At 36.0% G+C, this 57671-nt stretch carries 54 protein-coding genes (1 of these 54 running past the window's edge); 14 read left to right on the top strand and 40 right to left on the bottom strand.

The features are described from left to right. From BLV64_RS12470 to BLV64_RS12440, 7 genes are all read right to left on the bottom strand, one after another. The coding region annotated (locus BLV64_RS12470) for a DUF2931 family protein (protein ID WP_143034167.1) crosses the window boundary (this coding region is incomplete at its 3' end): on the bottom strand, positions 1–257 show 257 of its 323 nt. The annotated region extends 66 nt beyond the left edge of the window. Between the two features lies 1 nt (position 258). Further along, positions 259–1737: a T6SS phospholipase effector Tle1-like catalytic domain-containing protein gene (locus BLV64_RS12465; RefSeq protein WP_092136051.1), complete on the bottom strand. Its 1479-nt coding sequence runs from the start codon at positions 1735–1737 to the stop codon at positions 259–261. Positions 1738–1754: 17 nt separating this feature from the next. Continuing rightward, positions 1755–3521, bottom strand: coding sequence for a type VI secretion system Vgr family protein (locus BLV64_RS12460; protein ID WP_092136049.1), 1767 nt, complete (start codon positions 3519–3521; stop codon positions 1755–1757). Positions 3522–4034: 513 nt separating this feature from the next. Continuing rightward, positions 4035–5024, bottom strand: a complete 990-nt coding sequence (locus tag BLV64_RS12455) for an aspartate-semialdehyde dehydrogenase (protein ID WP_092136047.1) — start codon at positions 5022–5024, stop codon at positions 4035–4037. Positions 5025–5151: 127 nt separating this feature from the next. After that, positions 5152–5553: a large conductance mechanosensitive channel protein MscL gene (mscL, locus tag BLV64_RS12450; protein WP_092136045.1), complete on the bottom strand. Its 402-nt coding sequence runs from the start codon at positions 5551–5553 to the stop codon at positions 5152–5154. A 94-nt stretch (positions 5554–5647) separates the two neighbouring features. Continuing rightward, positions 5648–6754: an alanine racemase gene (gene alr, locus BLV64_RS12445; RefSeq protein WP_092136043.1), complete on the bottom strand. Its 1107-nt coding sequence runs from the start codon at positions 6752–6754 to the stop codon at positions 5648–5650. Continuing rightward, the gene (locus BLV64_RS12440) at positions 6747–7388 is read right to left on the bottom strand and encodes a thymidine kinase (protein ID WP_092136041.1); all 642 of its coding nucleotides are present in this window, start codon (positions 7386–7388) and stop codon (positions 6747–6749) included. The genes alr and BLV64_RS12440 overlap by 8 nt, the downstream gene beginning before the upstream one ends. Before the next feature lie 117 nt (positions 7389–7505). Here BLV64_RS12440 and BLV64_RS12435 point away from each other — a divergent pair, with 117 nt between their 5' ends. The 5 genes from BLV64_RS12435 to recJ all read left to right on the top strand — a co-directional run bounded on the left by BLV64_RS12435 (position 7506) and on the right by recJ (position 11822). Next, the gene (locus BLV64_RS12435) at positions 7506–8240 is read left to right on the top strand and encodes a hypothetical protein (protein ID WP_092136039.1); all 735 of its coding nucleotides are present in this window, start codon (positions 7506–7508) and stop codon (positions 8238–8240) included. A gap of 9 nt (positions 8241–8249) precedes the next feature. Then, on the top strand, positions 8250–8924 hold the full coding sequence (gene rsmI, locus BLV64_RS12430; RefSeq protein WP_092136037.1) for a 16S rRNA (cytidine(1402)-2'-O)-methyltransferase: 675 nt from the start codon (positions 8250–8252) through the stop codon (positions 8922–8924). Between the two features lie 8 nt (positions 8925–8932). Beyond that, entirely contained in the window at positions 8933–9511 is a 579-nt protein-coding gene (locus BLV64_RS12425) for a uracil-DNA glycosylase family protein (protein ID WP_092136034.1), read from the top strand. Positions 9512–9669: 158 nt separating this feature from the next. After that, positions 9670–10092 carry an OsmC family protein gene (locus BLV64_RS12420; RefSeq protein ID WP_092136031.1) on the top strand — a complete coding sequence of 141 codons (423 nt, stop codon included), beginning with the start codon at positions 9670–9672 and terminating at the stop codon, positions 10090–10092. A gap of 38 nt (positions 10093–10130) precedes the next feature. After that, entirely contained in the window at positions 10131–11822 is a 1692-nt protein-coding gene (gene recJ / locus BLV64_RS12415; protein WP_092136029.1) for a single-stranded-DNA-specific exonuclease RecJ, read from the top strand. Here recJ and BLV64_RS12410 read toward each other — a convergent pair. From BLV64_RS12410 to BLV64_RS12400, 3 genes are all read right to left on the bottom strand, one after another. Next, positions 11819–12574 carry a UDP-2,3-diacylglucosamine diphosphatase gene (locus tag BLV64_RS12410; RefSeq protein ID WP_092136027.1) on the bottom strand — a complete coding sequence of 252 codons (756 nt, stop codon included), beginning with the start codon at positions 12572–12574 and terminating at the stop codon, positions 11819–11821. The genes recJ and BLV64_RS12410 overlap by 4 nt on opposite strands. A 112-nt stretch (positions 12575–12686) precedes the next feature. Next, positions 12687–13136 (bottom strand): 6-pyruvoyl trahydropterin synthase family protein, encoded by a 450-nt coding sequence (locus BLV64_RS12405; RefSeq protein ID WP_092136025.1) that lies wholly within the window; start codon positions 13134–13136, stop codon positions 12687–12689. Between the two features lie 226 nt (positions 13137–13362). Continuing rightward, on the bottom strand, positions 13363–14685 hold the full coding sequence (locus BLV64_RS12400; RefSeq protein ID WP_092136023.1) for an MATE family efflux transporter: 1323 nt from the start codon (positions 14683–14685) through the stop codon (positions 13363–13365). 89 nt (positions 14686–14774) lie between these two features. Between BLV64_RS12400 and BLV64_RS12395 the strand changes: the two genes are divergently transcribed. Then, positions 14775–15572 carry a universal stress protein gene (locus tag BLV64_RS12395; RefSeq protein WP_092136021.1) on the top strand — a complete coding sequence of 266 codons (798 nt, stop codon included), beginning with the start codon at positions 14775–14777 and terminating at the stop codon, positions 15570–15572. A gap of 2 nt (positions 15573–15574) precedes the next feature. On the opposite strand, the gene BLV64_RS12390 is transcribed toward BLV64_RS12395, so the two are convergent. Genes BLV64_RS12390 through BLV64_RS12300 form a run of 19 tightly spaced genes read right to left on the bottom strand, consistent with a single transcriptional unit; the run spans position 15575 to position 34226 of the window. Next, positions 15575–16864 carry a flexirubin biosynthesis putative acyl-CoA ligase FlxY gene (locus BLV64_RS12390; protein WP_092136019.1) on the bottom strand — a complete coding sequence of 430 codons (1290 nt, stop codon included), beginning with the start codon at positions 16862–16864 and terminating at the stop codon, positions 15575–15577. Next, positions 16861–18543 (bottom strand): C45 family autoproteolytic acyltransferase/hydrolase, encoded by a 1683-nt coding sequence (locus BLV64_RS12385; protein WP_092136017.1) that lies wholly within the window; start codon positions 18541–18543, stop codon positions 16861–16863. Before BLV64_RS12385 ends, BLV64_RS12390 begins: the two co-directional genes overlap by 4 nt. After that, complete coding sequence (locus tag BLV64_RS12380; protein WP_092136015.1) at positions 18536–19420, bottom strand: cupin-like domain-containing protein; 885 nt, start codon at positions 19418–19420, stop codon at positions 18536–18538. The genes BLV64_RS12385 and BLV64_RS12380 overlap by 8 nt, the downstream gene beginning before the upstream one ends. Positions 19421–19425: 5 nt before the next feature. Then, positions 19426–21864 (bottom strand): MMPL family transporter, encoded by a 2439-nt coding sequence (locus tag BLV64_RS12375; protein ID WP_092136013.1) that lies wholly within the window; start codon positions 21862–21864, stop codon positions 19426–19428. Continuing rightward, complete coding sequence (locus tag BLV64_RS12370; protein WP_092136011.1) at positions 21857–23056, bottom strand: DUF2062 domain-containing protein; 1200 nt, start codon at positions 23054–23056, stop codon at positions 21857–21859. The genes BLV64_RS12375 and BLV64_RS12370 overlap by 8 nt, the downstream gene beginning before the upstream one ends. Before the next feature lie 34 nt (positions 23057–23090). After that, positions 23091–23462 carry an ApeI family dehydratase gene (locus BLV64_RS12365; RefSeq protein WP_092136009.1) on the bottom strand — a complete coding sequence of 124 codons (372 nt, stop codon included), beginning with the start codon at positions 23460–23462 and terminating at the stop codon, positions 23091–23093. Between the two features lie 11 nt (positions 23463–23473). Next, positions 23474–24100 (bottom strand): flexirubin biosynthesis/transport protein LolA2, encoded by a 627-nt coding sequence (locus BLV64_RS12360; RefSeq protein WP_177165332.1) that lies wholly within the window; start codon positions 24098–24100, stop codon positions 23474–23476. After that, complete coding sequence (locus BLV64_RS12355; protein ID WP_092136003.1) at positions 24090–24854, bottom strand: polysaccharide deacetylase family protein; 765 nt, start codon at positions 24852–24854, stop codon at positions 24090–24092. The genes BLV64_RS12360 and BLV64_RS12355 overlap by 11 nt, the downstream gene beginning before the upstream one ends. Next, positions 24851–25870, bottom strand: a complete 1020-nt coding sequence (locus BLV64_RS12350) for a beta-ketoacyl synthase chain length factor (protein ID WP_092136000.1) — start codon at positions 25868–25870, stop codon at positions 24851–24853. Before BLV64_RS12350 ends, BLV64_RS12355 begins: the two co-directional genes overlap by 4 nt. Further along, complete coding sequence (locus tag BLV64_RS12345; protein ID WP_262484291.1) at positions 25867–27090, bottom strand: beta-ketoacyl-[acyl-carrier-protein] synthase family protein; 1224 nt, start codon at positions 27088–27090, stop codon at positions 25867–25869. Before BLV64_RS12345 ends, BLV64_RS12350 begins: the two co-directional genes overlap by 4 nt. Beyond that, entirely contained in the window at positions 27068–27325 is a 258-nt protein-coding gene (locus BLV64_RS12340) for a phosphopantetheine-binding protein (RefSeq protein WP_092135998.1), read from the bottom strand. Before BLV64_RS12340 ends, BLV64_RS12345 begins: the two co-directional genes overlap by 23 nt. After that, a complete protein-coding gene (locus BLV64_RS12335) occupies positions 27322–27942 on the bottom strand; it encodes a 3-oxoacyl-ACP synthase (protein WP_092135996.1) in 621 nt (206 codons plus the stop codon). The genes BLV64_RS12340 and BLV64_RS12335 overlap by 4 nt, the downstream gene beginning before the upstream one ends. 2 nt (positions 27943–27944) lie before the next feature. Beyond that, positions 27945–29006, bottom strand: a complete 1062-nt coding sequence (locus BLV64_RS12330; RefSeq protein ID WP_092135993.1) for a methyltransferase — start codon at positions 29004–29006, stop codon at positions 27945–27947. 13 nt (positions 29007–29019) lie between these two features. Next, complete coding sequence (locus BLV64_RS12325; protein WP_092135990.1) at positions 29020–30162, bottom strand: beta-ketoacyl-[acyl-carrier-protein] synthase family protein; 1143 nt, start codon at positions 30160–30162, stop codon at positions 29020–29022. Next, positions 30155–30601, bottom strand: a complete 447-nt coding sequence (locus tag BLV64_RS12320; protein ID WP_092135987.1) for an acyl-CoA thioesterase — start codon at positions 30599–30601, stop codon at positions 30155–30157. Before BLV64_RS12320 ends, BLV64_RS12325 begins: the two co-directional genes overlap by 8 nt. 7 nt (positions 30602–30608) lie before the next feature. Further along, on the bottom strand, positions 30609–31052 hold the full coding sequence (locus BLV64_RS12315) for a hotdog family protein (RefSeq protein WP_143034165.1): 444 nt from the start codon (positions 31050–31052) through the stop codon (positions 30609–30611). Between the two features lies 1 nt (position 31053). Continuing rightward, complete coding sequence (locus tag BLV64_RS12310) at positions 31054–31935, bottom strand: LpxL/LpxP family acyltransferase (RefSeq protein ID WP_092135982.1); 882 nt, start codon at positions 31933–31935, stop codon at positions 31054–31056. Between the two features lie 23 nt (positions 31936–31958). Beyond that, complete coding sequence (gene fabG / locus BLV64_RS12305; RefSeq protein ID WP_092135979.1) at positions 31959–32687, bottom strand: flexirubin biosynthesis SDR family reductase FlxB; 729 nt, start codon at positions 32685–32687, stop codon at positions 31959–31961. Between the two features lie 15 nt (positions 32688–32702). Next, a complete protein-coding gene (locus BLV64_RS12300; RefSeq protein WP_092135976.1) occupies positions 32703–34226 on the bottom strand; it encodes a flexirubin biosynthesis tyrosine ammonia-lyase FlxA in 1524 nt (507 codons plus the stop codon). A 101-nt stretch (positions 34227–34327) separates the two neighbouring features. Between BLV64_RS12300 and BLV64_RS12295 the strand changes: the two genes are divergently transcribed. Further along, positions 34328–35581, top strand: a complete 1254-nt coding sequence (locus BLV64_RS12295; RefSeq protein ID WP_092135973.1) for an NAD(P)/FAD-dependent oxidoreductase — start codon at positions 34328–34330, stop codon at positions 35579–35581. Positions 35582–35585: 4 nt separating this feature from the next. Here BLV64_RS12295 and BLV64_RS12290 read toward each other — a convergent pair whose 3' ends face one another. The 5 genes from BLV64_RS12290 to BLV64_RS12270 all read right to left on the bottom strand — a co-directional run bounded on the left by BLV64_RS12290 (position 35586) and on the right by BLV64_RS12270 (position 45319). Continuing rightward, a complete protein-coding gene (locus BLV64_RS12290; RefSeq protein WP_092135970.1) occupies positions 35586–36428 on the bottom strand; it encodes an alpha/beta hydrolase family protein in 843 nt (280 codons plus the stop codon). A gap of 2 nt (positions 36429–36430) precedes the next feature. Next, the gene (locus BLV64_RS12285) at positions 36431–39181 is read right to left on the bottom strand and encodes a PD-(D/E)XK nuclease family protein (RefSeq protein WP_092135967.1); all 2751 of its coding nucleotides are present in this window, start codon (positions 39179–39181) and stop codon (positions 36431–36433) included. 72 nt (positions 39182–39253) lie between these two features. Further along, positions 39254–40687 (bottom strand): OmpA family protein, encoded by a 1434-nt coding sequence (locus BLV64_RS12280; RefSeq protein WP_092135964.1) that lies wholly within the window; start codon positions 40685–40687, stop codon positions 39254–39256. Positions 40688–40813: 126 nt separating this feature from the next. Beyond that, positions 40814–42007 (bottom strand): glycine C-acetyltransferase, encoded by a 1194-nt coding sequence (kbl, locus tag BLV64_RS12275; RefSeq protein ID WP_092135961.1) that lies wholly within the window; start codon positions 42005–42007, stop codon positions 40814–40816. Between the two features lie 159 nt (positions 42008–42166). Then, the gene (locus tag BLV64_RS12270; RefSeq protein ID WP_092135958.1) at positions 42167–45319 is read right to left on the bottom strand and encodes a UvrD-helicase domain-containing protein; all 3153 of its coding nucleotides are present in this window, start codon (positions 45317–45319) and stop codon (positions 42167–42169) included. Between the two features lie 203 nt (positions 45320–45522). Between BLV64_RS12270 and BLV64_RS12265 the strand changes: the two genes are divergently transcribed. Then, the gene (locus BLV64_RS12265; RefSeq protein ID WP_092136069.1) at positions 45523–46131 is read left to right on the top strand and encodes a superoxide dismutase; all 609 of its coding nucleotides are present in this window, start codon (positions 45523–45525) and stop codon (positions 46129–46131) included. 281 nt (positions 46132–46412) lie between these two features. Here BLV64_RS12265 and BLV64_RS12260 read toward each other — a convergent pair whose 3' ends face one another. From BLV64_RS12260 to purN, 4 genes are all read right to left on the bottom strand, one after another. Then, the gene (locus BLV64_RS12260; protein ID WP_092135955.1) at positions 46413–48311 is read right to left on the bottom strand and encodes an amidophosphoribosyltransferase; all 1899 of its coding nucleotides are present in this window, start codon (positions 48309–48311) and stop codon (positions 46413–46415) included. A 97-nt stretch (positions 48312–48408) separates the two neighbouring features. After that, positions 48409–49335, bottom strand: a complete 927-nt coding sequence (locus BLV64_RS12255) for a PfkB family carbohydrate kinase (RefSeq protein WP_092135953.1) — start codon at positions 49333–49335, stop codon at positions 48409–48411. 83 nt (positions 49336–49418) lie between these two features. Further along, complete coding sequence (locus tag BLV64_RS12250; protein WP_092135950.1) at positions 49419–50060, bottom strand: ribonuclease H1 domain-containing protein; 642 nt, start codon at positions 50058–50060, stop codon at positions 49419–49421. Between the two features lie 112 nt (positions 50061–50172). Then, positions 50173–50745: a phosphoribosylglycinamide formyltransferase gene (purN, locus tag BLV64_RS12245; protein WP_092135948.1), complete on the bottom strand. Its 573-nt coding sequence runs from the start codon at positions 50743–50745 to the stop codon at positions 50173–50175. A gap of 182 nt (positions 50746–50927) precedes the next feature. Here purN and BLV64_RS12240 point away from each other — a divergent pair, with 182 nt between their 5' ends. From BLV64_RS12240 to pyk, 5 genes are all read left to right on the top strand, one after another. Beyond that, on the top strand, positions 50928–51161 hold the full coding sequence (locus tag BLV64_RS12240; protein WP_013869581.1) for an acyl carrier protein: 234 nt from the start codon (positions 50928–50930) through the stop codon (positions 51159–51161). Positions 51162–51174: 13 nt separating this feature from the next. Next, positions 51175–52425 carry a beta-ketoacyl-ACP synthase II gene (gene fabF / locus BLV64_RS12235; protein WP_092135945.1) on the top strand — a complete coding sequence of 417 codons (1251 nt, stop codon included), beginning with the start codon at positions 51175–51177 and terminating at the stop codon, positions 52423–52425. A gap of 7 nt (positions 52426–52432) precedes the next feature. Continuing rightward, complete coding sequence (gene rnc, locus BLV64_RS12230; protein WP_092135943.1) at positions 52433–53179, top strand: ribonuclease III; 747 nt, start codon at positions 52433–52435, stop codon at positions 53177–53179. Between the two features lie 136 nt (positions 53180–53315). Then, on the top strand, positions 53316–53801 hold the full coding sequence (locus BLV64_RS12225) for an IPExxxVDY family protein (RefSeq protein WP_092135940.1): 486 nt from the start codon (positions 53316–53318) through the stop codon (positions 53799–53801). Then, on the top strand, positions 53801–55228 hold the full coding sequence (pyk, locus tag BLV64_RS12220) for a pyruvate kinase (RefSeq protein ID WP_092135937.1): 1428 nt from the start codon (positions 53801–53803) through the stop codon (positions 55226–55228). The genes BLV64_RS12225 and pyk overlap by 1 nt, the downstream gene beginning before the upstream one ends. Before the next feature lie 113 nt (positions 55229–55341). Here pyk and dinB read toward each other — a convergent pair whose 3' ends face one another. Then, positions 55342–56442 (bottom strand): DNA polymerase IV, encoded by a 1101-nt coding sequence (gene dinB, locus BLV64_RS12215; RefSeq protein ID WP_092135934.1) that lies wholly within the window; start codon positions 56440–56442, stop codon positions 55342–55344. Between the two features lie 105 nt (positions 56443–56547). Between dinB and BLV64_RS12210 the strand changes: the two genes are divergently transcribed. Then, positions 56548–57018, top strand: coding sequence for a CYTH domain-containing protein (locus BLV64_RS12210; RefSeq protein ID WP_092135931.1), 471 nt, complete (start codon positions 56548–56550; stop codon positions 57016–57018). Between the two features lie 94 nt (positions 57019–57112). On the opposite strand, the gene BLV64_RS12205 is transcribed toward BLV64_RS12210, so the two are convergent. Beyond that, a partial coding sequence (locus tag BLV64_RS12205; protein ID WP_143034164.1) for an OmpA family protein occupies positions 57113–57671 on the bottom strand: 559 nt, incomplete at its 5' end.

Raw genomic sequence — 57671 nt, 5'->3', positions numbered from 1 at the left:
AGTTTTCCCCAACCATTTTTAACGGTACGTCCACCACTTGGAATACTAGCAATAAATTCATTATCAAGAGAGAATGTTCCGCTTACTATTTCTATTGGATAGGCTTCAGGAGCACATTCTGTGGGTAGCCATTCAAAAGTTTGTTCTTTATTAAATAAATTCATTGTATGTGCATTAGTGGATGTTCTTTTATTTTTACAGCTTAAAGTAATTATGCCTATAAAACTTACTATAATAATTATTTTTAACTTGTTCATTTTATCCGTCTTGTATAACTCTGGTTCTTACTCCATTTTCTCTATTTGGAGACATAGGTGGTACTAAACCCACAACTCTGCCATTATAATGGGCGGAAAAGTGAAAATACTCATTTCTTAAATCTTGCAACATTTTTTTATCTTCTACAGTACTAAAGTCAATCACTCCCTTTTCTCCTTTAATATATAAATCAATACGCTTTTTAACGTCAGCGAGTTTTACTTTTTTACCAGTTTCGTTTTTTATAGGGAAATCTTCATTAATAAGAGAGAAATCATATTTTACTACCTTTTTTATTGAAAACTCTACCATAATATGTAATGGTATATGGCTGTATTTATTAGATATCCCTTTTCTTTCGGCACGTAATGAGCCCCAAGTGTCGTTTATCCAAATTTGTTCTGGTAAATACCAACCAAGATCTATTAAATTTTGACGCTCAACCTCCATTTTTTCTTTATAATTTATGGTTGCATAGTCTAAAGTGACTTCTTCGTCTGCTTTATCGGTATACCCACCGCCAATATCCGAATGTACTCCAGGCAAAAACTTTTGGACACCTCGGCGTGCACTTTTAATATTTGTTAATCTAAAATTATCTCTGTGCTCGTCTGCTGCCGCAAGCTGAAATGTGAAATTGGCTTTAGAAATAGCATCTAAATGTAATTGAGCGGTATCATTTGTATGCTTCGTGCCAAAAGAAGCTACCGTGTCATACAAACCAACAAAGCGCACAGTTGTTTTTAATTTTGGAGTAAGACTTTTTTTTGCTAATTCTTCGCCTAAAACACCACCATCTTCTGTGTATTTATCGCCAAGATATTCATACAATCCCAAACCATTATCTGCCTCTTTGTTTCCTCCTTTTTTCTGATTAATTTCAAAAATAAAATGTCGAGCAGCAGCTGCGCCACGGCTAAAGCCATAACTGTCTATTTGTAATCTGTTTATTTTTTCAACACCTGCTTTTTTTAAAGCAGCTACAATTTCTATACATCCTTTTTTTACTTTTCCTTTCACGCCAGTTGCTCCTTTACCCATAGCTTTTCCCCAAGTGCCATCGTCTTCAAGGTCTTCGGTGCCTATGCCTTCTATATATACAGATAGTTGAATGTTTTTTTCTTCTATAATTTTTTCGTAGGCAGGTTCCATTCTGGATATGTTAGAAAAATCGTTATTGTAACTTCCAGATTGTTTAGAGCTGTACCATTTATCTTTATTATAAGAATCGGCAAGGTCTTTATCGTATGTTTTTCCTTTCGTTTTATTCTCGTATTCTAATCTTGCTTGTGTATTTTTTCTGTTATTTAAGGTGCCATCAAAAAAAATACCGACTGTTACATTTACATAATCTTCAGGTATATGCTCATCATATTTAGCATTGCCAACATTTACCTTTGAGGTGCTAATATCTAGCCCACTAAAAAGATTTCTTGTAGCTGATTCCCCAACAGGTGTTGATGTTAAAATTATAGACATAGTTCTATTTTTTAAGATTACTCTCCATATTCTACAGTTTCTGCACTTGCAATGCTAATTTTTCCGCCTGCGTTAGTTTTAATTTCTCCACTAGCATCTGTTGTAATTTCTTGTGCTTCTTGTTTATAGGTTGCGCTAATTACTTTTATTTCTTCGCCAACTTGTTTTTCTTCATTATTGGCCATAATAAAAGAGTTTTCGTTGATAGATTCCGTTTTGTTTTTACCAACTGTTACGTCTAAATTTTCTTCTACATTAATTTGCATATTTTTAGCATTAAGCGACATGTTTTCTAGGGCTGATATTGTAATATTGTTGTTAGCTGTATCTATGGTTATTATATTGCCATTCTTGTCTGTAATCGTTATGCTCTCTGAGCCATTGGCATCGTTTAGCTCGAAAGTATGCCCGCTTCTAGTTTTAATAGCCTTAACATCATTTTTTTCGCTTTTAAAAGCGTTGGCTTTACCGCTGCCATTATATAAACTTCCCATCATGTAAGGGTGTTCTGCGTTGCCGCCTTCAAAACCAATTAAAACCTCTTCGTTGACTTCTGGAATAAAATGAAAGCCTTTATCACTGCCAGCGTGAGGTGTTACAATACGAATCCACGGTGTCATTTCTCCCATTGTTTTTTGCCAAGGGAATTGTACACGAATTCTTCCTAGACCTTCTGGGTCTGCATTTTCCATAACTATAGCCGTCTGGCTTTCACTTTTAGGGAAGGCATTGATATTGGTGTTAGGGTAGATATCAAATTCGGCCGTTACAGCTTCAAAATTATTTTGGTAATCACCATTTTCAGTATTTGTATGGGTAACGCTAATTACTCTGTAAGTAGAACCTTCAACCTTAACAATATTACCTAATTTTACGCCTGGATTATCACTAACCCCACTAAAAATAACTTGTTGTATTTGGGTAGCTTTTTTTTGTAATTTTACATTGCTATCAAGCCGTTGTTTAGATTTAGGGTCGTTATAGAAGTTGTGCCAAACTTTGGTTTGCTTATTGTATATGGTGTTTGCTTTGTTAGAGACAAAGCCACTATAACCATTTGCAGTAGCGTTTATCTCTTTAGTGTCTTTTTCGTGTGTTTCATCTAGTAAGTAATCGGTTGCATAATATTTATAATTATGAGACTTAGGGATAAGGTTTAAATGGTATTCTTTAAGATCGAAACCATAAGTTAAACGTAATTCTGTTGTTTCAGGTTTACCAAAGATGAGTTTTACGCCATTATAATATAACCACTCACCATATTGTGCAGCAAGCCTACTTATGTAGGCGTAAGCGCTTTCATTGTGTTGTACGGAGTAATGTAGGGTAGAGGAGTTATTGGGTTGAATTAATACCTCTAATTTCGATTTGTCGTAATCTTTAAAGGTTTGTGTTACTATATCGGATAAAGTAACAGCGTTGTAGGATGCATAATGCGGACCATCTTCTGTAATGAAAGTAGGGCTTTGGGCTTTAATAACAACACCGTCACCCGAACTTGCTTCGTGGCCTTTAATGGTTTTTACTTCAGTTACAATACCTTTAAATTCTAGAGCTTGATAACCGCTATAGCTATCTATAGATGCTGTTTGCATTGTAATAGTTTCACCTAAGAAATTCTTGCTAGACTCTCCTAATGCTTGCGATAAATCTTCAAGAACATCCATTCTGCAAACGAGTTCCATTGTATGATGTTCTCCTATTTTTTGATGTAATAGAATGTTTTTAAAAGCAGTTATTTCCCGACCACCAATAAAAATATCTGTTTTGCTTTGTAGTGCCATAAACTTATATTATTAAATATTCTGGTTTATGTTAAATCCAGAATAGGAAAAAACTTACCTCTTTGGAGGTAAAGTAAGTTACTAATTTACATTATTTTTTTAAATGATAAAACTCTTGGACTGAGTAAGTTGTTTTTAGATCATTCTGTAAACAAGTGTTATAATATGGTGTATATTTAATTGCTGATATATTATATTGCTTTTTAAAAGCAGATATTTTTTGGATTCCAATAAAAATACCCCTCTACTTCTTTTGGTATGAGGATTAATGTTTTCGTGTAGCAAAAGTTATATTATTAATATACTTACCCTTTATATTCAATAACCTTTTATGCGCTAAATCATAGCATATATTAATGCCGTTTGCAATGTTCAAAAACTAAGCTATAAAATCTATATGTAAAATAACGAAAAAAGCGCTTGTTTACTAAAACAAGCGCTTTTTTAACGTTAAGGTTAAATCGTGTTTCGGATTTATTCTAATATTTGAAACAGAAATGTGTAAAATTGAGTTTACACGAGATTGTTTTCGACTAAATATTCAGCTATCTGTACTGTATTTGTTGCTGCGCCTTTTCGCAGGTTATCACTCACTACCCAAAGGTTTAGAGTGTTAGGTTGCGATTCATCTCTTCTTATTCTTCCTACAAACACATCGTCTTTACCATTGGCGTAGATAGGCATAGGGTACACATTAACGTCGGTGTTATCTTGTACTGTGACTCCTGGAGTAGCGTGCAGTAGTTTTCTAACTTCGGTAATATCGAAATCATTTTCGAAAGCAACATTAATCGCTTCACTATGTCCGCCAGATGTTGGTATACGTACTGCTGTAGCGGTAACAGCTATTGTTTTATCATCTAATATTTTCTGAGTTTCGCGAATCAGTTTCATTTCTTCTTTCGTATAGCCATTTTCTTCAAAAACATCACAATGAGGGATTGCGTTTTTATTTATAGGATATGGGTATGCCATCTCTCCCTTAACGCCTGCCAGTTCATTTTCTAATTGTTTAATAGCCTTAACCCCAGTACCAGATATAGATTGGTAAGTGGAAACGACAATACGTTTGATTTTATATTTTTTATGAAGTGGCGCTAGAGCCATAACCATCTGTATCGTAGAGCAATTGGGATTTGCTATAATCTTATCGGAAGGTGTTAAGGTCTGAGCATTAATCTCAGGAACAATTAATTTTTTGGAAGCGTCCATTCGCCAAGCCGAAGAGTTATCGATAACTGTAGTGCCTACAGCAGCAAATTTTGGCGCCCACTCTAAAGAAGTTTCTCCTCCTGCAGAAAATAAAGCGATATCTGGTTGCCTAGCGACTGCGTCTTCTAAACTTATAATAGTATAGGCTTTACCTTTAAAATCTACTGTTTTACCAACGGACCTTTGTGATGCTACAGGAATAAATTCTGTGATTTTAAATTGGCGCTCGTCTAAAACCTTACGCATAACTTCTCCCACCATTCCAGTGACTCCAATAACTGCTAATTTCATTTTTTAAAACATTTAATATTACAAACTTATACTATTTACGACTATTGGTATTTATAAATACTTTAATTTTTTCATAAAAAAAACCGCTCTATTAAATAAAGCGGTTTGAAATACATTTTCTTTTAGATTACTTTTTTAAAGCATCTCTAATTTCTTTTAGGATGTCCAATTCTGTTGGTCCTTTTGGTGCTGGTGGAGCTGGAGGTGTTTTTGTTTTATTGTAAGCTTTTACAATAATAAATAACACAAAACCAACAATAATTAAGTTAATTATCGCATTAATCCATTTACCATACATGATTGCATTTTCTGGTTTTGATATCGTTCCATCGGCAGCAATTACAGCGTCGTCTAGTACGATTTTCATATCAGCAAAATCTAAACCACCTGAAAAGTGCCCAACAATTGGCATCATAATATCAGATACGAAGCCACTTACCACAAGTCCCATTGCTCCTGCAAGTAAAACGGCAACGGCTAAATCAATGACGTTACCCGTCATAATAAATTTCTTGAATTCTTTTAACATAATATTATTTTTAAGTTAGTTAACTTTATTAAAGTACGCTAAAGTAGTTGATTTACAAAAAATAAATCTAATTCTCAGGTTGTAAATTATGTTATTATCGTTTAAAGACACGTTTCACCCTTTGGGAGATGGCAGTTAATATCTCATAGGAAATAGAACCGATGGTTTCCGAGAAATGCTCGGCGGTATGATGCGGACCAAAAACAATAGCCTCATCCCCTTCATTACAATCAATTTCGGTGACGTCTACCATAATCATATCCATACAAACATTACCCACTATATAGGCCTTTTGCTTGTTTATGATAACATAACCTTTTTTATTGCCATAAGCTCTAGTAATGCCATCAGCATGGCCTATAGGTAAGGTTGCTGTTTGCAGTGTTTTCGTGGCAATCAAGGCGCGGTTATAGCCTAAACTATCCCCTTTTTCTAAAGTGTGAATCTGTGAAATTGTGGTTTTTAAAGTCGCAATAGGTTTTAAAAACGGATTAAATTTAGGGTCATTACCAAAACCATACATACCAATTCCACTACGAACCATATCAAAATGGGCTTGAGGATAATTTAGTATACCCGAAGTATTACATTGGTGAAGCATAGGGGTGTATCCCAAACCGCTAGCCATCTCGGCGATCATGGTTTTAAAGGTTTCAATTTGTTGTATGGTAAATTGTTTCTCATTTAAATCCTCACTAGCGGCAAGATGAGAGAATAAAGAGGTGACTTTAATAGCACTTTTGTTTTCTAGGGTAGAAAGAATTTTTGGGCAATCTATTTGAGAAAAACCGAGTCTATTTAATCCCGTATTAAATTTTAAGTGAACCGGGTAATGGGTTTGCTTTTTGTCTTCTGCAACAGCAATAAAAGCCTCTAGAACCCGATGCGAATATAAGCTAGGCTCTAAACAGTGTGCTATCATAGTTTCGAAGTATTCAGGTACTGGGTGTAATACTAATATAGGGGTGGTTATACCAGCTTCCCGCAATACAATACCTTCGCTAACGTAAGCGACAGCAAAGTAATCGACTTGTAATTCCTCTAGAGTTTTGGCAATTTCTATACTATCACTACCATAGGCGAATGCCTTTACAACAGCAAGAAATTTGGTATGGGGTTGTAATCGCGATTTTAAAAACTCAACATTGTGTTTTAGGGCTTTTAAATCTATTTCTAAAACGGTTCCTTGAGCTTTAAGCATCAGGTTGATTCGGTTTTAGTTCTTCAATATCATTCACTTTGAAATCTTTTATTTTTTCGCGTGCCATCGCTTTGTAGTAAGCGGCACGACTTAGGGGTTCGTATTCTTCTGTTTCACCTAGTAAGACAAGTGCTTCACTACTTGTTTTACGGTGACTAAATTGAGCTAAATTTCCTGTTCGAGTGCACACGGCATGCACTTTAGTAACGTATTCGGCAGTAGCCATTAGGTTGGGCATAGGTCCAAAAGGGTTGCCTTTAAAATCCATGTCTAAACCAGCAACAATTACACGTATACCTTTGTTAGCTAAATCGTTACAAACACGTACTATCTCATCATCAAAAAACTGAGCTTCGTCAATGCCTACGACATCACAACCATCGGCAAGGATAGGAATGTTGGCAGCAGCAGGAACTGGTGTGGAGCGAATTTGATTGGCATCATGAGATACGACCATTTCATCATCATAGCGCACATCGACAGCCGGTTTAAAAATTTCTACACGTTGCTTTGCAAATTGGGCGCGTTTTAGTCGGCGAATAAGTTCTTCTGTTTTACCAGAAAACATAGATCCGCAAATAACTTCTATCCAACCAAATTGTTCTTTTTGATTTACTGTATTTTCGAGAAACATTTTGTAATTTTAACTCAAGAACGAAAAGCATTTTCGTTCTTTATAAAGGTGGCTCAAATTTATTAAAAATCAAAAGCCTAAATTGCATTAAATTCAAAAATTATAAAATTTTTAATTATGAAGAAGAAGCTAGAATCAGAATTAATAAGCATTGCGCACAGGATTCTAAGGTTAAAGGGAAAAGAAGACGTTGATAAATTACATAAAGAAGTTTCAGAATTATACGAAAAACTAACTGTTTTAAAATTTGCACAACAAAATTTTGAAGATGCCATACCTACTATTGGTAATGATTCTTCATTTTTTGATATGTTGGATACGGCCTTTAATAATAAAATTAGTGACAATATTGAAGTTGAAGACCGCACCTATGTTAATTTAGATGAGGTCGAAGATGATGGGATCATGGAGCCTGTTATGGAGAAAATTAAAGATATGGTAGCTCATATGCCAGAGGAAAATGAGACTGATGCTGTTCTTGATAGCTTAACCGCTCCAGAGTCTTATGGTAAAAATGACTTTGAAGAGATTACAGCAGATTTTACAGAGATGCCTATTTTTGATAAAGTAGTGGGACATGTAAATGGAGACGAAAGAAAGTCGTTAAACGATACATTAAAAAATAAAGCGTTTGCTATCGGGTTAAATGATAAGCTTGCCTTTATTAAACACTTGTTTGAAGGTGAAAGTGACGATTATTTACGTGTTATTTCACAGCTAAACACTGCAGAAAGCTTTAATGAAGCTTCAGCATTTATAAATAATGTGGTGAAGCCAGATTATAATAATTGGGCCGGTAAAGAAGATTATGAAGTCCGTTTTATGGAAATAGTTGAAGCTAAATTTAATTAAATCGAACTAGTGAGTAAATTATATATAGTACCCACTCCTATTGGAAATTTAGAAGACATCACCCTAAGAGCACTAAGGGTTTTAAAGGAAGTTGATTGTATCTTAGCTGAAGATACGCGAACCTCAGGGAAATTATTAAAGCATTTTGAAATCAGTACACATATGCAAAGTCACCATATGCATAATGAGCATAAAACGACCGAGCGCATTGTAGAACGTATTAAAGGTGGTGAAACCATTGCATTAATCAGTGATGCCGGTACACCAGCTATTTCGGACCCGGGATTCTTACTAACCCGTGCTTGCGTAGAAAATGGTATTGAAGTCGACTGTCTCCCTGGAGCTACAGCTTTTGTTCCTGCTTTGGTGAATAGCGGATTGCCAAATGATAAGTTTGTTTTTGAAGGGTTTTTACCCGTTAAAAAAGGACGCCAGACCCGTTTGCTATTGCTAGCCGAGGAAACGCGTACCATAATATTTTACGAATCGCCGCATAAACTGATAAAAACCTTAGGGCATTTTTGTGAGTATTTTGGTGAAGACAGGCCGGTATCCGTATCGCGAGAGCTAACAAAAATGTTTGAAGAAACTATTCGTGGAACAGCGAAAGACGTGTTAGATCATTATACAAACAAACCACCAAAGGGTGAGATTGTTATTGTAGTAGGAGGAAAAATTAAATAAGTATTAGGGTGAAAACACTCTTACGTCATATTAAGGATTGTACGCTTTGTGAAGCCTATTTACCACTAGGTCCAAATCCCGTTGTGACGGCAAGTAAAACATCTAAAATTGTAATTATCGGCCAAGCGCCGGGAATAAAAGTACACCGTTCAGGGATTCCTTGGGATGATGCGAGTGGAGCTCAGTTGCGACAGTGGTTGGGGGTGTCTACCGAAACTTTTTACGATACTGCCAACTTCGCCATTATACCTATGGGATTTTGTTATCCCGGTAAAGGAAAATCTGGCGATTTACCGCCTCGCCCGGAATGTGCCCCGCAATGGCATGCCGCCTTATTAGAACAAATGCCTCATATAAAATTAGTCCTTTTAATTGGAAGCTATGCGCAAAAGTACTACCTAAAAAAAGAAGCAAAACGAACACTCACCGAAACAGTAGCTAATTATAACGCCTATCTACCTCAATATTTACCACTACCACATCCGTCACCAAGAAATCGATTTTGGTTTTCAAAAAATCCGTGGTTTAAAACAGAAGTTTTACCCACTCTAAAAGATAAAGTTGCAGACCTTTTAAACTCTAAATAGGTAAAAGAAGATTGTAGTTAGTATTTTAAATACCTCTAAATATTAAGGTATTAGACACTACTTTGCGTTAAAGTCAATGCTAAAGCCGTAAAACGACTATTTTTTTACACTTTTAAGTGGTATTTTTACTCTATTAGAACTTAAAACATAGTATTAGAATGAAAAATAAAATCACAACCGAATGGGTCGGTGGAATGCAATTTGAATCGGATAATCCTAGTGGGAAAACAGTAATTATGGACACCGATGTGGAAGGTAGTACAGTGCGTTACGGACTGTCGCCGAAAGCCATGATGCTATCGTCTTTAGCGGGTTGTTCTGGTTTGGATGTTGTATCTGTTTTAGAAAAGATGAAGGTGGAAGATTATAAGTTTAAAATGGATGTAGAAGGAGAGCTCACCGATGAGCACCCAAAATATTACCATACGGTTACTGTCGACTACCATTTTTATGGTAAAGATTTAAATGAATCTAAAATTAATAAAGCCGTAAATTTATCTGTCGATAAATATTGTGGGGTTATGGAAATGTTTAGAAAATTTGCTACTGTAAAAACAAACATCCATATTCACAATTCGTAATTATTAGACGTTAATCCTAATTAAAAATCAAGAGTTGCATGCGTTGGACTTTAAAACCTAAGCCTAAACAAGAAACGGTCTCTAGCTTACAGCAAGCTCTGCAAGTGGAACCTGCAATAGCATCACTTTTGGTGCAGCGGGGTATTGAAACCTTTGATCAGGCTAAATATTTTTTTAGACCGAGTTTAAGCGATTTACACGATCCTTATTTAATGAAGGATATGGATAAAGCGGTGCAACGTATCGAGCAGGCCATTTCCAACAGTGAAAATATATTGGTTTATGGGGATTATGATGTTGATGGTACAACAGCAGTGTCATTAATGTCCTCGTATTTATTAAGTGATTACCCTAATGTAGCGACTTATATTCCGGACCGCTATGATGAAGGTTATGGTGTGTCTTTTAAGGGCATAGATTTCGCGAGTGATAACGAGTTTTCTTTAATTATAGCACTCGATTGTGGTATAAAAGCCATCGATAAGGTGGCTTATGCTAAAGAGAAAAATATCGATTTTATAATTTGTGACCACCATAGGCCGGGAGATAAAATTCCTGATGCAGTAGCTGTTTTAGACCCTAAGCAAGACGATTGTAATTACCCATTCGACGAACTTTGTGGTTGCGGAGTAGGCTTCAAATTAATTCAGGCGCTGGCAGCAAAAAAAGGTCAAACTATAGATGACTTAATGCCGTATTTGGATTTGGTAGCCACAGCCATTGGAGCAGATATTGTACCTATTATTGGTGAGAATCGTATTCTTGCGTATTATGGTATGCGAGTAATTAACAGTAGGCCGAGGGCAGGTTTTCAAGCGATAATAAATCAAGTAAAAAAAGACAGCTTAACCATTACCGATGTTGTTTTTGTTATAGCACCACGTATTAATGCTGCGGGACGAATGAAGCACGGTCAATATGCGGTGGATTTATTAACGGAAAAAAATGTTGAGGTTGCCGAGCAGTACGCTGCAGAAATTGAAGCCTTTAATCTCGACCGACGCGCTACCGATAAGCAAATTACGCAAGAAGCACTACAGCAAATCGAAGATTTAAAAGACCAAGACCGGATGACAACAGTTGTTTATAGCGCGAATTGGCATAAAGGGGTTATTGGTATTGTGGCTTCCCGATTAATAGAAACCTATTACCGTCCCACTTTAGTGTTTACAAAAAGTGGCGATAAATTAGCTGCTTCAGCGCGCTCAGTAAAAGGATTTGATGTTTATAATGCCCTAGAAGCCTGCTCGGAATTTATAGAGCAGTTTGGTGGACATAAATATGCTGCGGGTTTAACTTTAGAAGAAAAAAATTACGAGGCTTTCAAGCAAAAATTTGAGGAGGTGGTAGCTTCTACCATCGATAAACGACTATTAACTCCCGAAATAGTTATCGATACCCAAATAGATTTAAATGCGATTAATGAAAAATTTTACCGTATTCTACGCCAGTTTGAACCTTTTGGCCCTGGAAATATGTCGCCTGTTTTTATGAGCGATAATTTAAAAGATACAGGTTACGGAAAATGTGTGGGAGAAGACAAAACCCATTTGCGTTTAACGGTTAAACAAGAGGGAACCCCGCAGTTGGTGTGTATTGGTTTTGGTCTTGGTAATAAATTGGATGTGATTAAAAGTCAACAGCCTTTTAAAGCCGCTTATTCCGTTGACGAAAACCATTGGCAAGGTAATGTATCACTACAACTAAAACTTCAAGATATTAAGGCTTAATGGTGTTTTTTTAAGACCATAGTTTTGCCATCAAAAACAGCATAGGTATAATACACAATCCAATCGCCTAAATTTATATACTTAGATTTGGGGTTGAGGTCTATTTCTAAAGGTAAATGGCGGTGGCCAAACACAAAATAATCGCGGTGTTTGGTTTCTAATTTACGCTTACAGTACTGTACTAGCCATTCGTTATCTTCACCAAGAAACTTAGCGTCTTCATCTCCAGAAATGAGTTTGTTTTTTACCGATAGGTGCTGCGCAAGTCTGACACCAATATCTGGGTGTAGCCAGCGGAATAACCATTGAGAAAAGGGGTTGGTAAACACCTTTTTCATGCGTTTATATCCTTTGTCTTTAGGTCCTAAACCATCACCATGACCTATAAAAAAGGTGGTGTCGTTAAAAGTAAATTCTTTGGGTTTATGGTAAACGGGAATATTGAGTTCTTCTTCAAAATACCCATACATCCAAAGGTCGTGGTTACCAACAAAGAAATATACGGGAATACCAGAGTCGGTAATTTCGGCAAGTTTACCAAGCGTTCGTGTAAATCCTTTTGGGACTACCGTTTTATATTCGGCCCAGAAATCGAACAAATCCCCCAATAAAAAAATAGCGGCAGCATCTTCTTTTATTTCATCTAACCACGCCACAAATTTTTTCTCTCGAATACTAGAGGCTTCTTTTGTTGGCGCTCCTAAATGATTATCGGAAGCGAAGTATATTTTTTTTCCTTCTGGTATATGCATGTTTAAAGGAGTCATGGGTTTGCGTTAAGGATTGAAGCTCTGTTGGAGCTCTCCCGATAGGTATCGGGAAGCGACTGCTGAAAGCCTGACCTGCAAGGTAACGCCCAAATAATTAATTATCTGATGCGAACCATTCGGCATAAGACGAATCGGTTTCTTGTAATCTTAAAGCGTGTAATTTGATGTTTTCCGGTAAGCGTTGTTTTATTTTTTCGGCAAAATCAATAACCATCATTTCGCTTGTAGGTTGGTAATCTACCAATAAAACGCTGTGGTCTCGTTTTTGCAACTCTTTGGCAAGCTCTACGTGTGGCGTGTTTTTGTTAAACACTGTTGCGTGATCGAATACGTCTACGATTTCCTCCTTTACAATTTTCTTTAAATCGCCAAAATCGATAACCATGCCGTACTTTACATTGGTATTATCGCTAATGGGTTTTCCGATAACGGTTACCGATAGTTTGTAGCTGTGACCGTGTACGTTTTTACATTTCCCATCGTAACCATAAAGGGCGTGACCGGTTTCGAAAGAGAATTGTTTTGTAATTCGAATGTTACTCATGTATGCTTGTTTTTCGTTGCAAAGATACCAATTTTACAAAAGCGAGTTGCTTATAAACTGTATTAACTGCTTTTAAGAACCGGCTGTTTTAACGCTTGTTACGGTTTCTGTTAACGATATAAATAATTATTAGTGCTAAGCCTAAAAGGAGAAAAATTCCGTTACCGCCTAAAAATTTAAAAATTTCCATGGATTTTATGTTTTATTATTAATGTTGTATTATGGTTTAGCGGTTTAAAAACTCTGTTCTAAATAGAATAATTAAAGGCACACCGCGCGCAATAATCCAAAAAGTTAAGGCTATAAATATACCTTGAAGTTTAAGATTATAGTGATCTAAAAGTAATAAAATTGGAATAAAAACAAGTCCTGTTGAGAGTAATAAAAGATTTCTTAAGACTTTCATTTTACCAAGGCCCTTAAACATCCCATCGAAAATGAATGCTAAAGCGCAAAGGGGCTGCATGGCTAGTACAATCCAAAATACAGTATAAAACGCGTCTAAAACCTCAGGAGAATCGGTGAAGATAGTCCCAATTTTATAATAAAATAGACTACCTAGAATGGCCAAAATAATCCCCAAAACAATACCGAATTTTATAAGCGTATTACTTAGTGCAATGAGTTTATTATAAGCGCTAGCGCCATACAATTTTCCAGATAATATATTCCCTGCGCTGGCATAACCGTCGATAACAAAAGCACCAAAAAACCATAAATTGATGGCTATGGTATAGGCCGCAATATATTCTGCGCCATAACCTGTAGCATAGGTGGTAGCAAAATAAAGGGTGACGTTTAGGGCAACTGTTCGAATCACTAAATTGCCAATCATGGTTAGAAATCTTCCAATTTCGTGATTAAAAGGTAGAGAGAATCGCAGTGGTATGGGTGTTTTTTTGAGTAATAGGATACCCGAGATAATCGCCATTAGTGCTTGAGCAATTACACTGGCATAAGCAGCACCTTCAATATGCATGGCTGGAATATAACCAGGAATACCATATACAAAAGCAAGGTCTAAGACAATGTTGGTTAACGCTCCTATAATAGCAATAATCATAGGGTAGTAGGTATTTTGTAAGCCGCGAAATGCTCCGAAAACGGCTATGGTGAATAGGGTGAATGGAAAACCAAAGACCCTTATTTTATAGTACAGCTCGGTATAGTCTAGTATAAGTCCTGTAGCATTATAAAGTTTGAAAATTTGTCGAGTAAAAGGAAACGTTAAAAGGATAATAAGTAGACTTAATGAAGTAATAATTACTATGGCTTGCGCCGGTAAGTTTTTGACCTGATCTAATTTATTAGCCCCTAAATACTGCGATACTATTGATGAAATCGCACTTCGCGTTTGTCCGAAAACCCAAATAAGCATCGATAAAAAAGTGGTTACTATACCTACAGCTGCTAGGGATTCGGTGGCGTTAAGATCGACATTTCCAATAATAGCGGCATCGGTAAGCGATAAAATAGGCTCTGATACGCCTGCAATTAGTGCGGGAATGGCTAATCGGTTAATGGTTTTTATGCTAATATCTAAAGACACTTTTTTATATTTTAAGACTGTGGCAAAGGTGTGAAATTTTTAGGATAATAATCTGTATTTTTGTCCTTGAAATCGTTATATTAATAGTTATGAAAAATATCTTAGTTCCTGTCGGATCGTCAAAAAACGCATTGTCTCACCTGCAATATGCTGTAGACTTTGCGCGAGCAGCTGGAGCAAGACTTTACGTGGTTCAAATTTACAATATCTACTCCAAAGCGGGGGCGATGATTAAAATTGATGATATACTTGAGCGTGAAAGTTTGTTGTTTTTAAAGGAATTGATTTCTCAAGTTGATACCAAGGGTGTTGATATTGTTGCTAAAACTTTTAAAGGAACCTTAATTGAAACTTTGGAAGTAGTAAGTGCCTCTTTAGATATTGAATTAATAGTTTTAGAGCCTAGAATTAGCTCTACAAAAAGTGAAGTGTTTTTAGGTAAAACTTCAGGAAAAATAATTAAGCAGACAAAAATTCCAGCTTTAATAGTACCAGAAGGCTGTAAATTTACTCCTATAGAAACGATATTGTTTGCCCTTAAATCGGCAATCATAAAAAAGGGAGACGCTTTAAACCCGTTAAAAATCTTAAAGAAAGATTTTAGTGCTAAAGTTAATTTATTACTAGTAAAAACACCGTATTACAATCCTGGCGATTTTGAATTGAATGCCGATTTAAAAGAATTGGTAACTATGGTTATGGAGTCTGAAAACGGTACGACCTTTCAAGGGGTATTAGAACATTACAAAGAAAACGATCCCGATATGTTATGTGTTGTAAGACGTAAACGCGGCTTTTTTAATAAGCTATGGGAAAAAAATGTGATTCTCAAAAAAGATTTCCACTCAACCAATTTACCCGTGTTAGTTCTTAAAGAGCTTAAATAACCCTAGGGTCTTTTATCGATTATAAGCACCGGTTTCCGACTTAATTTTGGAAACTGTATATTTCGTATGTCTTCGATATTAAGGTATTCGATAGTTGGCGACACCCTTAATTTGGCCCTAAAATGATCTTTAATACTTTTTAATAAGGCTTCTGTAGGCGTTTTAGTTCCTATTTTTATACAAATTTCATCGGTACCAATACTGTTATGAGATAATTCAATCACAAAATTTTCGACGTCACTAAAGGCATTTAGTATATTGTGTAATGCAGGCGGATAAAGTGTTGTGCCCTTGTATTTAATCATCTGTTTTTTTCGCCCTACAACAGGACCTAAACGCATGGTATTCCGACCACAACTACACGGCGCTGTATGAGCGATTACTATATCTCCAGTTTTAAAACGCAATAAAGGCATCGCTTCTATACCTAAGGTTGTTATAGTCAATTCGCCAACTTCACCCGGTGCAACAGGGGTGTTAGTATCGTCTAAAATTTCTGTTATAATAAGTTCTGGGTGATGGTGTCCACCCTGTTGTGCTTCACATTCTGAAAATGCGGTGCTCATTTCGGTAGATGCGTAGGTGGAATACAATTCTATATCCCAGCTTTCTTTTATTTTTTGTGATAAGGTATTTAACGAAAAGTCTTGATTCCGAAGTGGCTCACCAATACAAATGGCACCTTTTATTCCTGAAGTCTTTAAATTGATACCATTATTATGAGCATATTCGATTAGTTTTAATAAAAACGAAGGTACAGCAATAAGGTAAGTGGGTTTAAATTTTAGTATGGAATCCCATTGTAATTCCGGAATCCCAGCGCCAACGCGAATGATTCCGGCACCCAATTTTCTAGCGCCTAAAAAATAGGCTAATCCAGCCATAAAACGACGGTCTATAGTTGTTGTTAACTGTAAAACATCTTCTTTTGTTATGCCTACACAAGCAAATGAGATTGCCTCGTTATAAGCTAAACGCTCCAAGTCATTATCTGTTAACGCAAATGTTACAGGGTCGCCAAGTGTTCCCGAAGTGGTGACGTAATCAATAATATCGTGTCTCGGAACACAAATAAAATCATCATTATGCTGTTGTAAATCTTCTTTTGTTGTTAGTGGTAAAGCCGACAAATCTTCGAGAGTCTGAATGTTTTCGATCGCAATGTTATTAGCATCGAATAGTTTGCGGTAATAGGGAGAGTTCTCCTTTAAATACACCAATAACTCTCTAAGTTTTTCTTCTTGAAAGGATTTTATTTCGGCAAGGGACGCTGTTTCTATTTGGGGTATCATTTTTTAGCTTTTCTAGTGGCTTTCTTTAAATATTTAGCAAGGTGTTTGCTATCAGAAAGCGTTGGTACTTCTTTGTTTAGAGCTGTGTGATAAGCTTCTGCTGCTGCTTGGTATTTCTTGGTTTTATAATAGTAGTCACCTGCTAACGCATAGGCTTTCCAATACTCAGGATTTAAGCGAATTCCTGTGTTTATAAGGGTTTCATCAAGCTCTTTGTTAGTTGCTATTGCCGATTCAATTTTGCGTTCTACAACGCGATAAGCTTCATAATTGGCATAAGCTTGAGTCTCTAAAAACGGGTCTTTTGCGATGTTTAGTGCTGGTATTTGAAGAGATATAGCAGATGGGTTTTGTTCTCGGTTATTAAATACGGCATTTAAATCATAAGCTACAAATTCTCCTAATTGATAAGGGTTGGAAGATATCCATACCTTTAAATCTTCAGGTTGAAAAACGATACCGTGATGTGCTAATAACTGATTTAATGCTTTCTCATTTCCGTAACCAATATTCTTATCATTAAGGCCTTTTTTATTTCGCAATATAGAAACGCCTTTTGAGGGATTAAGTTGGTCTTTTTGTTCTAATAATGAAGTCATACGTTGGTAACGGTATGCCGAATGGCTTTCGGTAATTGCTTTAGAATTACGTCGGTCTGTGGCATAAGCATCACTTTGAAAGTGGTTAGAGCAAACCAATTGATTGCTGTTTTGAACTTGGTAAACTCCGAACTTTTTTGGTGATACTTCAATTAAAACAGCCCGCTTGTCTTTGGCACTACCAACCATAATGGACTCCGACACAAAAACGTCTCGTGACTTAGCTATGGCAATGGCTTCGTCTATAGTAGAAGCGTATTGTAAAATCTCTCGAGTTAAAATGGAGATGGGTGTTTTTGCTATTAGCGGAATTTTAGATTTCCCTGCATTAATAGTCACTGTTAGACCTTGGGTATTCATTCCTGAAACAACACCCATCATTCCTCCCCAAGTGACCGACATAAATGGGTGTCCGGAATCGGGCTTAACGAAAGCTATAATTTTATTTTCGGCAAACTCATCGCCAGCATAAAAATCAAAATTACGACCGATGAGTAATTTATGATCTTCGGTTTTTTCTCCCCAAGCGGCAAACGAGGTGCATCCTACTAATGCTAAATCTTGAAGGGCGTGACCTATATCATGAGCGCCATGTAAATACAAAGCTCTTAAATACGGTGGTGCAATAGTATTGAAATCGGTAGAAGCATACTGTGAAACGCCATAAATTTCAGCTTTATATTCTTCAGGAATATGTTTGTACATCTTACGATTATACCACGATAAAAACTTGCGAAGAAATTTCTGTTTGCCTTCCGAAGGGACTAACTCCCTTATTTTATTAAAAAATACAGCTTCTTGTTTATACATCAGGCTGTCTGATAAAAGACCGGTAATCGACCCAATTTCCAATGGGTTGCCTTCCACATATAACTCCCAAAGACCTTGCTTGTTCTTGATTAAGAAATTATTACCTGCAAAAAAAGTCGAGTCGTTTAGGGTGTGTTTTTCTGGTAAATCGCTGCTGTATTTTGAAATGTCCGGACGATTAGTTACCGATTTTTTAATCCCACAAGAATACATAAAGCCCGCTAAAATAGCGAGCAAAAACACATTTTTATGCCATTGTAAATCACCCATTAGTATAGGAGCTGTAATACTTTTTATTAACGCGTTCTACCATTTTTTGTTCTTTATAATCCACCCACTTTTGTCCGATAGTTCGGCGCATAAGGTTTTCGAAGGTTCTCATAAACACAATATTGGTCACAAACTCTGTGAATTGTTTAAATCGCCTCGGAAAAGCGCGGAGGGTTATTGAAAATCCACCATCTTCATAGGTAATATAATGCCAATACCCACTTGGCATATAAAGAGCATCTCCATGTTTCATTTCTACCGAAATACCTTCTGCTAATTGTAGGGCGGGGTATTTTTCAAAATCAGGGTGGTCCATATCAATACACTCTAAATTATGAACGGTAAAAGGAACTTTATATAAATGCTTGGCCTGATCGGGAGCAAATAGCGTTACTTTTTTAGTACCATGAAAATGAAAGTGTACCAAATCGGCCAAATCCATATCGTAATGCGCTAATACTTTCGAGCCTTTTCCACCAAAAAACATCACCGGTAATTTCTTAAAGAATTTTAGACCAATATCTGGATAGCTAAAATCTTTAGTCAGTTCCGGCATTTTTTGAAGCACATTATAAAAAAACATTCGTAAATCTGTAGGCTGAGTTTTTAATATTTCAATATAATCATACAGCTTCATCTTTTTTGCGGGCACTACCGAGTTTTGTCTTCCCTTGGTTGGTTCGTTATTGTATAAGGGAACAATTTGATCTCCTGCTAAACTCTGAATATAATCGAGGTTCCACTTGTTATAAGCAGGCCATTCTTTAGATAGATTTTCAATTAAAACAGGGCGCTGCTTTTTATAGTAGTTATTTATAAAATCGTCTTTTGTAATCGACTTAACTCTAGTAATAGGTGTTGTTTTTATTGTTCCCATTGGTATTAATTAAGCGTTCGTTTCTTTAAAATAAGTAAATCATATAGTATAGGCTGAATTGTAAATGCGACCAATAAAGCCGATGTTATTCCTATTATCGTTACTATAGAAATAGAGTATAATGCGGGATGCTTAGCAAATATTAAAACACCTACGCCCAACAAGGTGGTAATTACCGACAAAATAACCGAGGTTTTATAGGTAGGCAATGTGTCTATTCCTGTTTGTTGCTGTTGCATTAATCCATTAGTTATAAAAATACTGTAATCTATACCCAGACCAAATATAAATGTTGAAATGATGACATTAAATATATTAAATTCAATATGAAATAATCCCATTATACCAATAGTAATACACCAGGTTAACATTATGGGAATACAAGTGACTAAGGTCAGTTTTAGGTTTCTGTAAAAGAGGAATAGCAATAGTACCACCACCGCAAACGAGTATAGAATAAGGGTGTTAAAATCACTTTTTAGATGGCCTAGCAGGGTTTCGTTTATAGCTTGACGGTCTATAACCATGGTATTAGGTGTATTCTTGAACTGTGATTTAAGTGCATCAACATGATTGTTTTCGAGAGTTACCAAAGAAGATACGGTATGAAACCCGTTTTTACTAGCTATAAAGTCGTCTACAGAAAGGGTGTTAAGCGCGCTATAATCGTCTAACTTTAAAGGTGAAAAGGAGTGCTCGAGTAAATTGTAAAATGCATTAAAGGTTTCTGGTTTGAAGCCAAATTGGTTACCGCTTGTAATAAGATGTTGTTTTATGGAGTCTTTTTGTTTTGGAGTCCAAAAGAAATTCCACTTCGTAATTTTATCGACCTGCTTCTTGTAAGATTGTACTAAGGCGGCTACGGAGTTAAAACTAGTAATCCGTTTCTGCTGTTCTAAATTAGTTAGTGCTATTAAGATGTTGTCGTTAGCTTCCAAAGCTTTTTGTAGCGTATCACTGTAAGTAACAATATACACTGATTTGGAAGCTGCATTGGTTAATTTTTCAAGATGCTTTTCCGCTTTTTTTATGGTCGGAGGCATGTAATTCAATTTGGAAATATCTTTATTGAATTGTACATTATTATACGTAAAAAGACTTATAGCTCCTAGTAAAACTACAGCTCCAATTATAACTTTTTTACGGTGAAAAGGATAGTGTGATAGCGCGTCGATAAGTGTTTTACGACCGGTAGCCCCTGTGTTTTTAGCGGTGTAAACTTGAGGTATAAATATTAATGCAAATACGGAAGCTCCCATGACACTAATTGCTGCAAAAATTCCTAAATCTTGTAGTGCTTGTGAGTCGATAAACAACAGGCATAAAAAGGCGAGTGCCGTAGTTAGGCTACTCATTAATATGGGCTTGGTTACACTTTTGTAAAGCTCGGTAGTGCTTTCTTTATTTCTAATATGGGTTAAAATATGCAGGGAGTAATCGAGGGTGACTCCCAACAAAACAGCGCCGATGCCCAGGGAAATAGCCGAAATAGTGTTCCGAATTAAAAAAAGAATAGCCACCGATAATAGCCCACCAAATACTGTTGGCGTGAATAAAATAAGTGGAATACTTAATTTTTTATAAAACAGAATAAACAGTACCATTAAAATAGTTAAGGCTATACTAATAGTGATTTGTATGTCTTTTTTTATTTGTTGGGCATTGGCTACAGCTATAAGAGTACCGCCAAAATAGGAACTGGAAACCCGGTCTGTAAATGCTGTGTTTAATTGGTTTTGAATAGCGTATAATCCTTCGGCAAATGCAACGTTTTTATTGGTTTCACTCGACCCGTATTTAGGAGTGATAAAAAGTAATAGGTGCGATTCGTTCTTACTAACTATAAATCCGTTTTTGATGCTAAATTCTTTATGTATACCTAGCTTTTGGAGGTGTTTTACGGCTAGTAAAGAAATACCTAAGGGGTCTTTTACTATGGTTTGTTTTGCTATAAAACCCGAAGGCGATATCAAGGTTTTGTAGTGTGCTTCTATACGTTTATCTATAGCGTCCTTTTGGCGTCTGTTTTCTAGGGTTTTATAATCGGTATCGGTTATAAATAAAGGCGCATTTTCGTAAACAAAATTTAAGGTTTCATAAATGGTGTCATCGTCAACCTGCCCTTGAATGGCTTTAGTGTAATCGGATAACTGATGGGTGACACTATCAACAAAGGCTTCGGCATAATCTGTTAAATCTTCTAAAGAGCCCTTGTCTTTTCGGTCTATAATCACCACTATTTTATCTGAAAAATGAGCCGTGTTTAAAACCTTTTGTAACTGTTTATTCTCTGTGTTTTCAGGAATCAGTTTAGAGATGTCCTCTTCAAAACTAATCTTTGAGGCGATACTCATTAAAAGTATACCAAATAAGGATACTAATAAAACGAAGGCGGCTTTCTTCCGATTGAAAAAATGAAATATAGAAAGGAAGATCTTATCCATAAATAGATTCCTTTTTCTGATTAAAAAACGATAAAACGATATAGCCTATAAAACCAATTGAAATCGCAGCCAATACCGATAGGGACAGACTTCCTATAATATAGGTTTCAAGATGGTCTAATAAATTAAACTGCGTTGTAAAATCTTGAAGGGTATACGCTGTTTTTTTTCCCAATATCCAATTGCCAGTTTGCATACTACACAATAATACAAAAGGTATAAATGGCGGTAGACTAATATTTGAAAAAGTGAATGCTATGACTTTATTAAGTTTGAATAGCACCGCTAAAAACAAAACGATAACCGTGTGAAACCCCCATAGTGGCGATAGGCCTAAAAAAACACCTAAGGCAATAGATAGTGCTTTCTTTTTTGGGGAATCGTGATGCTGTATAAAGTCCTCAACGAGAAATCGTTTCAGGCCTTTTTTTTTTAATTTCCTAAAAAGGTCTCGGGGAATAATATAAAAAAAGCGGACGAGCAGAAACCAAATGATAAGAACAACAATACGAGCAATATCCATAAAGGGTCTAAAGTGCGAAACGCGTTCTGATGGATCGTATAACACATGAATGGGAACATGACCAATGGTAATCCCAGCCCAATGAGATTTTACAATGGCTTCGACTTCAAACTCAAATTTCTTTGTGCTTTTTAAATAGTTAAAAGAGGCCATGGCTTTAATAGGATACAATCTAAACCCCGATTGAGAGTCGTTTAAATCTAATCCCGTAACTGCACGAACCCAATAGGTTGATACGCGATTGCCTTTTGCGCTAGCCGCAAAAACATCGGCTTCATTCATATTGCGATCGCCTATTAATAATATATTTTTTTCTTCTGAATTAACCAATGCCTCTATAAAAACAGGGATGTCCTTTGGGAAGTGCTGTCCGTCGCTATCTAATGTAATGGCATAATCAAAACCCTGTGCTACCGCATGTTTAAACCCTAATTTTAATGCGGTACCCTTACCTGTATTTTTTGGTTTATGAAGGTGGTCTATTTGTGGGTAGTTATTAAGAATATCCGACGTTTCTTGGGTAGAGCCGTCATTAACGACGATTATAGAGTCTGTAAATGTTAAGACACCATCTAAAACACGCTGCAAGGTGTTGTGGTTATTATACGTGGGTATAATGACACAGCAGTTGTAGTTTTTAAAATGCGTTTTTACGGTTTCTAAGTTCATTTTTAATCCTTAATAGCGAGGAGGACGTTGTCCTTTATTTTTTTACAAATGTAGCATTACATTTTAATACTACGGTGTTGTCGGGAAAAGAACTGCTACTTTTTACTTTTATACGTTCATTTTCTTCAGTTATATCCATTTGAAAGAGAAGTATATTGTTTTTATGTGGATCTACCATCTGTAAAAACTTTAAATGTGAAAGTGATTCTAGTTTGAGCTCACAGTTTAAGGTCTTCTCTACACTATTTTTTATAATCTGAAGCATTAGAACTCCAGGTGTAATAGGGGTTTTAGGGAAATGCCCTTTAAAAACCGAATGATTTTTATTAATCTCTACACGGTTACCAAAGGATAAACCTGAGGTTTTATGAGTTTCTAAAATAGTATAAAAATCTTTAAATAACATACGGACATGTATTAAAAGGCTGAGTCAGAAATAGACACATTCATTTTTTTATTAATAAAGGTAATGCTTGTAAAGTCGGTATTGGACTCAATTAATTTAACCTTATTCACCTGGCCAGTTTTTGAAAATTCAAGTTCGAAAGCCGCAATAAATTTCTTTAAACGTTTGTTTTTAGGTTTAAAACTAACGCTGTACCCATTCTTTATTTTAAAATAATTAATATCAAACTCTTCGTCATCAAACATATCACCTTTAACACTATTGATAATTAAAGTATTTAAACTTCGAAATAATTTATTGGCGTTTAGATTTATTTCATTGGTTTTACTTTCATTGGAGACTACAAGCTGATCTCCTTTAAAAATAGCAGTATTCTCAAAGGGTTTTGTGTATTCCCAACGCACATTATTGGGGGCTTTAAATTTTAATATGCCTTCTGAAATAATGGTATTATCAAGTATACTTAAATGTTTTTCTTGTTTAAAATCACTTAGTATACTTGTGGTATTTTTAGCAGTTTGCTTCACTTGTTTTTTAAAAGCAAGTGCTTCAGTATGAGTTAGTTTTTCTTGAGCCATAAGGCTGTGAAATGTCAAAAAAACTATAAGATTAACAAGAATTATAATTTTATTTTTCATCATATAATGTGTTAATAGTGACCATATCGTAATGTTCAGTATGTAAAACCTGCAAGATGTGTTCCAAAACAGCAAGGCTATTTTCTTGTTTGTCGTGTAACAAGATAATCGACCCGGGATGTATGTGGTTTAATACACGATTTGAGATGATTTTTGGTGTTTTAAAAAACGTATCGAAAGACCTAATATTCCACCCTACGCAAATAGGACCGGTAACTTTTAATGCTGCGGCTAAGTGTGGTGTGGTTACACCAAAAGGTGGTCTAAATAATTTTGTGCTAACACCTGTGATTTTAGTAATAAGGGCATCGGTACGCTTAATTTCTTCTAACCATCCCTGTTTACTTTTAAAGGCAATGGTATTACTGTGGGTGTAGCTGTGGTTTCCTATAGAGTGTCCTTGGTTTATTATAGCTTGTACAATTTCAGGGTGCTTTTCTACGTGCTTTCCTATACAAAAAAACGTCGCTTTGGCTTCGTATTGTTTTAAAAGCGCTAAAACTTTTGGTGTATATTCAGGGTGCGGACCATCATCGAAGGTAAGTGCTATAATTTTTTTAGTTGTTTTTTTATGAGTAAAGGCTTGAGTAAAACAATTCCAACTCATAGTAAAAGACACCATCCCTAGTAGTATAAACCCTACCAAAAGACTTATTATAAGCCACCAAATAGACAAGAGTTCTAAGACTATAAATAGAATAAAAACACAGCAGATAAGTGTGAAAAAACTAGAAGCTAATTTAAAGTTAATCATAAGGATAGGAGAATTAAACTATGATCTCGACCATTATACTGGTTATATATAATACTAATTTTTAGCGGTTTTTTAGGAGTGTCACCACACGTTAATAGGCTTGGGAGATCTTGGTTTTTTAAGAGTGTAACTCCTAAATACAAGCCAAAAGCAGAGGCTGTAAAATACTCCCCAATACACTGTTTATATTTTAGTTGAACCGTAGTCTTTGGAAAACAAGAAGCAGCTTCTGTATAATAGTGGTCATATTTAGAGCCGTTGTGACCTAAAATAAGGGCGTCGATAGTTTCTGGCGGACAAGCGTTTTCTTTTAAAAACGCCATAAATACAGACCTCACATTCTCTAGCGTTAACGCGCTAAAGGTTTTTATAGCTTTTAACTGAACAGCATGTTGTTGTTTTATTGCTCCTAACACAAAAAATGAAGCGCCTTCACTAAAAGGAACTGTAATGCCTTCATTTTTATCTTCAATTAGGTCTATATAGTCTATGAATTCTTTTCCTAATTCGTCTAGGCCACCCACTAAAACTGTCGATGCGCTATCATCTTCTACCTGCAGTAGCCCGTCTAGAAGCGCCGATTCAAACGAAAGCGCACCGTGAACATAGGTATTATTATATGCTTTACATTGTAAGCCTAACGCGATCTGTGCACCCACAGTGTTGTGTGTGGATTGTATAAAAGCGGTAGGTGTTAAATAGGCCTCATCATTTTTAATAATCGCATTTAAAAAGGTTTCGGTATCCTCTATACAGCCCATTCCTGTTCCGATTACTATCGCATCTGGCTGTATTATATTGGCGTTTTCTAAGGCTTTTTTTCCAGCTGTAACACCCATTTTTACTCCGGTTGCCATACGGCGTAGTGCAGCAGGAGGGATATAGGATTTGTAGAGAGGGTGATGAGCATTTACTTTATTTGGCTGTAATGCTAAAGGTTCTAATAACCCTAACCCAGAGTCAAAAGTGTGCTGAGCGGAAATGGAAACCGCGCTATAGATGTAACAGGGTTTCATAATTTCGAAAAGATTAGGGTTGAACAGTTACCACCAAATCCGAAGGAATTAGATAACACGTGTTTTATAGGTTTTCTTTTAATAGTGGTTACGGGCTGTAATCCGGTTTCTGGAATTGTCGTTTTAAAATTTAAATTCGGAAATACGACCTGATTTTGAAGCGCTAAAACAGAATAGACTGCTTCAATGGCCCCTGCAGCGGCTAAGGTATGACCAGTGAACGCTTTTGTAGAGCTAAAATCGGGAATAGTCTCACCAAAAACGCGTTTTATAGCGACACTTTCAGACAAATCATTATTCGCTGTAGCTGTGCCATGTGCATTGATATAATCAATTTGCGAAGGGTTTAGTTGTGCTGTTTTTAAGGCTTGTGTCATAGCCAAATAAGCACCTTCTCCGGTTTCGGAAGAGGCTGTTTGATGAAAAGCATCGTTAGCATTAGCATATCCTGAAATATAGGCTAGGACCTTTTTATTTTCTTTTTCTACGATAGCTTGCGATTCTAACACTAAATAAGCAGCGGCTTCACCTAAGTTTAATCCGCTACGGTCGGCATCAAAGGGACGGCAATCGGACTCCGAGAGGATCATTAGTGTTTTAAAGCCGTTAATAGTAAATTTTGAAAGCGGGTCGACACCGCCAACAATCACTCGGTCTAAACGACCAGATTTAATGAGTTTTGCCCCTAACATAATAGCATTGGCTGCCGAGGAGCAGGCGGTACTAATAGTCGTTACAAAACCGTCAATCCCTAAAGTGTCGGCAATTTTTTGAGTGCTGTCTCCGGCATGATGACTCTTAATATATTTCTGAACCGCTTTATTGGTAGCAAAGTCTTTTAAATGGATTTCCGTTTTATCCATTCCGCCAACCGAGGTTGAAGAAATAAAACCTGTTCTATAGCTGTTTATAGCCGTAATATTCGCGTTTTGAATAGCTTGCTTTGCCGCATAGCAGCCTAATAATGCTGTTCTGGTGTAATTTGTATGTTCTGGGAGTTGTAATGCCTTGATAAGGTCGGCGTTAGAACGCTTTACCTCTCCAACTTTTATTGTATTGGCATGATGTGTTTTTACCGATGAAATAGAGGTAATACCCGGCTTTGAATTTAGTAATGCGTCTAGGTTTTCGGATACCGAATGGCCAATTGCCGAAACTATGCCCATTCCGGTAATCGCAATCCTAGTATTTAAGACTCTATTTTGTTCTGTTTTTTTCAATATACTCAGCTAAAACCGCAATGGATTGGAAAATTTCTTTTCCTTCTTTTGGGTCTGTTAATTTAATACCGTAGTCCTTGTCTAACATAACCATTAGCTCTAAAGCATCAATAGAATCAAGTCCTAGGCCATCTCCAAATAGGGCGTCATTATCATTTATATCTTCAACTGAAAACTCTTCTAAATTTAAAAGTTCAATAATATTTTCTTTCAGTTCTTGTTTTAAGTTACTCATGGGCTTTTGTATAATCGTGTTATTTCTTCTGTATTATGATTAATAGTACCATTTTTTCCTACCAAATACAAAAATGCTTCGTAGTGGTTTTCGTCTAAATCTACCCAACCACAAAGCGTTTTTTCTGCTTTATTGTTGTTTAATAAATAGCGTGAATTAAGGTGTAAATGATTTGCGTTAAAGCGTTCAAATATAAAAAAACTATTTTCAGAAAGTAACTTGTGCTTGATACTTATTTCTCCCAAACTTATATTAGGGAGGGTGTAAACAAATAACGACGGACTCGGGTAATAGTTGTCGGGATCAGAAATGGTATTTTGATGTTTCCTATCGGTATCCAAACTGGATGCTCTGTTGGAAAATAACAATGCTATATTATGTTCTTTTTCAGAAGATAAGTTAGCGTTTTTTAAAAGAATATCGGCAGCTAAAAAGGCAAGTTTACTTAAGTTATCCATTTTATAAAATTTAGGATAATTGGTATCAAGCTGTTTTGCTGCTTGTTTAATAAAAGCCGAAAACTCTGGGGTAGCTTCCGAAAAAAGAGAAGTGCCATTTAAAGAGACCACTCCGTTTTTTATGGTGCAATACGATTCTATGTAGCTGTTTTTAGTCACAATTACTCTCTTTTTTTACATACCAAAAGCGTGTGATAATCACCCAGTGGATGATCTTCAGATACCATCAGACCTGCTCTTTCAATTAGTTTTTTAAATACCTTGGCAGGATACATTTTGCTAGTACCGTTCGCCATAGCGGTAAAGTAAAGAGATGTTGCTTCTAAAGCAAATTTAGCCTTTTCAAATTTTTGTCTGTCGGTAAAAGTTTCAACAATAATTAGCTCGGTATCGGAAGACATCACTTTTACACAAGTTGATAAAATGGTAACGATTTCAGATTCTGAAAAACAATCTAAAAACTGACTCATCCAAATACTATCTGGAGCTCCTTGCATTTTGGGGTTTGGTTTTAACCAATTAATTGGTTGGCCAGAAACACGATTTTTAAATCCTGCTACTTCCACAGCTTGGAGTGCTTTATTAAGCTGTCCAGGCAAATCGAAAAGTGTTAGGATTACTTCAGGGTTTTTATGTAAACAGTGAAGGGTGAATTTTCCGGTGTTGCAACCCACATCGAAAATGCTTTTAGGATTGTTTCTAAAGACGTAGTCTAGGGCTTCTTTAAAAATACCATCGGAATAGTGATGGTCGAATTCAAACCAAGACTTTTGAGTTTCAGGTTCTAATTGTGATAAGCCTTCATAAATGGTATCCCAATCCCCAAAGACCTGTAAGCCTTCAGGTTTCCCGTTTTTAATAGCATCATTTAAGTGGTACAAACCTTCATAACACACATCGTTTGTAAAATTGAGATTAACGTTAACAGTCTCGTCAAAATTTAGGAAGTAGCCCGTTTTTGTCAGGCTGTATTTATCCTTTGGTTTACTCACTATTTGTGCGCTTTCGGCAATCTCTAATAAGACTCCCAATCCATAGGTACTCACGCTCAATAGCTCCGAGAGCTCCTCAATAGTGAGTCCGCCTTTTCTGCGATGCTCAAAGATACACGTTAAAACCCCTAGCTTTTTTAAGGATACTGTAGCTTGAAATACAAAAGGAGCAAAAGCTATTTTATGTGCTTCTTCTAAAGCTGTAATTGCGCTAGTTGGTTTTGTAGGCATAATGGTGGTTTTTTTAGTTTACTTTTTTAAATAAAACAGCGGTATTGGACCCTCCAAAACCTGATGCTGTTTTTAAAAATATAGTGTTTTTTTGGGGTGTAGTTTTTTCAATAATATTTAGGGGTTTTGAAACACCATGCGTGCTGTACCCTAAGGATTTAAAAAGGGTGTTTTGATGTAAACTGTGCATTCCAATAAGCGTTTCAATTAAACCTGAAGCACCTAAGGTATGTCCGAAATAGCCTTTAAGACTGTGTGTCGGTGTTGTATTAAACCCTAATCGGTTAAATGCAATGGCTTCCATTTCGTCGTTAAAAAGCGTTGCGGTTCCGTGTGCTGAAATAAAATCAATGTCTATTGGTGATATGTTTGCTTCTTTAATGGCAGCAGTTATACTTCTAAATAATCCTTCACCTGTTCGTGAAGGGCCAGAAATATGGTTGGCATCGTTACGCGATCCATCACCTAAAAGCGCTACAGCTTCAGGACACAGTTTGTCGGGTGTTGAGGTTACTAAAACACTGGCTGCTGCTTCCCCTAAGTTCACTCCCGAGCGTTCTTTGTCAAAAGGTTTACAGGGTTTGTTACTCATGGCTTGAAACGAATTAAACCCCGATAAAACAAACGGGTTTAAGGTGTCTCCACTAACAATAAAAACATGGTTGTAAACACCTTCTTTTATGTAGCGTTTAGCAATAGCAGTCGCTAAGAGTCCGGAAACGCAGGCGTTAGAAATAATGATTGCGTCATTTTTAAAACCAAAATAGTCTTTTATAACAGAGCCTAAAGCTCCTAAATAGGCGCGTTCTTTAGGGAATGTCGTCTGGTTTAAAACATCAATATTTCCTTTTGTAGATGAAATAATAAGACCGACTTTTTCATTTAAAGAGATAGCTGAAGCAGTGATGGTACGGTGTAAAGAAAGCAACATCATTTTTTCAAGCTTGGTATATGTGATGGCTTTTTCTAAAGGCTTAAAAGCGTTTGTTAAGTCGGCTGTAGGGATTATAGATCCGTAAAAAGGCGTGTTAAAAACCTCAGGGTCATCTATGAGTGAAAGACCAGAAATTTCATTTTTTATATTATCTACAACTTCTTGGGCAGTAAACCCTAAAGCGGAAACAATATTATGATGTGAGAGGTAGACTTTAGACATTTAGAAGCTTGTGTTTAATTTTCCAATCTCTAAAAAAATCGGGTAGAACCAGTGTCATTTCCCCACTTTCTAGACTTGTAAATACTTGAATTGTTTCTCCTGTGCACACAACTTGGCCCGAATCATTTTTAATAGAATATGCAAATTTTAATTTTGCAGCTTCTGTGTTTATATAGCTTGTTTCTATAGTTGCCATATCACCATAATGTAATGGGTATTTATGTGAGGTATTCGTATTTACAATGGGTGTAGCATAGCCTTCTTTTTTAACGTCTAAATACGATAAGCCAAAAGCCCGACCAAATGCTTCACGTCCTTCCTCAAAATATTTGATATAATGTCCATGCCATACAATTTGTAACGAATCGACCTCGCTAAAACGTACACGAATGGTATGTTTATGAGTTAAATGAGGAGGATTTGTTGTGGTATTGGTCATTTTACTTTTAATTATTTAGAACAGTGCTCATGGTTGCAGTAGCAATAATAGTGTCGTTTAAGCTAGTGGTAACTGATACCTGTGTTAGCATTTCAGCTTCATAAGTTATAAAAACTTCACTAATTATTGTGTCATTTATTTGTGGTACGTTTAAAATAGATGCCGATTTGATTGCGGCTATCATACCTTCTTTAATCGGTTTGTTTTGAGACCGAAATTTATAGCCTGTATATAAAGCAGCTGTTTGCGCCATATGCTCTAATAACCCGGTTTCAGATAACTTTTGGTTTTCGACAAATATATTTGTTTCTAGAACAGTCAATGAGGCTTTTGCCTTTTGAGGCTCGAAATGAATTAAGCCATCTACTAATAATACAGGTTCACGATGTGGAATTAGTTCTTTTATTATAGCGCTATTTGTAATTGGTAACGTGAAACTCTTTTCTGTCATCTTATTTAACGTCATCCCAAAAATCATAAAAGTTAAACCATTGTAAAGGGTATTTCTTTATAAATGATTCTAATGTAGTTGTGTATTTTTTTAGGAGGTCTTGAGCATCGCGTGCTTTAACCTCGACGCGTCTAGCATACAAATGGTAGTGCTTTTTAGGTTCCCGTAAAACGTAAACAAAAAGTACAGGTACTTTTAGGCGGCTCCCTAATAGAAAAGGGCCCATTGGGAATTTGGCTGTTTTACCAAGCAATTCCTCTTCCATACATTTATTGTTTTCTAAATAGCGGTCTCCAGAAATACAAATGATTCTGTTTTGGGCTAAGGCTGCATTGATTTCAAAAATATGAGACATATCATCCTTTACAACAATAAAATTCATCTCACTTTTTTTAAGAAACTGATCGAGATACTCTTTAATTTCTTGGTGGTCTTGATCGGTGATAACAATGCTAATAGACTGGTCTGCTAAACGCTCTCTAAAAAAAAATTGTGCCAATTCGAAATTGCCGATATGAGCACTGATTAGGATTCCTCCTTTTTTTAAAGCTAAAACGTCTTCAATAAGGTGTTCGCCATCAAATTCATAGGTGTAATTTTTTCGTAAACCAGCAGAGATAGCGACTTTATCAATTAGTGTTTGTCCGAAAACAAAATAGGTTTTGTAAATACTAACTGAGCTTTTAAACCAGGAATATTTTAATCTTTTATTGAAATAATAGTAGAGGCCACGGACGTTTTTTCTAGAGAATAAACAAAAATAAGGCACAGGGAGATGCATTAATGCGTAGGCTGCATTAATCCCGAAATTTTTAATAAAAAAGATAAATACTTTAAAACCAAATACGGTTCCTCTGGATTTACCATCCCATTCTGCTGCCATTCTTAATTTTTTTTAAATGTATTTTAGTAGATGCCCCCGTTAATACTTATGGTTTCTCCGGTAATATAAGACGCTTTTTTGGAAGCTAAAAATGACACTAAATGCGCCACTTCTTCAGGATCGCCAAACCGATGAGCTGGAATGGTTTTTCTGAGCTCTTTTTCGTCCAAGTGAGAGGTCATATCCGATTTAATAAACCCTGGGGCAACGGCATTTACCGTGATGTTTTTCTTTGCAACTTCTTGTGCTAGGGCTTTTGTAGCAGCAATTACAGCGCCCTTAGCAGCAGAATAATTGACCTGCCCAGGCGTTCCTTTTAATCCCGATACCGATACCATATTAATAATACGTCCGAATTTATTAAGTAACATGTCCTGAATGAGATTGTGGGTAACATTATAAAACCCATTAACCGAGGTGTTAATTACTTGAGACCAATCGTTGGGTGATAACCATAAAAACAACTGGTCTTTAGTAATACCAGCATTATTGACTAATACCTCAATCACGCCATTGTCGTTATTGGCCTTCCATTGGTCCAGAGCCGATTTTACCGATTCGTAATTGGTGACATCAAATGGTAAGAGACTAGCTTTTCCCCCTAATGCAGCAATAGCATTTAACGTTTCTAAAGCAGCTTCTTTATTCGTGTTGTAATTAATTAGAATATGGTATTCAGAGTCTTGAGCTAATTGTAGGCAAATGGCTTTGCCAATGCCTCGAGATCCTCCAGTTACTAAAGCGTATTTCATTATTTAAAGGAATCTTTAGGGTTTCATTATAAATTCTTTGACTGCATTAACATAAGGATACATTACCGGGTCTTTTGAGAATACAGGAACGCGTTCGCGTATTTGGGTGTATAAGGTCTGTGTTTTAGAAGAGACCTCGTTTTGAATCCCTAAGTATTCTATAGCTTGAACAATGGTAATTAATTCTATGGCTACCACTTCGAAAGCATTTTCAATGACTTTTTTGGTAGTTAAAGCCGCATTGGTTCCCATGCTAACAATATCTTGATTATCGTTGTTGTTAGGAATACTATGCACGTACATTGGGTTTGAAAGCATTTGATTTTCGGCAGTCGTTGAAGTGGCAGTAAACTGTACGCCTTGCATTCCAAAATTTAACCCTAATTTCCCAAGGTTTACAAACGCTGGAAGTTTGTTGTTTAGATTCGGGTTTAAAAGGTAGTTTAACTGCCGCTCTGCGAGCATACTCATTTTAGTTACTACAATCTTAAGCTTATCCATTTCTAAAGCAACATAATCCCCATGAAAATTTCCACCGTGATAAACGCTCTTAGTTTTGACGTCCGTAATAGGATTGTCGTTAGCAGAATTTACCTCGTCGGTTAATACCGACTCTACGGTATTAAGGGTGTCTAAAACGGGACCTAATATTTGTGGCACACATCGTAACGAATAGTATTCCTGTACTTTATCGGTAAATACATCGTCTTCAGAATGATGCGCTTTATATAAATGATGTTCGCGTTTGCGAGTTAATTTACTATCTTTTAAATGTGCGCGCATTAATTGTGCTATGGTGTGCTGACCGTTATGTTTTTTAGAGTTGTTTAACTCGAGAGATAAATGATCATCGTAGGCTTCAACAATTTCATTAATGGCAGAGGAGGCCGTAACCACCCAGTTTAATAGGGTGTTGGTGTTTATGGTATTTACCATCCCGATTCCCGTCATTACCGATGTGCCATTCATTAAAGCTAAGCCTTCTCGTAATTCTATTTGCATTGGTTTTAGACCCTCTGCTTTAAATACAGCGGCAGTGCTAAGACGTTTGCCCTTATAAAAGACTTCACCTTCACCAATTAAAACCAATGCTAAATGCGCTAATTGTACTAAATCACCACTAGCCCCAACACCACCATGTTCGAAAATTAACGGAGTAATGTTTTTGTTTATTAGGCTAGTCATTAATGTGATTGCCGACTTATGAACACCCGAATATCCTAGAGACAAGGTGTTTAATCGTGCAAGCATACTGGCTTTTACATAGGCTTCTGGTATCGGATTTCCAGTCCCAGAGGCATGACTTCTAATCAGGTTGTACTGTAGTTCCTTGCGATCAGCATCAGCAATTTTATACTGTGCCATGGGTCCGAAACCCGTATTAACTCCATATATCACCTTATTAGCCGAAAATTCTCTAAGAAAATTAAAACTTTGTTCTACAGTTTGATAAACCGAATCGTCTATTTTAATGGTTTTACGATCAAAAATTACCGATTTAAAGTCTTCTATAGTTAAATTTCCCTTTAGTGTGAGCATCTATTTTATCAAGAATATTAATTATAATGTAATTACCTATCGCAAAGTAGTTATTTTTGGTTGTAAATTTATGATAATTAATGATTCTATACTAAATAGCAATGGACGATATTACTATCGATGTTTTAATAATTGGAGCGGGACCTTCAGGTAGCGTTGCTGCTGCACATCTTTTTAATCAAGGCTTATCCATAAAAGTAGTGGAAAAAAGCAAGTTTCCACGTTTTGTAATTGGCGAGAGTCTAATTCCTAGATGTATGGATCATTTTGATGAGGTGGGTTTATTAGACGCTATAAAACAAGCTGATTTTGAAGTGAAAACAGGTGCGCGTTTTATTAAAGGAGATGCCGTTTGTGAGTTCGATTTTAAAGAGAAGTTTACCAAAGGTTGGGATTGGACATGGCAGTTACCGAGAGCCGATTTTGATAAGTTATTAACCGATGAGCTTGAACGAAAAGGTGTGGATATTGCCTTTGAAAATGAGGTGGTTGATGTGGTTTTTGATAGCGATGGGACGTCTAAAACGACCGTAAAAAATAAGGATGGAGAGCAGTATAGCATTCATGCGAAATTTATTATTGATTCTAGTGGCTACGGTCGCGTTTTACCGCGATTATTAGATTTAGACAAACCGTCAAGTTTGGGCAAACACGCGTCATTATTTACACATGTTAAAGATACTAATAGGCCGGAAGGTAAGGAGGGGACTTTAATAACCTTCGATATTATTAATACCGAATCTTGGTTGTGGGTGATTCCCTTTTCTAATGGTAATACCAGTATAGGTTTTGTGGGGCCGATAGATTTTATCGAATCGTTTAAAGGAACGCCTTCGGAACGCTTTAACGAAATGCTTAAATTATCAGATCATTATGCTGAAAGGTTTAAAGATTCTCCTTTGCTTTTTGCGCCTAAAGAAATTAAAAATTACTCTAAAGCGGTTAAGCAACTATATGGTAAAGGCTATGCGCTTACAGGAAATAGTGCTGAGTTTTTAGATCCTGTGTTTTCGTCTGGAGTAACCTTTGCAACAGAGTCGGCATTATTAGCTTCCAAATTAATCGTTAAGGAATTAAATAATGAACAGGTGGATTGGGAGGTCGATTATTCTGATTATATAAAATCTGGTGTTTCCGTGTTTTCAACCTATGTAAAAGAGTGGTACACTGGAAACTTACAAACTCTATTTTTTCATCAACCAGAAAACAAGGCAAATAAAGAACAAATTTGTGCTGTATTGGCAGGATATGTTTGGGATAAGAGTAATCCGTTTGTTAGCAAACACGACCGCTTGGTGAAGTCCTTGGCTTACTTAATAGCTATGGAAGAAGAGCGTGATGCTCAATCTAAATAAAGAATTAGCTATTTATAAACTGAATACTGTGTGTGACGACATCTAAAAGAGCTTCAGGAAGTTCGTTTTTTTCCCAGGGGTGTTTAGCTCCAAATACATGGTCGCTATTTGGGATGTCTATTAGTTTACTATCCGTGTTCCATTGGGTAAGTTGTTCGGCTTCTTTAAAACTGATAGAAGGGTCGTTTTTGGCATGAATAATAAGGTGGGGAATACGCAGTGATTTTTCTGCGGACTCTATATCTAGTCGTTTTTCGTTCGCCTTATAATCATGATACAGTTGAATGTTATGTGGCATTTGCTGTTTGGTTCTGCCGTTTAAAACAAATTTAACACCATCCTTTTTCCATTGTTGAAGATCGCCTATAGTGGTGCTACGTTTACCGAAATCGCAGATGCTTGCCCATGTGATGAGTTTTGTTATTTTTTTATGCTCTGAAGCTTTAATGATTGAAATTCCACCTGCACGAGAATGACCGATTACAGTGATGTTATTACTGTCGATTTCTGAGGTATACGGATGTTTTTTTTGAGTGAATAACGTGAGTACAGCTTCTAAATCCTCTAATTCTTTAGTGTAGTTGTTTTCTGCAAAAGCGTCCAAATCCGGAAAGTCTATTGGTTGCTCTAGTGTTCCGCCGTTATGAGAGAAGTTAAACTTTACAAAAAACAAATCGGCGTTCATAAAATGCTCAGCAACTAAATTCCAAGCTCCCCAATCTTTAAAACCCTTATAACCATGACAAAATATAACCAAAGGCTTTTTGTTTTTTGTAGGGTTATAAAAGAGGTCATAAACTATCGGTTTTTTATCCGTTCTGTATAAAATTTGATTTTTTTTAATCATTATTACACTTCTTTTTCAATAAACGGAATTGCAGGATTGCATATTTCTATAATCAGCTTTTTAAGCTCTTTTTCGAATTCATCTAGTGTGTTTTGAGTGATTTTAGTGTCTTTTGTTCGAGCATATGATGAAGCTTTAACTCCAAATTGCATGACACCAGCACTTAAGTTTTTAAATGAAATAATACCTGCTTCTACCGGGAACTCTAAGGGTTTCTGGGCATGCATCATATAAGCATAAGTTAAGATTTGAAAACTTTTACTAAATTTTTTATAATCGGTAGTAATGTCTACCCAGTCTTGGATGGTCACTTCATTAGGGTTAACCTTACCCGTTTTATAATCGATTATTCGCGTTATGCCATTGTATTCGTCCACACGATCTACGGTACCTCGTAAGGCAATTTTAAAACCGAGCTCAGGAATATGAATTGGAATTTCACTTTTTTGTTCTAGAGCGATTATTTTTATGCTATTACCTTGTTTTAGGTCTTTAATTTCAAGGTTTAAAAAATTTAGGACATAGCGTTTTGCGATTTCAAAAATGATGAGGTTTTTACCTTTTGTAATATCGCCTTCTTTGTATTGAAGTGTAAAGAAATGAGTAATTAAATCCTCAATTTTAGATTTCATTTCTTTAATGTGTTCAACCGTTAGTAGTTGGTTTTTATAGGGGGTGTATAAGGCTTCCAAAGTATCGTGAACGACGGTACCTAATGTGTTTGCGGCTACCGTTTCTTCTACATCTTCAAGATCTTTAATACCTAATAGTTTTTGATAATAAAAGTCTAAAGGGTTTCTCATGTAGCTCGTTAGAGAGGAAGGTGAAAAACCATAAGCAGCCAAATCTTTAAGTTTAAGTATGGCGCTATCTGTTTTTAATATTTCTTTTAAACTCAGGTCTAATGTGGGTACTTGTGGAACTACTATTTGATGATTAATAGTATGAATATTTTCCAGTTGTAATTGATTAATAAATCTACTTTTTTCACCACCTGTTAAAGCGTCTGCTTGCGTATTATAAAGAATGTATATGTTTTTAGCACGCTGTAATAACCTGTAAAAGTGATAGGTGTATACGGCGTCTTTTTCTTTATATGTAGGTAGGTTATTTTCGATTTTCACATCAAAAGGAATAAACGAATTATTACTTTTTCCCGATGGTAAAATTCCCTCATTCACCGAGGTTAATATGACGGTTTCAAAATCTAATACACGCGACTCTAGCATTCCCATGACTTGTAAGCCCTGCAGTGGTTCTCCTTGAAAGTCTAAAGTTTCGGAGCTTAATAGCTCATTATAGATGCTAAATAAGGCTGAAATATCTTTGATATGATTATAGCTTTCGTTTAAACGGTAAAGTTCATTAAAAAGGCTGTTAAAACGAAACACATATTCTAATGGAAGCAGGTTGTTGCTTTTGTTTTTTGAAAGCTGTTCCTTAATTACTGTAATGATAGCAAAACAATTGCTTATTGCCAGTTGTGAATTGTTTTTCCAATTTGAAAATAAGGTTGTTAAAACAGGGTTTTCACTATAGGTTTTTAAATCGTTTAGTGTTAAGTATACAAGGTTGTTTGTTTTGATGGCATCGCTAATTATAGAGGCCTCATTGTTGTCTTCGGTTTCGAAAAGTGGTTTTATAAATTGATGAGATAAAACACTAATAACATCTTTATAATAAAAGGTAGATTGTCCTTTTTTATGAATGGTGAATAGGAGTTCGAATAGGGAAGCCAAGGGAATGGATTGCAGAGGAAATCCCATAGTTATATTCAGAGCTTCTATGTCTTTAGGAATCGAGTTGAGTACAGGTATCAGTAAATTTTCGTCGCCTAATACGACAGCTGTACTTTTTAACGATGGGTTATTTGTACGTATAGTATTTAAAATGGACCCTACCGTTTTAGCTTGACCAATATTTTTAGGTACACCATAGAGCGTGATGTTTTTTTCCTTTTTATAGTTTTCGGTTATCCATTGAAATGGATTGGTTTTAAAATAAGGCCACTCGTTTTTATGTTTTCTAGTAAATAGGGCGGCATCGTGGATAGGGTTTTCTAGGAATGTACTATCTATATCCCAAAAAATCTCTGCCATATTCTCGGTCAACAAATTCTGAATTATAGTTTCTTCTGCAGTATTTAATGCATTAAATCCTAGAAATATATGGGGTTTGTTAGGGTTAGTTTTGCAGTACGACTCAATTTTATTTGCCGCTTCTCGGTATACTAAACCTTGATACCCTGAATGTTTAGCAAGCAAGGCGTTGCTAAAATGTTTGTAATAAACTTTTAATTTATCCCAAAATTTAAGGTAGTTACTTACGAATTCTGTTTTCTCAGGATCTAGCGACCAGTGGTCTAATTTTTTAATTGCGCTTAGGTAATCAAAAATCTGATTTTGCGGAATGAGGTAGCGATCAATTTCATTAAAATCTTGGAGAAGGATTTGCGCCCATTTCGAGAATGATTCAAAAGTTTCTCTGTCTTCTTTTGGTGTAAGCTCTAGGTAGCTGTTATAGAATTCAAATAGCAGCTCTGTATTGCTAATTGTTTTTAGTTCGGCAAGGTCTTCTATAAACTCTTCGATACTTAGGATCTCGGGAGAAAATAGGGCTTTCTCTACGATGGTAGAAAGCTCTTGTCTTAAAAATACACCAGCTCTTTTGCTAGGTAATATAAACGTGAGATTTGAGAAATCTGCTCCTTTATTATGTAAGCTATGTAATACGTCAAAAATAAAACTCTTCATAGTATAAAAATAAAAAACGCTTCGGATAACCGAAGCGTTTTTTCTAAAACTTATTGAGAATGTAAGATAAACTTATTTTACAAGTTTAATATCTGTACGTCTGTTGTTTTTTCTACCGTTTCTTGTTGCGTTAGAATCGATTGGGAAATCTTCACCAAAACCTTTAGCTGTTAATCTATCAGCAGCAATTCCGTTAGCGATTAAGTAATCTCTAACTGCGTTTGCTCTTCTTTCAGATAATAACTTGTTAGAAGATTTAGCACCAACACTATCAGTGTGACCTTCTAAAGAGAAGTTTGCATCTGGATATTCTTTTAAGATCGCCGTGATTTGCTTTAATACTTCGTAAGATTGTTGTTGGAAGTTAGATTTTCCTGTGTTGAATAAAATAGTTCTTGAGTAGCTATTTAATTTATCCATAACTTCTTGAGTAGGTAATACTACTTCAGGACATCCGTTGTTAGCAACAGTTCCAGCTTCGTTAGGACATTTATCATCTTTGTCAGCAACACCGTCACCGTCAGTATCTGGCCAAGGACATCCGTCGTTTGCAGCAGGACCTGCTACGTTAGGACATTTGTCATCTTTGTCAGCAACACCATCGTTATCAGCATCAGGACATCCGTTTAAAGACTTAAGACCTTTAACTGTAGGACAATCATCTTCACTGTCAATTACACCGTCACCGTCAGTATCAGGACAACCGTTTAATTCAGCTAAACCTGGTTCGTTAGGACATGCATCTTTGCTGTCTTCGATTCCATCACCATCAGTATCAGGACAACCGTTAAATGCTTCTAATCCAAATACTTCTGGACACGCATCGTTTTTGTCGTAGATTCCGTCACCGTCAGTGTCAGTTCCACCAAATCTAACAGTAAGACCTGCTGAGTGTTGGAAGTGTTGTGTTAAGTAAGATTCGAAAGAATGCTTGTACTTAGACTCAACAAAAATACCTAAGTTATCGTTAAACCAGTAAGTAAGACTTCCAGAAGCATTAATTGTTCCAGCTCCTACTAGGTTATCACCACCTGAATTGTTGTTGTTATAAGGACCTTCTTCAATCCAAGTATAACCACCACCAAGTCCAACAGCTGGATCTAGTCTTTTAATTTTAATTAAGTCAGATAAGCTATATTTTACCGTTGCATCTAAAGCATAGTAAGATAAATCATCAACTTTCACATCTATATCACCATTAGCAGATCCAAATTGACCCCATTTAGTGATTTTGTTAATAGATCCACCTGCTTGAACAGTGAAGTTATTACCTACATATTTAGACACAGAAATAGTTGATAATGCTGGTAAAATACTCCAGTGATCTCCTGCGTTAAATAATTCGTCTAGGTTGTCTCCTTGTGGAGCGGATCCACCTACAGGGTAAACGTCTATAGCGTTAATACCAAAACTAAGTGCCCAAGGGTTGTTTTCGTCTTGTGCATTTACATTACTGAAGCTTACAAGAAGCGCCAACGTAAATAATAATCTGCTAAGATTTTTCATATTCAAAAAATTTTAATTTTAAATGTTAATTAAGAGGCAAAAATAAGTTGTTATATATTATTAACAAAGACAAATATATAAAAATATTGCTTATTCTTACTATTATTCAATTTATTATGACTTGTTCTAAATAATTTCTAAAGCTTTTCCAACCTTGATAAAAGCGGCAATTGCTTTGTCTAAATGTTCTTTAGTATGGGCCGCCGAAAGTTGTACTCTTATTCTTGCTTTGTCCTTGGGAACTACAGGGAAGAAAAAACCAATAACATATATACCTTCTTCTAAAAGTCTGTTGGCCATTGTTTGTGATAACTGAGCATCATAAAGCATAACAGGAACAATTGCAGAGTCCCCATCAATAATATCGAAACCAGCTTCTTTCATGCCTTTTTTAAAGTAGGCTGTATTCCATTTTAATTGCTCTATTAATTTCGTGTCGTTCTTTAGCATATCGAATACCTTAATCGATGCGCCAACAATTGCTGGAGCTAAAGAGTTCGAAAACAAGTAAGGTCTTGATCGCTGTCTTAGTAATTCGATTATCTCTTTTTTAGCAGTTGTATAACCACCCATAGCACCACCCATAGCTTTTCCAAGGGTACCTGTTATAATATCTACTCGGCCTAGAACGCCTTTTTCCTCTAGAGTTCCAATTCCAGTTTCACCAATAAAACCTGTTGCGTGGCACTCATCGATCATAACTAACGCATCGTACTTATCTGCTAAATCACAGATTTTATCTAAAGGCGCTACTATACCGTCCATAGAGAATACCCCATCGGTTACGATAATTTTATGGCGTGCTCCGTTTTCATTAGCGGCAATAAGTTGCTTTTCTAAATCTTCCATGTTGCTATTTTCATAACGGTAGCGTGCCGCTTTACATAAACGTACACCATCAATAATCGAAGCGTGATTTAAAGAGTCAGAAATAATAGCGTCTTCTTTACCTAATAAAGGTTCGAAAACACCTCCGTTGGCATCAAACGCTGCGGCGTATAATATGGTGTCCTCTGTACCGTAGAATTCGGCTATTTTTTTCTCTAATGTTTTGTGAATGTCTTGCGTTCCACAAATAAAACGAACAGACGACATTCCGAATCCATGGGTATCCATAGTATCCTTTGCTGCTTGAACAACATCAGGGTGTGAAGACAAACCTAAGTAGTTGTTAGCACAAAAATTTAATACGCTTTCACCCGTATTTAAAGTGATTTCTGCTCCTTGAGGAGAAGTGATAATACGTTCTGTTTTAAAAAGACCGTTGTCTTTAATCTCTTTAATTTCGTTTTCTAAGTGTTGTTGAATTTTACCGTACATGTCTTTATAGATATTTTTACAAATTTAATAATGTTTTTTGCGTTAGTGGTAGTAACGGCATCCTTTTTTTTAGCGTCTTTCTCGTTAAAAAAAGATATAGTGGATGGCACGACTCTAAATGTTTTTTTTGCTATTTAGAGTAACGCCCTACCCTTAAAATTAATAAGTTTTAATTGAAATGGTGTCGTTAATATAAATTAATATTTTCTGCGTAACTTTAAACTGCATGCCTTCTAAAATATCTTGATAATCTTGCAGTTGATGCTGATGCTTGGGATTAAATAATCCTGTTTTATAGTCTATTATTACCACTTCATTTTTCTTGTTTATTACCAACCGGTCGGGGCGCACCAGCTTTCCGGATTTGGTAATAATATCACGTTCGTTATAAATCGTGTTTATAGTGCTAAAGTACGCTTTTAATTCTGGATGCTTAATTATGCTCTGTATGGTATGTGTTAATTCTTGTGCTTGTAAGGCGTTAATATGCCCTGGAATCAAGAATTTCTGTATGGCGGTATCCACATCACTTTCCGATTTAATTTGAGCCATAATATCGTGAACGAGGTTACCTTTTTCTATGGCGTCTTGTTGCTTGGTATCCCACATGTATCCCGCATTAGTAACAATATTGATGTTGTGGTCTTCTTTGGCGGTGGATATAAATTCCGGTTGTTGAATGGTGTTGTTTTCTTCGTGTTTTGGTTGATGCTCGCGGGTTGCAGTGCCAAAACTATAGGTAAGCTGATTGTCGTTCCATTGGTTTATGTGTTGCAGGTAGTTGATAAGTAATCCAGAATACGACTTTGAGTTAACTTCCCCTTTTTTATTACTATCTTTTTTGGCTATAATATACAGTTGCTCCACGGCCCGGGTAAGGGTAACATAGAGTAAATTGATGTTGTCGAGTTCTAATTCTGCTTGGTGCTTTTCGTGAATACGCAACCCCTCGTCGCCAAAAAACTCAAAATCTTTATTGTAATTTAATAGTGTGTATTCGAAATCATTAAATTGTGAAGTGTCCAATTTAAACCATTCTTTAGGGTCGACCTCTCCATACACATTTTGTTGGGCGTAAGGGAAAATAACTACCGGGAACTCTAATCCTTTTGACACGTGAATGGTCATAATCTGAACAGCATCTTGGTTTTCTGGAGATACAATACTTAGTTTGTCCTTTTTGTTCTGGTAATACTCTAGAAAACCAGCTATATCCGATATGTTTTTTTGAGAATATTCTAAAACGGTGTCTAAATAAAACTGAATGTAGGCATTGGATACTTCGGCTAATTTAAAGGAGCGGACTATAGCCTCTGCGACATCATAAAGTCCCAGTTGAATGATGTGATTAGGATCCGCTATAATACCAAAATATTCAAAGCTCTTAAAGAACTCATTGATTGGCAATTTAACATGGTGTCTATAGTATTCATGCTTATCGTTAATATTATATTTATGGGCAATAAAGTCGAGAATGGTAATTCGTGCTTCCTCGTTGTTTGGGTTACTTAATAAGGTTAATACACTATTAGCGACTTTAACTTCGGGCGAATTATTGATTAGCATGGTTTGCGATGACGTTATTTTTATGCCTTGAGCACTTAAATATTGTGCGATAGCCACGCCTTCATCTTTTTTTCGTACAATAATACAGATGTCTTTTAAGCTGTATCCCTTATTTAAGCAGTTGGTAATGGTATTTAAAACATATTCTGGATACACCTCATTTTTATCATCGTCCTCTTCAAAATCTATAAAATCGATTTGAACAAAACCTTTCTCTTTTTTTGTTATCTCTTGCTGAGCTAATTCATAAAGGTTAGCGTAGTTTAAATGACTAAAGGCATTTGCCGATAAGTATTTAAAGAACCCATTATTAAAATGGACTATGTTTTCGTAACTCCGATAATTTGCAGGGAGGTTTTCTAGTTTTTGGTTGACATGAAAGGGGCTACTCGAACCATTAAATAAATCTATAAACTGCTCGGCTTTTCCACCGCGCCAGCGGTAAATAGCTTGTTTGGCATCGCCCACCAATAGTGCTGTGCCTTGTTCGCCTTTGAGGTTTTGGCCGGCCAAAGTGTTATCAATTAAAGGAATAAGGTTGCTCCACTGCATCTCGGAGGTATCTTGAAACTCATCAATAAAATAATGTCTGAATTTTTCCCCCATTCGCTCATATATAAAAGGGGTGGGTTGGTTTTTAATTTCGTCGCTAATAATGGCGTTAAACTCTGAAATTAGCATTTTGTTTTGTTCCGATTTTATAGCATTGAGTTCATTGTTGATTGCGTTAAGAACAGAAAGCGGTGTGCTATTTTTATAAAATGATTTTAAAAATTTTAAATGATAAACCTCATGCTTGATTTCACCGTATAACTGTCCGATTTTTGGAAGTAAAGCATCAATAGTCTCTTTTTTGTCGGCTGCTAAAGTTTTGGTGTATATACTAACGCCTTCTGCAATATTGCTCTCCAAATTATTATCGTAAAGACCGCTAAAATTTAAAGATTTTACTTTTACAAAATGCTTGGGTAGGGTGCCTCGAGAAAAGTCTTTGTGTTCCAGGTGATTATGAGCTATCAGGTCTAATACCGTGTCGGCTTTACTTTCAATGTTGTTTTCGGCTGCTGCAATAGCATTAATTAATGTAGTTTTTAGTTTGCTAAAATCGGCTAAGGTTTTGCCTTCAAGTGTTTTTACGTATTTTAAATCGTTTTCGTTTATTAATAATTTTGCGATGGTGTTAAAATCGCGTGCAACGTCCCAACTTTTATCGTCATCAGCTTTTTCAAGAGCAAAATCAATAAGCACTTTGGTAAGAGCTTTATCACTTCCTGCTTTAGAAATCAAACGATCGACGGCTTCGTTGAGTAGGGTTTCGGAATCTAAATCGACTTCAAAATTTAAAGGTAATTTAAGATCGTGCGCAAAGGTGCGAATTAGTCTATGGTTAAATCCGTCGATAGTAGAAATATCAAACGCCGCATAATTATGCATGATGGTGTTTAATATTTTTTTTGATTTAAGATGAAGAGCTTCGTGATCTATTTTTAATTCTTCGGAAATTATTGAGAAGATTGTTGAAGGTTCTTGCAGTATTATAGGTTCTGAAAACTCCTTTAAGGTGTCTACAATCCGTTCTTTCATTTCGGCAACGGCTTTATTGGTAAACGTTATTGCTAAAATATGCTTAAACTGATCTCTAGTTTTAGATTTGAAAAGTATTTTAAGATATTCTTTAACCAGTGTAAATGTTTTACCACTACCGGCCGAAGCATTATATACCGTAAAAGGCTGTAGGTTGCTCATGGTTTTTTTTGTTACAAGATAAAAACAATAATGATTTTTTTAGCCTTAGGAGTACTGTTTTTACGGCGAATTGCTGGGGTAAAGCAATTGGGGTGTTAAAGTATTATTAAAACAAACGGGATAGCTCTGTTTAAATTTTTAATTAAGGTCTTAAATTGTTAAATTTACGTTTAAGATTTATTAACCAAAAAAAACATAAAATTATGGCTTTCGAATTACCGAAATTAAAATATGCATACGACGCTTTAGAACCTAATATTGATGCTCGTACAATGGAAATACACCATTCAAAACACCACGCTGGATATACATCTAAATTAAATGGCGCTATTGAAGGAACTGATTTAGAGGGTAAAACAATAGAGAATATCCTTACTAATTTAGATATGGATAATAAAGCGGTTAGAAATAACGGTGGAGGGTTTTATAATCACTCATTATTTTGGGAGGTTATGAATCCAGAAGGAAAAGGACGTTTATCAGGTGAGTTAAAAGATGCTGTTGAAGCAGCTTATGGTTCTTTTGAAGCGTTTAAAGATGCGTTTAGTAATGCAGCAGCAACTCAGTTTGGATCTGGATGGGCATGGTTATGTGTTCATAAAGGAGGAAAAGTTGAAGTATGTTCTACACCTAATCAAGATAACCCATTAATGCCAGGTGTTGGTTGTGGTGGAACTCCAATCTTAGGATTAGATGTTTGGGAGCACGCATACTATTTGAACTATCAAAACAGAAGACCAGATTATATTGAAGCTTTCTTTAATGTAATTAACTGGAACGAAGTAGAGAAGCGTTATGCAAATGCAAAATAAGCACTCTTAATTATAGTCCTATCGACGCAATAATAAAAAAGCAGACTTTATAAAGTCTGCTTTTTTTGTGTCATTATTAAAAATAAAAAAGGTGAACGAGAGTTCACCTTTTTTGCCCCAAATCTACCATGAACTTAACCTACTTATGTTATGGTAAGTTTAAATGTACTAAATTATATTATTACCACTAGCTTTTTTTAGCTTAATGGTTAATAAAACCGATAAAGCGTAAACTGTTGCAAATCAATCGCTTGTGGCTTGGTATTTGTGTTGTAAGATAATTAATACGCTCGTTCTTTATTTCCTTCGTAGAAGTTAATAAACGCTCTGTTTACTACGCGATTCCCTCCTGGAGTTGGGTAATCACCTGTAAAATACCAGTCACCTAAATGTTCTGGACATGCAATATGTAAATTTTCTACAGGTTGAAAAATAATTTCGACTTTAGCTTTAACGTCATCATCCGTTAGGAGTTCTGAAATCTTAGCCGAAATTTCCTCAGGTGTAAAGACGTCATAAATTTCTTTGACGTAGTTTTTAATCTCAGTATCCTTTAAATCAACTTGTTTTAAGCATTTTTCATAGACTTCTTTAACAAGGTGGAATTTGTTATTGTCTTTTAATAGCTCTAAAGCGGCGTTAAAAGCAACTAAACTTTCTAAGTTAGCCATATCAATACCATAACAGTCAGGATAACGTATTTGAGGAGCAGAGGACACGACAACTATCTTTTTAGGGTGTAGCCTGTCCATCATTTTAATAATACTCTTCTTTAATGTAGTTCCTCTTACAATACTATCGTCGATAATAACAAGATTGTCTGTTGGTTTAATAACGCCATAGGTAACATCGTAAACGTGAGCTACTAAATCATCACGACTACTGTCTTCTGTAATAAACGTTCTTAATTTAGCATCTTTAATGGCTATTTTTTCAATACGTGGTCTTTCCGATAAAATATCGGTAACTGTTTCTGCACTTAATCCGCCATCACCCGCAATAATAGCTTGCGTCTTTTTCTTGTTTAAATGATCTTCTACCGATTCTATCATTCCGAAAAATGAGGTCTCTGCAGTATTTGGAATAAACGAGAATACGGTATTTTTAGTGTCATTATCTATGGCCTTTAAAACTTTAGGCATTAATAATTTCCCTAATTTTTTTCGTTCTTGATAAATTTCTGCATCACTTCCTCTAGAGAAATAAATGCGCTCGAAAGAACACGATTTACGTTCTAAAGGTTCTAATATTTTTTTAATAGATACTTTGCCCGATTTCTCTGTAATAATAGCATGTCCCGGAGCAAGTTCTTTAACATCATCAAACTCGACGTTAAAAGCGGTTTGAATTACTGGGCGTTCTGAAGCGACTACCACAACTTCATCGTCTTGGTAGTAATACGTCGGACGAATTCCTGCGGGATCTCTTAGTACAAAAGAATCACCGTGACCTAATAATCCAGCAATTGCATAACCTCCATCCCAGTTTTTAGCGGCGCGCTTTAGTATTTTTGCAACGTTTAAACGCTCTGCAATTAACGGGGAACATTCTACCTTTTTATAGCCTTCCTTTTTTAGTTTTCTGTAAATTTTATCGACAGAATCATCTAAAAAATGACCTATTTTCTCCATTATAGTAATGGTATCCGTGTATTCTTTAGGGTGTTGTCCTAAATCGATTAGATTTTGGAAAAGCTCTTTAACATTGGTCATATTAAAGTTTCCTGCCAAAATAAGGTTTCTGTGCATCCAGTTGTTTTGTCTTAAAAATGGATGTACACTTTCTACACTATTCTTTCCGAAGGTTCCGTAACGCACGTGTCCTAAAAATAACTCCCCGATATAAGGAATGTTTCTTTTTTGTAAAGCCACATCGTCGTTGTATTCTGGATGCGTTGTAAGCTCTTTGTTAATACGGTCATTAATTTGAGCAAAAATATCCTGAATAGGCTGTTGTTCTATAGAGCGTACGCGACTAATATAGCGTTCGCCTGGTTTGGTATCTAATTTAATACTTGCAAAACCAGCACCATCTTGACCGCGATTGTGTTGTTTTTCCATTAAAAGATACATTTTATTTACACCGTAAAATGCACTTCCGTATTTTTCTTTATAGAACTCTAATGGTTTTAAAAGTCTAACCATTGCAATACCGCATTCGTGTTTTAAAGCATCACTCATTGTGTAGTTGTGTTGTTGTAGTAGTTATTTATTTTCTGTTTCTTCCTGTGTTAAAGGAAATTAAAAAACGCGCTCCATATAATAGGAGCGCGTTAGTTTATGTTAATTTGATTTCAAATTGTGTTAAGGCCTTAAATTGTTGAAGCCTTTCATGAACTTCTTTATTCGTTAAGTTCTCCATACGTTCTGTGCCGAATTTTTCTACACAGAAGGAGGCTAAGGTCGAGCCGTATATAACCGCGTTCTTCATGTTCTCGAAAGAATGATCTTCTGTTTTAGCTAAATAACCTGCAAATCCACCAGCAAACGTGTCTCCTGCTCCCGTAGGATCAAAAACGGCTTCTAAAGGCAAGGCTGGAGCATAAAATACATGGTCTTCATGGAATAATAAAGCGCCGTGTTCTCCTTTTTTAATAACAACATACTTTGGCCCCATTTCATGTATCTTTCTTGCAGCAACAACTAAAGAGTATTCTCCGGTTAATTGTCTTGCTTCTTCATCGTTTATAGTAATGACATCAACATTTTTAATGACTGCTAATAAATCATCTAAAGCAATATCCATCCAGAAGTTCATAGTATCTAGAATGGCAAGCTTTGGCTTTTTAGTCATTTGATTTAATACACCTTGTTGTACTAAAGGGTGTAGGTTACCAAGCATAACCACGTCAGCATCTCTATAGTGTTCTGGAACAACAGGGTTAAAATGTTCTAAAACATTTAATTCTGTTACCAATGTGTCTCTAGAGTTCATGTCGTTATGGTATTTACCACTCCAAAAGAAAGTCTTCCCATCTTTTACAGTTTCAATTCCAGAAAGATCTAGGTTTTTACTCTTTAATAAGTCTAGATGTTCTTGCGGGAAATCGCCACCAATAATAGATACTAAGGTAGCGTCTACATTAAAATTGGAAGCTGATAGCCCAATGTAAGTGGCAGCACCACCAAGTATTTTATCTGTTTTACCAAATGGAGTTTCAATAGCATCAAAAGCTACCGTTCCCACTACAACTAATTTACTCATAAATTGTATTCTATATTTTTTGCAAAGTTACGTATTTTTTTTTCTGTTGACGCAAACGATTTAAAAACGATAATTTACATCAATTATTTTCTACCGAAATCTGCAGGAATTTCTCCCCAAGCTTTGGTTTCCCATTTTACTATAGTTGTAGAATAGTCGTTATTTTTTAGCCAACTTACAGCGCGATCTACTAAATCGAATACAGGTTTGTTTTTTGCCGTGCGCTCTAGTTTGCTGTTGCATTGTTTTTTACGTACCCAGCTCATTGCTGTTTTCGAGTCGGTATAAATAATACGGTCACTCTGGTGTTTTTTTAGAAAACTTAATCCGTGAACAAGAGCTAAAAACTCTCCTATATTATTAGTGCCTTGCTCGAAAGGGCCTTGAATAAATAATTGTTTTTTTGTTTTGGTATCTACACCACGGTATTCCATAATGCCAGGGTTTCCACTGGAAGCGGCATCAACGGCAATAGAATTATAATTGGGAAGACCAATTTTTTTTAGCTCAAGAGCGGAAAGTTCGCTTTTAAAAGACTTGCTTTTTCCAATATAATCAAAGTAATTACCGACTAAAGCTTTTTCAGCAGCATCACGAGTAGGAAATGACTTGTACTGTGCGCCTTCGAAATTCTTAATGTGTTTTTTGCATATATTCCAAGAGTCAAAAACGCCAGTTTTATGACCTTTCCAAATGGTGTAGTATTTTTTTTTCTTTGTGCTCATTTTTAATTTAGAAGCTCTTAGGTAGAAAGTGGGTATACAATTAAGCGTATTTAAACGAAATTACTCGTTTATACTTGCTGTTAAAAGTGCTTTTATAATCTAATGCGACCTTTTATTTTGTCGGTTTTATTAATTTTTCTACTACTATAGGAAAGTGTTTCATTTCTAATTCGTGGATTTTTTCAGCAACATCATCAGCCGAATCTGTCGTTTTGACTTCGCATTTTGCCTGAAAAATGATCGCTCCATCATCATAATTCTCATTTACATAGTGAATTGTGATGCCCGTTTCTGTTTCTTTGCTTTTTATTACGGCTTCGTGAACATGTTTTCCGTACATGCCTTTTCCTCCAAATTTAGGAAGTAAAGCAGGGTGGATATTGATTACTTTATTTGGAAATTCTGCAATAATATGCTCAGGGAATTTCCATAAAAAACCAGCCAATATTATAAGGTCGGGTTTAGACGCCTTTAAGATATTAAGAACATCATCGGTCTCGGTAAAGGCTATTTTATTAAATGATAAAGCGCTGACGTTTAGCTTTTTGCACCGGTCTAAAACTTTGGCATGAGGATTGTTAGTTAGAACCTGAATAACAGTAGCATTATCACTGTTGTGAAAAAACTTAATCAAATTTTCAGCATTAGTTCCCCCTCCGGAAGCAAAAATTACAATACGTTTCATTTACAGATATAATGTTTAAATTGTGTCCACAAAAAAAAGAATAATTATTAACAATTAAAGGGTAAATATCAAATAGTTAAAGTTTATTTATTAAATTACAACCACATTTTTGAAAGAAAGATGTGTTTTAAAATAAAGTTTTTTATTTTTGCCTCTTAATTAAAACTAAAAAAATTAAAATTATGTCAGACATTGCATCAAGAGTAAAAGCGATCATCGTAGACAAATTAGGTGTTGATGAAAACGAAGTTGTAACTGAAGCGAGCTTCACGAACGATTTAGGAGCAGATTCATTAGACACTGTAGAACTAATAATGGAATTCGAAAAAGAATTTGATATCCAAATTCCAGACGATCAAGCAGAGAACATTGCGACAGTTGGTCAAGCTGTATCATATATTGAAGCTGCAAAATAAGCATTAGAAATTTATGGAATTAAAGCGAGTTGTAGTAACGGGGCTAGGAGCATTAACACCTATTGGGAATACCAAAGATGAATATTGGGAAGCCTTATTAAATGGTAAAAGTGGTGCTGCACCAATAACCTATTTTGATACTGAAAAGTTCAAGACGAAATTCGCTTGTGAATTAAAAAACTTCAACGCGACCGATTTTCTTGATAGAAAAGAGGCTCGTAAAATGGACAGGTTTACGCAGTACGCAATGGTCGCATCTGATGAGGCTATTGCGGACTCTAAACTAGATTTAGAGACCGTAAACAAACTGCGAGTTGGAGTGATTTGGGGAGCAGGAATTGGAGGCTTGGAAACGTTTCAGAACGAAGTTTTAAACTTCGCTCAGGGAGATGGTACGCCAAGATTTAATCCGTTCTTTATCCCAAAAATGATTGCAGATATTGCACCTGGTAACATATCTATTAAAAATGGATTTATGGGACCTAATTACACCACTGTTTCTGCATGTGCCTCTTCGGCAAATGCTATGATCGATGCCTTAAACTATATTCGTTTAGGACAATGTGATGTTATAGTAACAGGTGGAAGTGAAGCTGCAGTTACAATTGCTGGAATGGGTGGTTTTAACGCTATGCATGCCTTATCTACTAGAAATGAAAGTCCGGAAACGGCATCAAGACCTTTTGATGCGACTAGAGATGGATTTGTTTTAGGTGAAGGAGCAGGAGCAATCATTCTTGAAGAATATGAACACGCTAAAGCTAGAGGGGCAAAGATTTATGCCGAAGTTTTAGGTGGAGGAATGTCTTCAGATGCTCACCATATGACGGCACCACATCCTGAAGGTATTGGCGTAATGGCTGTGATGAGAAATTGTCTAGAAAATGCAGGTTTAGAACCTGAAGCTGTAGACCATATTAACACACACGGTACATCGACACCGCTAGGAGATGTTGCAGAATTAAAAGCAATTACTGAAGTTTTTGGCGCTCATGCTAAAACAATTAATATTAACTCTACAAAGTCAATGACAGGTCACCTGTTAGGGGCTGCAGGAGCTATTGAAGCTATAGCCTCTATTTTATCTATAGAGCATGGTATTATACCTCCTACAATTAACCACACGACTGTAGACGAGAATATCGACCCAGAATTAAACTTGACCTTAAACAAACCTCAAAAGAGAGATGTTAAAGTGGCTATGAGTAACACCTTCGGTTTTGGAGGTCATAACGCTTGTGTACTGTTTAAAAAATTAGATTAATTTCTGAATGAAACGTATTCGTAACATATTTAATTCCCGTTCTAAAGACAACGGGATTTTTTTTGCGACGATCTCAAAAATTATTGGGTTTAAACCTAAAAACCTAGAGCATTTTCAAACCGCCTTTACTCACCGTTCTATGAACATAAAAAACAGTAAGGGAGATACGGTAAACTATGAGCGTTTAGAATTTTTAGGTGACGCTATGTTAGGCTCTGTTATTGCTCATCATTTGTATTCAGAAGTGCCTGGTGGCGATGAAGGCTACCTAACAAAAATGCGTTCTAAAATTGTTAGCCGTGAGCACTTAAATGAACTCGGTAAAGACTTAAAACTTATAGATTTAGTACAGTCGAAAATACCTAAAGGTCAATTTGGAGATAATATTCACGGTAACCTTTTTGAATCTATTGTAGGCGCTATATTCTTAGATCGCGGCTATTCATATTGCGAAAAGTTTATTCATGATAAAGTGATAGACCCTTTTGTAGATATTGAAAAACTAGAAGGCAAGGTTATTAGTTATAAAAGTCTGCTTATCGAATGGTGTCAAAAAGAAAAGAAAACCTTTAATTATAACGTGTATGAAGATACCGGTAATGATGAGGTTAAGCATTTTTCGGTAAAACTGTCGATAGACAATAAAGTGGTTTCGAAAGCACGAGCAACTTCAAAAAAGAAAGCAGAAGAAAAAGCGTCTAAACGTGCCTTTTTTGCGTTTCAAGATGCCATTTCAAAAGCATTAAACGACTAAGTCCCTAAATTCGCTTACTGGTATTACAACTATTACCATACTTTCTATCCCCTAAGTTTTACGTTAAGATAACGTAAAATAATAGGGTCTAAAAACTAATAATATTATATTTACACGTTAAAATTGGTGTGAATAAATGGCGATAAAAAAATTGGTTTTAGATGATTTTTTCGAGGAAGAAGAATTTACACTCATTGGCATTCACTCAAACCTAGAAGATTTCAGACTGGCTTACTTAATAAATAAACAGTTAGAAATCCATCTTTATAGGAAGACAGAAGATATCAAGAGTGACAATCTAGCAGCTCATTATTCGATTTTTGAATGGATAGATCAAGACCAAGATACCGTTTGGAATTTGGTGTCTAATACCTGTAAAATAGAGATGCAGCAACAACCCGATTCTGTAGACTCCCTATTTGGCGATGGTAAAACAACAAAAACGTATCACCTATTACCCGAATATAAGCGTGTTAATTATCTCCTAAAGATCGAGAGTGAATTGGACGATGACGAGCAAAAGCTTATATTAAACACAATACAAGAGATTAAACAAGTAGTGATGGCTCATTTTATAGACGCCAATCAGCTCAAATCAAAAGAAAATTTAATATTTAACTAATGTTGAAAAGAAAAAAGACAAAAATTGTTGCCACTTTAGGCCCAGCGACTAGCAATAAATCAGTGCTTAAGGCTATGTTAGATGCTGGAGCAAATGTATTTAGAATAAACTTTTCGCATGCAGATTATGAAGACGTTAAAGAGCGTGTCAAAATGATTCGCGAGCTTAACGAAGAGTTTGGTTATAACGCTTCTATTTTGGGCGATTTACAAGGCCCTAAACTCCGTGTAGGAGTGATGAAAGGTGAAGTCTTCGTAAATCCAGGAGATGAAATCGTTTTTGCTACAGGAAAGAAATTTGTAGGGACCAAAAAACGTGTTTATATGACTTACGATAACTTTCCTCAAGATGCAAACCCGGGTGAGCGCGTGCTTTTAGACGACGGAAAATTAATCTTCGAAGTTGTTTCTACAAACGGAAAAGATGAAGTTTTAACCAAAGTTATCCAAGGCGGACCGTTGCGTTCTCGTAAAGGTGTAAACCTTCCAAATACAAACATTTCACAACCCGCTTTAACAGAAAAGGATATTGAAGATGCGATTTTTGCTTGTGAGTTGGAAGTCGATTGGATCGCTTTGTCTTTCGTGCGTCACGCCGAAGATTTAATGCTGCTTCAAGATTTAATTAAAAAACATAGCGATCATAAAATTCCAATTATAGCTAAAATTGAAAAGCCAGAAGCAGTTGAGAATATCGATAAAATTGTAGCGTATTGCGACGGATTAATGGTAGCAAGAGGTGATCTAGGAGTAGAAATCCCTGCCGAAGAAGTACCATTAATACAAAAGAAATTAGTTCATAAAGCTAAAAGTGCTAGAATCCCTGTAATCATAGCTACCCAAATGATGGAGACCATGATTACAAGTTTAACACCTACACGTGCAGAGGTTAACGATGTTGCCAATTCGGTTATGGACGGTGCCGATGCCGTAATGTTATCAGGGGAGACAAGTGTTGGTCAGTACCCTGTCGAGGTGATTCAGCAAATGTCGAACATTATAATGAGTGTGGAGCATTCAGATTTAATAAAAGTGCCACAATCTCCGCCACATGTGCGTACTAAACGTTTTATTACGAAATCAATTTGTTATCATGCGGCATTAATGGCTAACGATATTAATGCTAAGGCGATAACAACACTAACTAATAGTGGGTATACTGCATTTCAGATTTCAGCTTGGCGCCCAAGTGCTCACATTTTAGTGTTTACCTCAAATAAGCGTATTTTAACACAACTAAGCTTGCTTTGGGGAGTTAAAGCATATCACTACGATAAATATGTTAGTACCGACGAAACTATTGAAGATGTCAATAAATTCGCTTTGGCACAAGGTTTTGTAACTAAAGGTGATATGATGGTGAGTTTAGCAGCAATGCCAATTCAAGATAAAGGAATGGTTAACACCTTACGTGTGTCCGAGATTTAGAAGTCTTTGGGCGTTTCTAGTTTACTATTATAAACTAGACCGCGCTATACACTATATCTTTTGCAGTAAAAGCAAAAGGATGCCGTTACTATCGCTAACGCAAATAATATATATTAAAACCCGAATTTAAGCTGTGCACTTACAGTTTTAGATTCGGGTTTCTTTATGGCTTTTTCAGTGTTTAAATTCGATAATGATATGCCTAACAAACGCACAGAATTCTCCAGTTTTTCTTGGTATAATAGGTCCTTAGCGGTCTCTAAAAGTAAGGCTTTATCACTCACAAAATAAGGCAGTGTTTTACTTCGGGTATGCAACGAGAAATCACTGTATTTAATTTTAAGAGTCACAGTCTTTCCAGCTATTTTATTAGACTTTAAACGTTTTGATACCTCTTCTGCAATATGTTCTAATTTTTCTAACATAAAAACTTCCGACGATAAGTTTGTGCTAAATGTACGCTCTGCAGCCAAACTCTTTCGTGTTCTATTGGGTTTTACTGCACTGTTGTGAATGCCGCGAACAACATCGTAATAGTAACGTCCCGATTTCCCAAAGTTGCTTTCTAAATATGCTAACGATTTTGTTTTTAAGTCCGCTCCCGTAAAAATGCCTTTTTGATACATTTTTTCGGCGGTCACTTTGCCTATACCATAAAACTTTCGAATATCTAAAGCCTCTAAAAAGTCTAGTACGTCTTCTGGGTTTACTGTTTTTTGTCCGTTGGGTTTATTGTAATCACTAGCGACTTTGGCAATAAATTTATTTATAGAAATGCCTGCCGAGGCCGTTAGCCCCACATCTTTTAAAATGCGTGCTCGTATTTCTTCGGCGATAAGCGAAGCGCTGGGGTTTCCTTTTTTGTTTTCAGTAACATCTAAATAGGCTTCATCTAAGGCAAGGGGTTCTACAAGATCTGTATACTCGAAAAAAATAGCTCTTATTTGCTTGGAAATTTCTTTGTAACGGTCAAATCGCGGACGAACGAAAATGAGGTCCGGGCAATTGCGTTTAGCCATTACCCCGCTCATTGCACTGCGTACCCCAAATTTTCGTGCCTCATAACTTGCTGCGCTTACCACACCGCGAGTTTCGCTACCGCCAACAGCTAGTGGTTTTCCTATAAGTTCGGGATTATCCATTTGTTCGACAGAGGCATAAAATGCATCCATATCGACATGAATAATTTTGCGAATAGGAAAGTCTAAAGACATGTTTTCTGAGTGAATGTCAAAAATACTATATCTTTGGCTTAAATTCGAAAAGTACGGTTACTAATCGTCTTATTTAGTTTCATATAAGCTTAAGTCCAGAATACTATGATAGAAATTGAACGTAAATTTTTGGTGCAGTCCTCAGATTATAAAGTGCAAGCTTTTAAACAGACTGTAATTATACAAGGTTTTTTAAATACCCATAAAGAACGTACAGTTCGTGTAAGATTAAAAGGCGATAAAGGATTTTTAACGGTGAAAGGGCAGTCTACTAACGACGGTGTATCTCGCTTTGAATGGGAGAAAGAAATTTCTAAAACAGATGCCGAGTCCTTATTGCAGTTGTGTGAGCCTGGAATAATTAGTAAAGTAAGGTTTGAGGTTAAAGTGGGGCAGCACATTTTTGAAATAGATGAGTTTTCTGGCGATAATGAAGGATTGGTTGTCGCAGAAATTGAATTGAGTTCAGAAAATGAAACCTTTGAAAAACCCGATTGGTTGGGAGATGAGGTTACCGGAGATATTAGGTATTACAATTCCCAATTAAGTAGTTACCCTTATCGTCAATGGAGCTAAGGTTTTGTTCTTAAAAGCGTGCTACAAAATAAAAAAGCCACATCTTTTAAGATGTGGCTTTTTGGTTTTTTTAATTTGGTTGTTGGTTAAAGGTTTAGTTACTGTTAGGACCTCCACTTTTAATAATGAATTCCGAACGTCTGTTTTGTTGGTGTTGCTCTTCAGTACAGTTAGCACCACATGCTACTGCTGGTTCGCTTTCTCCTTTTCCATCTCCTGATATTCTAGAAGCTGAAATTCCTTTTGAGATAACGTAAGCTACAGTTGCTTTTGCTCTGCGGTCGGATAAATTCATGTTGTAACTATCCGAACCTCTACTATCTGTGTGAGACGTCGCATAAATAACCATTTCTGGGTATTTGTTCATTACTAATACTAATTTATCTAATTCTGCTGCTCCTTGAGGTGTAATTTTAGATTTGTCAAACTCGAAGTAAATTGGGTCTAATACCACTTTATCTTCTACAATAATTGGTTTTATTGGTGTTAGATCTACGGTAACTTCTTTGCGCTCCTCTTTAGAACCTGCAACAGTTACTGTGTTGTCTTCAAATTCTGCCTTCGTTACTTTTAAGCTTGTTTCTTGGTCGCACCCTGTTGTAAAGGTTGTTACCCCTTGTGCATTGGTTGTTGCGCTTCCTAACACGCTACCT

Origin of the sequence: Bizionia paragorgiae, assembly GCF_900107625.1 — a bacterium.
Taxonomy (GTDB): Bacteria; Bacteroidota; Bacteroidia; order Flavobacteriales; family Flavobacteriaceae; genus Bizionia; species Bizionia paragorgiae.
Note: the sequence above shows the minus strand (reverse complement) of the source record. Positions and strands in the feature narration are given on the sequence as shown.

Excerpts from the sequence above, each read along its gene's own strand:
- BLV64_RS12255 (WP_092135953.1), bottom strand. The coding sequence starts at position 49,335 with ATGAGTAAATTAGTTGTAGTGGGAACGGTAGCTTTTGATGCTATTGAA.
- BLV64_RS12340 (WP_092135998.1), bottom strand. The coding sequence starts at position 27,325 with ATGAGTAACTTAAAACAAGAACTGAAAGAAAATATTATTGAACTTTTA.
- BLV64_RS12350 (WP_092136000.1), bottom strand. The coding sequence starts at position 25,870 with ATGAAACCCTGTTACATCTATAGCGCGGTTTCCATTTCCGCTCAGCAC.
- recJ (WP_092136029.1), top strand. The coding sequence starts at position 10,131 with ATGCGTTGGACTTTAAAACCTAAGCCTAAACAAGAAACGGTCTCTAGC.
- mscL (WP_092136045.1), bottom strand. The coding sequence starts at position 5,553 with ATGTTAAAAGAATTCAAGAAATTTATTATGACGGGTAACGTCATTGAT.
- BLV64_RS12435 (WP_092136039.1), top strand. The coding sequence starts at position 7,506 with ATGAAGAAGAAGCTAGAATCAGAATTAATAAGCATTGCGCACAGGATT.
- BLV64_RS12365 (WP_092136009.1), bottom strand. The coding sequence starts at position 23,462 with ATGTTATTTAAAGATTTTTATACTATTTTAGAAACTCATAAAACCTCA.
- BLV64_RS12330 (WP_092135993.1), bottom strand. The coding sequence starts at position 29,006 with ATGCCTACAAAACCAACTAGCGCAATTACAGCTTTAGAAGAAGCACAT.
- BLV64_RS12270 (WP_092135958.1), bottom strand. The coding sequence starts at position 45,319 with ATGAGCAACCTACAGCCTTTTACGGTATATAATGCTTCGGCCGGTAGT.
- BLV64_RS12240 (WP_013869581.1), top strand. The coding sequence starts at position 50,928 with ATGTCAGACATTGCATCAAGAGTAAAAGCGATCATCGTAGACAAATTA.
- BLV64_RS12320 (WP_092135987.1), bottom strand. The coding sequence starts at position 30,601 with ATGACCAATACCACAACAAATCCTCCTCATTTAACTCATAAACATACC.
- BLV64_RS12325 (WP_092135990.1), bottom strand. The coding sequence starts at position 30,162 with ATGTCTAAAGTCTACCTCTCACATCATAATATTGTTTCCGCTTTAGGG.
- BLV64_RS12280 (WP_092135964.1), bottom strand. The coding sequence starts at position 40,687 with ATGAAAAATCTTAGCAGATTATTATTTACGTTGGCGCTTCTTGTAAGC.
- rnc (WP_092135943.1), top strand. The coding sequence starts at position 52,433 with ATGAAACGTATTCGTAACATATTTAATTCCCGTTCTAAAGACAACGGG.
- BLV64_RS12210 (WP_092135931.1), top strand. The coding sequence starts at position 56,548 with ATGATAGAAATTGAACGTAAATTTTTGGTGCAGTCCTCAGATTATAAA.
- kbl (WP_092135961.1), bottom strand. The coding sequence starts at position 42,007 with ATGTACGGTAAAATTCAACAACACTTAGAAAACGAAATTAAAGAGATT.
- BLV64_RS12285 (WP_092135967.1), bottom strand. The coding sequence starts at position 39,181 with ATGAAGAGTTTTATTTTTGACGTATTACATAGCTTACATAATAAAGGA.
- BLV64_RS12465 (WP_092136051.1), bottom strand. The coding sequence starts at position 1,737 with ATGTCTATAATTTTAACATCAACACCTGTTGGGGAATCAGCTACAAGA.
- fabG (WP_092135979.1), bottom strand. The coding sequence starts at position 32,687 with ATGAAATACGCTTTAGTAACTGGAGGATCTCGAGGCATTGGCAAAGCC.
- BLV64_RS12250 (WP_092135950.1), bottom strand. The coding sequence starts at position 50,060 with ATGAGCACAAAGAAAAAAAAATACTACACCATTTGGAAAGGTCATAAA.
- BLV64_RS12375 (WP_092136013.1), bottom strand. The coding sequence starts at position 21,864 with ATGGATAAGATCTTCCTTTCTATATTTCATTTTTTCAATCGGAAGAAA.
- BLV64_RS12390 (WP_092136019.1), bottom strand. The coding sequence starts at position 16,864 with ATGATACCCCAAATAGAAACAGCGTCCCTTGCCGAAATAAAATCCTTT.
- BLV64_RS12385 (WP_092136017.1), bottom strand. The coding sequence starts at position 18,543 with ATGGGTGATTTACAATGGCATAAAAATGTGTTTTTGCTCGCTATTTTA.
- BLV64_RS12315 (WP_143034165.1), bottom strand. The coding sequence starts at position 31,052 with ATGACAGAAAAGAGTTTCACGTTACCAATTACAAATAGCGCTATAATA.
- fabF (WP_092135945.1), top strand. The coding sequence starts at position 51,175 with ATGGAATTAAAGCGAGTTGTAGTAACGGGGCTAGGAGCATTAACACCT.
- purN (WP_092135948.1), bottom strand. The coding sequence starts at position 50,745 with ATGAAACGTATTGTAATTTTTGCTTCCGGAGGGGGAACTAATGCTGAA.
- BLV64_RS12360 (WP_177165332.1), bottom strand. The coding sequence starts at position 24,100 with ATGAAAAATAAAATTATAATTCTTGTTAATCTTATAGTTTTTTTGACA.
- pyk (WP_092135937.1), top strand. The coding sequence starts at position 53,801 with ATGTTGAAAAGAAAAAAGACAAAAATTGTTGCCACTTTAGGCCCAGCG.
- BLV64_RS12380 (WP_092136015.1), bottom strand. The coding sequence starts at position 19,420 with ATGGGAACAATAAAAACAACACCTATTACTAGAGTTAAGTCGATTACA.
- BLV64_RS12460 (WP_092136049.1), bottom strand. The coding sequence starts at position 3,521 with ATGGCACTACAAAGCAAAACAGATATTTTTATTGGTGGTCGGGAAATA.
- BLV64_RS12355 (WP_092136003.1), bottom strand. The coding sequence starts at position 24,854 with ATGATTAACTTTAAATTAGCTTCTAGTTTTTTCACACTTATCTGCTGT.
- BLV64_RS12440 (WP_092136041.1), bottom strand. The coding sequence starts at position 7,388 with ATGTTTCTCGAAAATACAGTAAATCAAAAAGAACAATTTGGTTGGATA.
- BLV64_RS12410 (WP_092136027.1), bottom strand. The coding sequence starts at position 12,574 with ATGCATATACCAGAAGGAAAAAAAATATACTTCGCTTCCGATAATCAT.
- BLV64_RS12300 (WP_092135976.1), bottom strand. The coding sequence starts at position 34,226 with ATGCTCACACTAAAGGGAAATTTAACTATAGAAGACTTTAAATCGGTA.
- BLV64_RS12420 (WP_092136031.1), top strand. The coding sequence starts at position 9,670 with ATGAAAAATAAAATCACAACCGAATGGGTCGGTGGAATGCAATTTGAA.
- BLV64_RS12290 (WP_092135970.1), bottom strand. The coding sequence starts at position 36,428 with ATGATTAAAAAAAATCAAATTTTATACAGAACGGATAAAAAACCGATA.
- BLV64_RS12455 (WP_092136047.1), bottom strand. The coding sequence starts at position 5,024 with ATGAAATTAGCAGTTATTGGAGTCACTGGAATGGTGGGAGAAGTTATG.
- BLV64_RS12225 (WP_092135940.1), top strand. The coding sequence starts at position 53,316 with ATGGCGATAAAAAAATTGGTTTTAGATGATTTTTTCGAGGAAGAAGAA.
- BLV64_RS12370 (WP_092136011.1), bottom strand. The coding sequence starts at position 23,056 with ATGAACTTAGAAACCGTAAAAACGCATTTTAAAAACTACAACTGCTGT.
- BLV64_RS12405 (WP_092136025.1), bottom strand. The coding sequence starts at position 13,136 with ATGAGTAACATTCGAATTACAAAACAATTCTCTTTCGAAACCGGTCAC.
- BLV64_RS12310 (WP_092135982.1), bottom strand. The coding sequence starts at position 31,935 with ATGGCAGCAGAATGGGATGGTAAATCCAGAGGAACCGTATTTGGTTTT.
- BLV64_RS12295 (WP_092135973.1), top strand. The coding sequence starts at position 34,328 with ATGGACGATATTACTATCGATGTTTTAATAATTGGAGCGGGACCTTCA.
- BLV64_RS12395 (WP_092136021.1), top strand. The coding sequence starts at position 14,775 with ATGAAAAATATCTTAGTTCCTGTCGGATCGTCAAAAAACGCATTGTCT.
- dinB (WP_092135934.1), bottom strand. The coding sequence starts at position 56,442 with ATGTCTTTAGACTTTCCTATTCGCAAAATTATTCATGTCGATATGGAT.
- BLV64_RS12265 (WP_092136069.1), top strand. The coding sequence starts at position 45,523 with ATGGCTTTCGAATTACCGAAATTAAAATATGCATACGACGCTTTAGAA.
- alr (WP_092136043.1), bottom strand. The coding sequence starts at position 6,754 with ATGCTTAAAGCTCAAGGAACCGTTTTAGAAATAGATTTAAAAGCCCTA.
- BLV64_RS12260 (WP_092135955.1), bottom strand. The coding sequence starts at position 48,311 with ATGAGTGATGCTTTAAAACACGAATGCGGTATTGCAATGGTTAGACTT.